This is a genomic window from Flavobacterium sp. AJR, assembly GCF_002156885.1.
In the GTDB taxonomy this organism is placed as follows: Bacteria; Bacteroidota; Bacteroidia; order Flavobacteriales; family Flavobacteriaceae; genus Flavobacterium.
In genome coordinates this window covers 1-48,523 of sequence record NZ_NCWQ01000062.1, presented here as the reverse complement: position 1 = coordinate 48,523, position 48,523 = coordinate 1, and the positions used below count along the sequence as shown (strand labels likewise).

The window sequence follows — 48,523 nt, the reverse complement described above, 5'->3', positions numbered from 1 at the left end:
TTCGGGGTGTAGCGTAGCTCGGTTATCGCGCCTGCTTTGGGAGCAGGAGGCCGCAGGTTCGAATCCTGCCACCCCGACAAAAGTCTTTTCATTTATTTGAAAAGACTTTTTTGTTTTACAACAAATCCAATATTAAATCCACTATAACGTCCCGAAGGAAAAGCAGAAACTTGGCAGGTCATATTAGCTCAAATGAAACAAGGGCTCCTCAAAAAAATTTGAAGAACCCTCGTTCAGTTTAAAATCAATTATTTATTCTTTATACTTTGCATCAACATCGGCTGTCAACGTTTTCAGGAAGGCAACCATATCATCGGCTTCTTTATCCGTAATCTCTTTATCCAGTTGCAATTTCCCCATCATTTTTACAGCTTCTTTCAGTGAAGCAACTGAACCATCATGAAAGTAAGGTCCTGTTTTTTCAACGTTTCTCAAACTCGGAACTTTAAACAAGAACTGATCACCTTCTTTTTTAGTTAAATCATAAAGTCCTTTATCCATTTTTTTGCTACGAGTCATTTTAGTGTAATCTCCATAAACTCCGAATTTCTGGAACATCTGTCCACCAAGAGCTACACCACCATGACACGTTATACAACCATTGTCTATAAAAGAATTTAGTCCTTTTTTTTCCTGATCATTTAATGCTGATTCATTTCCGTCTAAATAATCATCAAATTTACTTTTAGGAATCAACTTACGCTCAAAAGCACCTATTGCATTGGCAAGATTATCAAAAGTAATAGGCTCTTTATCATTAGGGAATACTTTCTTAAAAAGAGCTTGATACTCTGGAATCTCTCTTAATTTTTTCTCCAAAAATTCCGCGTTCGGAATTCCGTGTTCAACAGGATTTAACAAAGGTCCTTTGGCTTGCTCTTCTACATCTTTAGCTCGACCATCCCAAAACTGCATAGAATGAAGTGAGGAATAAATTACCGTAGGAGAGTTACGCCCTCCTAATTCCTTCGTATCTCCCACTGAAAGGGATTTATTATCTACACCAAAAGTGGCAAGATTATGACAGGAATTACAACTAATGGTTCCGTTTTTAGACAATGCTTTATCATAGAATAATTTCTTACCCAGATCGATTTTCACTTGTGGAATATCTTCTCCTGTTATTGTTGAAACAGATTTAAAGAAATTAGATGCTTTGGTTAATAATTCAGATTTCTCGACTACTGGAGCTTTTGAGAAATCATGTTCACTCGATTCTTTCTTGCAGGCTACAAAAGCAAGTCCTGCCATAATTAAGACAACTTTTTTCATTTGAGTATTGATTTAGTTTTGCAAAAGTCAATGTAGAACTCAAGGTGAAATAATTACTAATCCTTTTTATGTTTCTCCTCTTAATTAATAAAGTAGTCTTTACTAAATTTTAAATTCTATTTTTATTAAACTGTTGCATTAAATTAATTCTCGAATTTAAAAAAACATTATCGCCATAAAGCTGATTATTATCATAAAGTAGGTTTTATTTTACAATATATACAATTGTAATAAAAATCAAAAGCAGTAATTCATTCAAAAGTGAATAAAGAATCTCTAAACCCAAAAAATGATGAAAGCCATTTATTTTAAAATTAATTCTAGATTTTATATTTATATCACAAAACACTTTATACAGATAAAAACTACCAAAATACTTTAACACTATTAAAATGTTATTATATTTACCGCTTACAATATTTTATTTATTTGTTTATGGAGACATTTCTGTTTTTACTAATATTTGTTTTTCTGATCTATATACTCAACACTCTTAATAAGCGATTTGACCAAATTGAGAATGATATTTCATCTCTTAATAAAAAATTAGATCAGCAAAAAACGATAGAGAAACCAGCAGAAACTATTTCTGTTGCTCCAATTCCTGTTATAAAGAAAGAAGAAATCAATATAACTCCTGAGGAAATAAAACCTCCTACTCTTGAAATAGCCAAGGAAGAAATCATCGAAGAAAAGATTCCAGAAAAAGAGTTGGAAAAAATTGCTCTTTCATACAATTCCGAAAACACACCTAAGCCAGTAGAGCTTAAAGAAGCTCCTAAACCTTATGTTCCGCTTCCGCCAAAGAAATCTTTCTGGGAGAACTTTAAAGAACAAAATCCTGATTTAGAAAAATTCATTGGTGAAAACTTAATCAACAAAATCGGAATTCTGATTCTTGTTTTAGGAATTAGCTATTTTGTAAAATATGCCATTGATAAAGATTGGATAAATGAACCTGCTCGAGTAGGAATTGGAATCCTTGCTGGTGCATTGGTAATGGGAGTTGCTCATAAATTGCGTAAAAACTACGCCGCCTTTAGTTCGGTTATCGTAGCTGGTGCAATTGCAATATTCTATTTTACGATCGGAATCGCTTTTCATAGCTATCATTTATTTAGCCAGAGCGTTGCATTTGGTATAATGGTCGTAATTACAGCTTTTAGTGCACTTATATCCTTATCTTATAATAGGATTGAACTTGCCGTGCTCTCCTTAATAGGTGGATTTGCCGTTCCTTTTATGGTAAGTACTGGCGAAGGAAATTATGTTGTATTATTTACTTATATCATTATCTTGAATATCGGAATTTTAGCTTTGGCTTATCATAAAAAGTGGAATCTGGTTAATATTCTAGCCTATGTATTCACCATTATATTATACGGTGGCTGGTTGGTTAATGACTTAACTAGCGAGAAACCTCATTATCTAGGTGCATTCGCATTTGGGTTTGCTTTCTATTCTATTTTTATTTTAATGAATATCATTAACAACATAAGAACAAAAGGAGAATTCTCTACCCCACAATTAGTCATTTTAGCCAGTAACACTTTCTTATTCTATGCTGCAGGAATGGCAATTCTAACAGATTATCATCCTGAATTAAGAGGATTATTTACAACCATAATTGCATTACTTAATTTAGTTTACGCTTGGTTTTTATACAAAAAATTCGGACTGGATAAAAAAGCTGTTTATTTACTCATCGGCTTAACATTAACCTTTGTTACACTAGCAATCCCAATTCAGTTTAAAGGGAACTACATTACTTTATTCTGGGCTGCCGAGGCAGTTTTATTATTATGGCTTTCGCAAAAATCAAAAATTGTCAGTTATCGATTTGGTTCAGTAATTGTTCATGCCTTAATGATAATAAGTTTGATAATGGATTGGGCTAAGTTCTACGAGTACACAGCCGTTTTAAACATAATTATCAATCCTATATTCATTACAGGATTGGTCGCAATAGCATCATTATTCACTGTTTCTTATCTATTAAAACCTGAAACCAACAATACCGAAATGCTTGGCTTTAGTTTTAATCCAGAAAAATATGGAAAATTCATTTTTGGATTAGGACTTGTCATCAGTTATTTTGTTGGATTACTCGAAGTGATTTATCAATCTAATTATTATTTCGAAAACACATATTCTGCTGCTGCATTTACTGTAGTATATCATTTATTATTCTTTGCAATTGTAGCTGGTTATTTAGCACGAAAGAAAACAGATTCCAGTTATCAAGGTACAACGTTAATTGCGCTTATCAATATTATCTTGTTTACTTTTTGGTTCTCAAATTACGCCTTTGGAGAACACGAAGAAATCATAAGTTCAGGAACTGGAAGTCCTTATGCATTTTACCTGCATTACATTTCTTTATTAATAATTATCTATTTCGGTTATCTATTATATCAAATCAATTCTAAGAAACTTGTTTTCTCAATATTGAGTAATAAAATTTATATCTGGGCAGCTGCATTTATTTTAATCTACATTGCAAGCACTGAGCTAATGCTTCATGGTTTAATATTGATGAATTCTCCAATAACAACAGACCAAATTCAGGCAAGCAACTTGTATGCAACTTACAAAACTGATTTAGGATATATAAGAGAGATGCTGACCGAAGAAGCAATAGATTTGGCCAGAACCAAAATAATCAAAACTGGTTTCCCTATTCTTTGGGGAATTTTAGCTTTTGTTTTCCTTATCATAGGAATAAAAAAACAAACCAAAACCATTCGTATTATTGCTTTAGCATTATTAGGATTAACAATCGTAAAATTATTTTTATACGATATTAGCAACATTTCCGAAACAGGAAAAATTATATCGTTTATACTATTAGGTATCTTAATTTTGATAATCTCTTTTGTCTATCAAAAAATTAAAGTACTAGTAATAGATGAAAACAAACCCAATGAAACTGATGAAACCAAATAAATTTTTATTTCTATTATTCTTAGTAAACTTTTCGTTTGCACAATATAATACTACTGCAAAAATAAAAGCAGTAACATCAACTGGATTAAACAAGATCGTTTTGCCACCAGCAATTCGTTCCGCGTCTAAAGAAGATTTAAGTGATTTCAGGATATTTGATTCAAAAGGAATTGAAGTTCCTTACTTTGTTGTGCGAAATGAAAAAGAGACACTTTCAAATTCTTTTGAAGAATATAGCATTGTGTCCAAAACTGTTGTTCCAAACAAGAGCAGTTCTATTATTATTGCCAATCCATCAACGCAAAGTATCAATCAAATTTCGCTTTTTATTGCCAACTCCGATGTAGTAAAAACATATAATATTTCAGGAAGTAACGACCAAAAAGAATGGTTTGGTTTATCTAATGCACAAAAACTATACGACCTAAATAGCACTGATAAAACAAATGTTATCAAGACTATATCATTCCCTCTATCTTCTTATCAATTTTTGAAAATAGATTTTGATGATAAAAAAACATTGCCAATAAATATACTAAAGGCAGGAAATTACAACCATCAGGTAAAAACCAATTCGCTACAAGAAATAGTTCCAAAGAGTAGTTCGGTAACTCAACTTACATCTGAGAAGAAAACAAAAATTCATATAGTTTTTGATGCACCACAGATTATAGATCAAATTGCATTCGATATTTCGAAACCAGCATTCTACAAACGAGATGCAACTATTTATAAAAATGCTACTCGAAAAGTAAAACGTAAAATAGAAACGTATGAAGAAAATATTACCTATTTCGAATTAAATTCGGATACAAAAAACACGTTCAATGTTCCACAAATATTCGAGAAAGAAATTTATATCGCTATCGACAATCAGGATAATCCTGCATTAAATATTGCTGAAATAAAATTTTACCAAATCCCCGTTTCAATAGTTGCCAGTTTAAATGCAAATGAAAACTATACTATCAAAACAGGAAACAATAATTTGAACGAACCTCAATATGACCTTTCCAATTTCAAGAATAGCATTTCGGCTAATTTACCCGAGGCTTCTATTTCCGAAATAAAACAAATTGCTTCTACAGATACTACAATTCAAAACAAATCTTTTTGGCAACAATCATGGTTTATGTGGATGTGTATAATAATTGGCGGAATTGCAATTTTATATTTTACTGCGAGTTTAGTAAAAGACATGAAAAAAGAATAATTAATTAATCCGAATCTTTATTTTAAACAACATTATTTAGTTTGTACCCGAAATACTAATTTTCAGACTATTAGCCAACAATCAGTTGATATTCAATAGTCTCTAAGAAAGTTATTATTTTAAATCACACATAAATAGAAAAAGCTAAGCCTGATACAAACAAATTGAAATCGTCTTTAGAAATAATACCTATTTTAAAAACAGTAGGCTGTCAAACGACGATTAATCAAGGTTTAACAAATGTTAACAAAATAGATTTTCAAAAACCATAAATAATCGTATTTTTACGGTTCAAAATTCAGAAAATAAATGGGCAAAATCATTGCGATTGCTAATCAAAAAGGAGGCGTTGGAAAGACTACAACATCTGTAAATCTTGCGGCCTCATTAGGTGTTTTAGAAAAAAAAGTATTACTAATAGATGCTGACCCTCAAGCAAATGCTACTTCAGGACTTGGTATTGATGTAGAAGTTGTTGAAATTGGTACCTATCAAATACTAGAACACAGTCATACGCCAAAAGAAGCTATTATTCAATGTACAGCTCCAAACGTAGATGTGATTCCGGCTCACATTGACCTTGTTGCTATCGAAATCGAATTGGTCGATAAAGAAAACAGAGAATACATGCTAAAAAAAGCATTAGAAAGTGTTAAAGATGAGTACGATTATATCATTATCGATTGTGCACCTTCATTAGGACTTTTAACTTTGAATGCTTTAACAGCGGCCGACTCTGTAGTTATCCCTATTCAATGCGAATATTTTGCACTTGAAGGTTTAGGAAAATTACTAAACACGATTAAAAGCATCCAAAAAATTCATAACCCAGACTTGGATATTGAAGGATTGTTACTAACCATGTACGATTCTAGATTACGTTTATCAAATCAAGTTGTTGAAGAAGTTCAAAAACACTTTAATGATATGGTTTTTGATACCGTTATCCAACGAAATGTAAAATTAAGTGAAGCTCCTAGTTTTGGCGAAAGCATTATAAACTATGACGCTACAAGTAAAGGAGCTGTTAATTACATAAACTTGGCTCAAGAAATTATAAAGAAAAACAGTAAATAGTTTTTATGACAAAAGCGATTAAAAAACAAGCCTTAGGAAGAGGATTATCTGCATTATTAAAAGATCCGGAAAATGATATAAAATCCGTTGACGATAAAAATGCTGATAAGGTTGTAGGAAGTATTATAGAGCTTGAAATTAGTGCTATCGAAATAAATCCGTTTCAACCCCGAAGCAATTTTAACGAAGAATCATTACGTGAACTAGCCACTTCTATCAAGGAGCTTGGTGTGATTCAACCTATAACTGTTCGAAAATTAGACTTCAATAAATACCAATTAATTTCTGGAGAGCGTCGTTTACGTGCTTCAACATTAATCGGCTTAACACATGTTCCTGCATACATACGAATTGCAAATGACAACGAATCATTGGTTATGGCATTGGTTGAAAATATTCAACGTCATGATTTAGATCCGATAGAGATTGCACTTTCTTACCAACGTTTGATTGATGAAATCCAGTTAACTCAAGAACAAATGAGTGACCGTGTTGGTAAAAAACGTTCTACAATTGCAAACTACTTACGTCTTTTAAAACTAGATCCAATTATCCAAACTGGTATCCGTGATGGTTTTATAAGTATGGGTCATGGTCGTGCAATTATAAACGTTGACGATTTAGATGTTCAAACCGATATTTACCAAAAAATTGTTAGCCGTAATTTATCTGTACGTGAAACAGAAGCTTTGGTAAAAAACTACCACGAAAGTTTAAAACCTAAACCTGCTGGAAAACCAAAAGCCTCTTCATTTGACATCGAAGAAGATCAAAAAAGCACATTTACAAATTATTTTGGCGCAAAAGTTGACATAAAAGTAGCTGGAAACGGAAAAGGAAAAATTACAATTCCGTTCCATTCTGAAGAAGACTTTGCCAGAATTATCAAATTAATAAACGGGTAGTGAATAAAATAGTTCCCATAGGTCTATTCTTTTTTCTATTAGGAAGTACTGCTGTTTTTGCTCAGTCAAAAAAAGGAGATGCTGCCTTGGTAGCAAAAGACACCCTAAAATCGACTGAGATAGACCCACTTACTCCTGCAAAAGCAGCTTTTTACTCTGCTATTTTACCAGGATTAGGACAGGCATACAATAAAAAATATTGGAAAATACCTCTAGTTTACGGAGCCATAGGTACAAGTTTGTATTTCTATATTGATAATAATAAAAAATACCATCAATATAGAGATGCATACAAACGTAGACTTGAAGGCTACAACAATGACGAACTTCAATATCTGGACGATAGCAGACTTATTGCAGGTCAAAAATTTTATCAACGTAATCGAGATTTATCTGCCCTAGTAACCTTGGGCTTTTATGTTTTAAATATAATAGATGCAAATGTTGATGCTGCATTGATTCAGTTTAACGTAAATGAAAGATTATCTTTACGTCCAGAAATATACCCCGACGATGTAACATTAAGACCCAACGTTGGACTAACATTTAATTACCACTTTTAAATTGCAGTGATAAACTGCAATTTTTGAATTTAAAATAAACATACAAATGAAAATTGCGCTTTTAGGATACGGAAAAATGGGGCAAGTAATCGAAAGAATTGCTTTAGAAAGAGGTCATGAAATTGTCTTAAAAAAAGACGAATTCAATACTTATGAAGGACTTGAGACTGCTAATGTAGCCATCGATTTTAGCGTTCCATCTGCTGCAGTTGCAAACATTTCTAATGCTTTTAACGCTAATGTCCCTGTAGTTTCCGGAACAACAGGCTGGTTAGAGCATTATGACGAAATGGTTGCTCTTTGCAATGAAAAAAAGGGAGGATTTATCTCTAGCTCAAATTTTAGTTTGGGTGTAAATATCTTCTTTGAGCTTAACGAACACTTAGCTAAAATAATGGCTAAATTCGATAACTACAAAGTTGATATGGAAGAGATTCACCATACTCAAAAACTAGATGCTCCAAGCGGTACAGCTATTTCATTGGCCAAAGGCGTAATCGAAAACAGCGCTTACAAAAACTGGACTCTTGACGAAGCCAAACCTACAGAAATTCATATCGAAGCCAAAAGAATTGGCGATGTTCCAGGTACACATACTGTAACGTACAATTCTGGAATTGATAGTATCGAAATAAAACATACAGCACATAATCGTGAAGGTTTTGCTCTTGGAGCTGTAATAGCTGCTGAGTGGCTTGCAGGAAAGCAAGGTATCTTTACAATGAAAGATGTTCTGGAATTTTAAATAAAAAACAATTTAAAAATATAATAATTCGTTTATCGAAAGACTATATTTTAAACTTTAAAACAAATTAGTATGACACTATATTTATGGTTTGTATTCTTTTTAGCAGTGCAAGTTATTCACTTTATAGGAACTTGGAAATTATATGAAGCTGCAGGAAGAAAAAGTTGGGAAGCAGCAATTCCTGTATATAATGCTATTGTACTAATGAAAATTATTGGTCGACCAACTTGGTGGACAATATTGCTTTTTATTCCAATCATTAACTTGATTATGTTTCCAGTAATCTGGATTGAAACCTTAAGAACTTTCGGGAAAAAATCTACATTAGATACTATTCTTGGTCTTGTAACTTTAGGTTTTTACATCTATTACGTTAATTACACTCAAAAATTAGTTTACAATGCTAATAGAAGTCTAACTCCAGAAAGCAAAACTGCCGATACTGTTAGCTCCCTTCTTTTTGCTATAATTGTAGCTACTTTGGTTCATACTTACATCGTTCAGCCATACACAATTCCTACTTCATCATTAGAAAAATCATTACTTATTGGTGACTTTTTATTTGTAAGTAAAGTTAACTATGGCCCTAGAGTTCCTATGACAACTATTGCCTTGCCAATGGTACACGACTCTATCCCGATGACTAAACAAAAATCATATCTAAAATGGCCTCAATTGCCTTATTTTAGACTTCCTGCTTATGAACAAATAAAACGAACAGATATTGTCGTTTTTAACTGGCCAATGGATACCGTATATAAGTTTTTTGACACTTCTAAAAGAAGAGCCGACAAGCCAATTGATAAAAAATCAAATTACGTAAAAAGATGTGTTGGTGTTCCAGGTGATAGTTTAGCGATAAAAGACGGAATCGTTTACATTAACAACAAAGTTTTAGTTTTACCAGAAAGAGCTAAACCTCAATACTCTTATGCAGTAGCTTTAGACGGGAAAACTCCTATTGATTTTGAAGTATTACTAAGAGAATTAGATATTACTGACGGTGCCGGATTTAAAGATGATGTAAAAAAAGACACTTTATATTTTAGAGCTCTAACAGAAGCTAGTGCTGCAAGATTAAGAAATATTCCTGGAATAACTAATGTAAGAAGAGAAATTGCAAAAGGATCAGATCCAGGTATTTTTCCACAGTTAGACAAATGGAATGCCGATAATTTTGGTCCAATTTATATTCCTCAAAAAGGAAAAACAGTTGCATTAACAACCGAATCTTTACCATTTTACAAAGCAATTATAAAAGAATACGAAGGGAATGATTTACAAGTAAATGGTTCAGAAATTCGTATTAACGGTAAAGTCGCTACAACATATACTTTCAAGCAAGATTATTATTGGATGATGGGAGACAACCGTCACAACTCCGAAGATAGTCGTTATTGGGGATACGTTCCAGAAAATCATATTGTTGGAAAACCAGTATTCATCTGGATGAGCTGGGACACAAATGGTAAAGGAATGAGCAAAGTTCGTTGGGACAGAGTTTTCACTACTGTAAATGGTGAAGGTCAACCACAATCGTACTTTAAATATTTCTTATTTGCTCTTGCAGCATTTTTTATCGGTGAATATTTCTGGAAAAAAAGAAAAGAGAAAAAGAATATCTAATCACAAATTCTTAGTTTAATAATCTTAACTTAAAAAAACTGATATGTCATTTTATTCATGGTTTGTATTCTTCTTAGTAATTCAAGTAGTTCATTTTATAGGAACATGGAAATTATATGAGGCAGCTGGAAGAAAAAAATGGGAAGCTGCAATCCCTATTTACAATGCCATTGTATTAATGAAAATTATCAGTCGACCAACTTGGTGGACATTATTACTTTTTATTCCGATTATCAACTTGATTATGTTTCCAATAGTTTGGGTTGAAACCCTACGAACTTTTGGAAAAAAATCTACATTAGATACCGTTCTCGGACTTGTTACTTTCGGTTTTTACATCTATTATGTAAACTATACTCAAAAATTAGAGTACAATGCAAACAGAAGTTTAAGACCCGAAAACAAAACCGCAGATACACTTAGCTCGCTTCTTTTTGCAATAATTGTTGCAACTATAGTTCATACCTATTTTATCCAGCCATTTACAATACCAAGTTCATCACTAGAAAAAACATTACTAGTTGGTGATTTTCTATTTGTAAGCAAGGTAAATTATGGCGCAAGAATACCAATGACTACAGTAGCCTTGCCTATGGTGCATGACACTATTCCTGGGCTAAAAAAGAAATCGTACTTATTTAATGATGATGTAAATCAAAAAAAGACTTCACTTTTAAACAAGCTACAATTACCTTATTTAAGATTACCTGGTTTTGAAGAAATAAAACGCAATGACATTGTTGTATTTAATCAGCCTGCTGATACTCTTTTGGACATGAATAATTTTTCGCCAGATAGAAATTATTACAAACCAATAGATAAAAAAACTAACCTAGTTAAAAGATGTGTTGGTGTTCCTGGAGATTCCCTAGAGATAAGAAACGGACTTGTCTTTATTAACGGAAAAGAAATGAAACAAACTGAAAGAGTAAGACTTCAGTTTTCTTATAACATTAAATTTAAGGTCAAGTTCTCTTCTTATGAAGAAATTTCAAATCTTTTAAGACAATATGACATTACCGATGATCTAGGTTACGATCCTAAAACTGAAACTTATTATGTACAAGCTACTCCAGATGCAGCTAATAAGGCTAAAAGTAATCCTTATGTAGAGAGTCTTGAGCTAAGGAAAGCAAACAAAGGAGACAGAGACCCTAAAATATTCCCTCATAACAAAGATTACAACTGGAACAATGATTTTTTTGGTCCAATTTATATTCCTCAAAAAGGAAAAACAATCAACATTAACCTAAAAGTTCTTCCTATTTACAAACGTCTAATATCAGAATACGAACGTAATGATTTAGAAATAAAAGGAAATCAAATTTTTATTAACGGTAAAGTTGCTACAACTTACACATTTAAACAAGATTACTACTGGATGATGGGTGATAATAGAGACAACTCTATCGATGCCAGATATTGGGGATTTGTACCTTTTGATCACGTTATCGGGAAACCCGTATTTATATGGATGAGCTGGGATACTCATGGCAAAGGACTAAATAAAGTTCGCTGGGACAGAGTTTTCTCAACTGTAGATGGAGAAGGGCAACCACAATCATACTTTAAACATTTCTTATTTCTATTGGCAGCCTACTTTATTGGCGACTATTTCTGGAGAAAAAGAAAAGAGAAAAAAGCATAACACGTTTATTCGTTGAACTGTTTAATCGTTTACTTGTGCTTTCAACAAGTAAACGATTAAACAATCAAACAAAAATAGCACATGAATTCATTATTACTTCCAACCTACTTTCCTTCAATTAGTCATTGTGCTGTAATGGCGCAATCTGAAAGTATTACGTTTGAGATAGAAGATAATTTCCAAAAACAAACCAACAGGAACCGTACGTATATTTATAGCCCAAATGGACTACAATTATTAAACATCCCTGTTAAGCACTCTAAAAATGCACATCAGAAAACCAAAGAGATTCAAGTAGAAAATGAATTTGATTGGCAAAAACAACATTTTAAATCGCTGGAAGCTGCGTATAGAAGTTCTCCTTTTTTCGAGTTTTTTGAAGATGATATACGTCCATTTTTCGATAAGAAACATCAATTCTTAATGGATTTGAATTTTGAAGCTTTAGATATCGTTTCTAAATGCCTACGAATGAAATTAGAGTACACTAAGACCTCAGAATACTTTCATGAGGTTGATGCTAGTATTTCGGATTTTAGAGTCTTAGCTAACGGGAAAAAAGATACTAATGCATTCGAAACCTACACGCAAGTCTTTGATGACAAACATGGTTTTATAAATAACCTAAGTGTATTGGATTTGCTTTTTAATGAAGGTAAATATGCTATGGACTATTTAAAGAATCAAAAGCTGCTATAATTCATTTCTTATTCCATTGAAAGAGTAGCCAAAATAGGAAAATGGTCAGAGTTTTCAAAATCTGAGAAGCTTTCAAATTTCTTTACTTTCATCTTACTATCAGCAAAAATATAATCGATTCTTGCAGGATAGTAGCGGAACTTATAAGTAGCTCCAAATCCTACTCCAGCTTCTTCAAAACTATCTTTTAGTTTTCCTTTTATATTGCGATATACGTATGAAAAAGGGCTATTATTCATATCTCCACAGATTATAAGTGGATATGTGCATTCTTTTTTATTTTCTCTAAATATCTCAGCTTGTTCTTGCTGCTGCTTAAATGCTTTACTAATTCTGGAAAGAATAAGTTGTGACTTTTCCTGATTCATCACATCGATATTATCAGAAATCTCATTTACATCGGGCGAAATCTTAATTGACTGCAAGTGCATATTATAAACTCTAATAATGTCTTTACCACGCTTTATATCAGCATAAATTACATTATTATTAGAATTAGGAAAAACAATATTACCTTGATATAATATAGGAAACTTAGAAAAAATTGCCTGACCTGTTTTAATCTTATTTCCTTCCATAAATATATACCGATGCGGATAAACCTTTAAATCGATATTAGCAGAATTTGAGAACTCCTGAATACATAAAATATCTGGATTTTTTTCATTTATAAACGTTTCTATATCAAGCGGAACATCTTCCCTGTCTATCCATTTAAATACATTAAACAAACGTACGTTATAACTCATTACTGTAAAATCCTTACTACTCTCAACATATTCTTTAGTCGAAAATTTATAGAATTTATTTATAAAAGTAATCCCCATCAAGAGCACTAATCCTGACAAAATCATTCGTTTTTTAAACTGAATTGCCCAATAGAAAAAGAACAATCCATTGAACACAAAAAACAATGGCATAAACAAAGTAAATACCGATAAAAGAGGGAAAATTTTGGGTGCTAAAAATGGCAAAACATAAGCGCTAAATGTCAATACAGTGAGTACTATATTCAGAAAGAACATTATCTTATTAAACCATGAAAGGTTTTTCATTTTCTTTTAATTAATGATTTTACTTTCCCGCTTTAAACAAAAATTCTTTTTCTTCTTTTGTCAAACAATCGTAACCCGACTGACTAATTTTATCTAAGATTTCATCAATTTGTTGTTGCGTCTTGTCTTTGGTAACAATTTTAGAAGTTGTAGTTCTTTGCGTTGGTTTATTGTTATAATTTTTATGCACTTTCTTAAAAGGCGTAGATGGTGATTTCTTAAATAAATTAGTAAAGAAATCCAAAACACGAGTAACAATCTTACTCAAATCTACTCCACTTTGCAATAGTTTTATAAACACAAATCCGAAAACAGCACCTGCAAGATGAGAAATATGCCCTCCCATATTACCAGATTTAAACTGCATAAGATCCAAAACCAAAATAACAAGTGTAATATGCCATAACTTAACACTACCAATAAGTAACAAACGAACAGGCATTAATGGCTGATATGTAGTCGTAGCAACCAAAATAGCCATAATTGCAGCCGAAGCACCAACTACTGAAGCACTAAGATTTAAAAAATAAAAGCTAAGCGCAAATGCTACTCCAGCAAAGATTGCACTTAAAATATACAAACCTAAATACTGCTTTTCGGTAAAAAAAGTCAAGAACAAAGAACTTGCAAAATTTAAAACCAACATATTAAATAACAAATGCAGAAATCCATCATGAAAAAAAGCATAGGTTAAAAATGTCCATGGTTTAAACAAGAAATCAGATGGTTCTGATGATAATGCTAACCAACTTGGTAAAGCAAATTGTCCTGTTGAAAATTGATAAAAAAACACCAATGAAATTAAAAAACAAGCAATATTCCAATAGATTACTCGCTGAGCAATACCTCCCATTTTATATTGCAACTTTAAATCGTCTAATATATTCATATGTGTTTTTTGTGTTTAAAATTTAGATAATAAAGCTAAAAAATTAATTCCAACGATTATTATTAAACTGCGTCTTTTTCCAATACCACATCATTAAATATCCTACGAGTGCTCCACCAACGTGAGCAAAATGAGCAATTCCTGTACCACCACCACCAAACAATGAATTTCCTTGGAAACCTAAAAACAAATCGACAGCAATAATTCCTGGTACAAAATACTTCGCTTTTATAGGCACTGGAATAAACATAAGAGCCAACTCAGCATTAGGAAACATAAAAGCAAAAGCTACCAAAAGTCCATAAATTGCTCCCGAGGCACCTACCATTGGAGTCTGATTAATTATAGATGCATCAAATAAACTTTTAAAATTAACCTCATTTAATAGATTAATTTTTCCAGCTTCAGCTAAAATTGGTTTAATACCATCCATAAACAAATCTCCTCGGTAACTTGTTCCATCAGTAAAATTAACATTCATTATATGATGTAATGAATTATCTGACAAACCTAAACTAGACGCTCCTTCTAAAGCACTCTGTATTTCATAATAATTAAAACCTAATTGTAGTAAAGCAGCACCTAATCCGCATGAAATATAAAAGAATATAAACTTTTTACCTCCCCAAAAATGTTCTAATGCCGAACCAAAAGAAACTAATGCAAACATATTAAATGCAATATGCATAAATCCTCCATGCATAAACATATGCGTGATAGGCTGCCAAAGTTTAAAATGGTAGTTCTCTGGAAAGTATAATGAAAAGTATTCATAAGAAACCGGCACTAATTGTGAGCCAAGGAAAAAGATAATATTAATTATCAATAATTGTTTTACAACAGGAGTCATGTTCATCATAATGCAAATTTTTTATCTATATCTTCCACACGCATGGTGATGAAAGTTGGTTTTTGAAATGGAGAAATATTTGGATCTTTACAAGCAAAGAGTCCATTTACCAAATTATCTTGTTCTTTTTCTGTCAAGTATGTTCCTGTTTTTACAGCCATACTTTTTGCCATCGATTTGGCAATGGTATCATTTTGCGAAAAGCTACTTTCTGGAATTCCATCCTGCAAATCACTTAATAATTGTTCTATAACCAGCGAAACTTCACTTTCGGTACTGTTTATAGGTATTCCCGAAATAACAATATGTTCTTCGGTTGTAGATTCAAAAACGAAACCAGTATTTACAAGCGATAATTGCAATTCTCTTATAATTTCCATATCCGTAGAGGAATAAAACAAATTAAGAGGGAACAATAATTGCTGGCTTGAAGCCTGATTAACCGTCATATTATGTAAAAATTGCTCATATAAAATACGTTGGTGTGCTCGTTGCTGATCAACAATCACCATTCCGGATTTTATAGGCGAAACAATGTATTTTTTATGTATTTGATATGTTTTATGAACAGTTTGCTCAACCTCATCATCATTAAATAAAGACGAAGTTACTTCTTCATTCTCAAAAGACATCATCCCTACTTCTTCCGTATCCTGCTTTAAACCTACATACAAACTTTCCCAACTAGCTGTTGGCTCAGGTTTTTTATAACTAGAATAAGAGCCAGAACCTGATGAACTGGCACCAGAACTATAACTAGATCCTGAACTATAACTAGATCCCGAATTTGTATTTGCATAATGTTTATTTGGTGTATCATCTGCAAATGGGTTAAAGTTACTATTAACCTGAATCGTTGGAGTTTCTCCTTCTAAATCTTTATAATGATAAGGCGTATCAAGATTAGCATCACGATCAAAATCTAAAACAGGCGCCACATTAAACTGTCCTAAACTATGCTTTATAGACGCTCTTAAAATAGCGTATAAAGCCTGTTCATCATCAAACTTAATTTCTGTTTTTGTCGGATGAATATTGATATCGATTGTGTTTGGCGGCACAGATAAATACAAGAAATAACTTGGTTGCGCACCATCTTTTAAAATTCCATCATAAGCAGCCATAACTGCATGATGCAAATAGCTACTTTTAATAAAACGATCATTAACAAAGAAAAACTGTTCTCCCCTGCTCTTTTTAGCAAACTCAGGTTTACTAACAAATCCTTTTATTGCAACTATTTCTGTTTCTTCATTTACCGGAACCAACTTTTCATTGGTTTTACCAGCAAAGATTCCAACGATACGTTGTCTAAAACTAGAAGGAGGTAAATTATACATCTCACTTCCGTTATGATAAAAAGTAAAATGAATATTGGCATGCGCCAAAGCTACACGCTGAAACTCATCCATAACATGGCGAAATTCAACTATATCCGACTTTAAAAAGTTTCTACGGGCAGGAATATTAAAAAATAAGTTTTTAACCGCAAATGAAGTCCCTTTAGGTAAAACAGCTACTTCTTGCGAAACAAATTTACTTCCTTCAATAATAATATGTGTTCCTAACTCTTCCTGATCCTGTTTGGTCTTCATTTCCATATGGGCAATCGCAGCGATAGAAGCTAGTGCTTCTCCACGAAATCCTTTAGTATGCAATGAAAACAAATCTTCGGCTTGGCGAATTTTAGAAGTCGCATGACGCTCAAAACACAAACGCGAATCGGTAACACTCATTCCAGAACCATTATCGATTACTTGTACCAATGACTTTCCTGCATCTTTGATGATTAATTTAATATCCGTTGCTTTAGCATCAACTGCGTTTTCTAAAAGCTCTTTCACCACCGAAGCAGGTCTTTGAACGACTTCTCCAGCAGCAATTTGATTGGCAACGTGATCAGGAAGTAATTGTATAATACTCGACATTAAGAAAAAATAGATTAAAGGTTAAGGTTTAAAGTTTCAAAACCAAGAAGCACAAATTTAATGAATTTTAGCTGGTTTTTTTGACTTGAGGACTCATAAAAAAAACAAAAAACCTATACTATTTTTACACAGTATAGGTTTAAGTATTCTTACAAATGTGTTTTTATTTTTCTAGTTCCAATGGTTTGTCTTCTATTTGAAGCGCACCAGCTGATAACAACTGTTGGTTTTGAAACTGATTTAAAGAAGCTTGCTGACGGATGTATGCCATTTTTATTGCAGCAATAGCAGCCTCGGTACCTTTGTTACCATGAATACCACCACTTCTGTCAATAGATTGTTGCATATTATTATCTGTTAACACACAGAAAATAACTGGAATATCAGTTTGAACATTCAAATCTTTAATTCCTTGAGTTACACCTTCGCATACAAAATCAAAATGCTTTGTTTGTCCCTGGATTACACATCCAATTACAATTACAGCATCAACATTTTGAGTTTGTAACATTTTTTTTGCTCCATATATCAACTCAAAACTCCCAGGAACATTCCATCGGATAATTTGTTGTGCAGGAACTTGATTTTCAATAAGTGTTTCAAAAGCGCCATTATAAAGCCCTTCTGTTATAGTGTCATTCCACTCAGAAACAACAATCCCAAATCGAAAATCTTTCGCATTTGGGACTGTGTTTTTATCGTAATCGGATAAATTTTTATTTTCGGTAGCCATCTTTATATTTAAGATTTTAAAATTTGAGATTGTAAGTTACGAATCTAAAATTAAAAAAATGAAATCTAACTATTAATTATTGTGCTAAACCAATCAAAACATCAACAGAAGCTGCTTCTGGAGTTGCCTCGAAGTTCTCTTTAACATTTGTAAAATACTTAAGAGCATCTGCTTTTTGACCTAAAGCCAAAGCAGTTTTACCAGCTTTTAGTAAGAAACGTGGTGTAGTAAAATCATTTTTATTTAATTCAGCAGCTTTTATATAATAGTCTAAAGCTTCTTTTTGTTGATTTTTTTGAGAATAAGCATCACCAATTGCTCCTTTAGCTAAAGCTCCTAAAATTAAATCTTTAGAGCTAAATTTACCTAAGTAAGAAATTGCCTCATCATATTTACCAATGTTTAAGTATGCAACACCAGCATAATAGTTTGCTAAATTTCCAGCATCAGTTCCTGAATACTCATCAGCGATTTTTACAAATCCAAATTTACCTTCAGAACCATTTAATGATAATTTATACAAAGAATCACTAGCTACACCATTAGTTGCTTTTTCAAAGTTTTGTTGAGCAACAAACATTTCATTAGCAGCTTCATCTTGTTTAGGAGCAGTAATAAATTTTTGGTAAGCCAAATAACCTACAGTTCCTAGAGCAATTGCAGCAACTAATCCAATAATGATCTTCTGGTTTCTAGCAACCCAATCCTCTGTCTTAGAAGCAGTTTCATCTAATTTAGAAAAAACTCCAGCAGTAGTACTGTTTTTTCCATCAAGAATTACTTGTTGTTCTTCATTGACAACTTCATCTTTAACTTCCTTTTCTTTAGGTGCTTTATATCCTCTTTTATTGTAAGTAGCCATTTAAAATTAATTTAGTGAACGGCAAAAATAAAATTTTTATTGAAACTTACATGAAAAAAATCAATTTTATATTTATTTTTAAAAAAAATCCTTCAAAAATGGACTTTTATACGCCGTAAAATCAAAAAAAATCACACTCAACGTCCCAAAAAACGGTTTATATCGATATTTTTCAATAATTTGCACACGCTTAAAAATTGTCATCTAAAAACAATAAAAAGCTTTATTTCAGCAACTTACAAATGTATCTAAAAAAGATTTCTTTATTCAACTATAAAAACTTTTCCGAAGCCAATTTCGAATTTGACAAAAAAATAAATTGTTTTGTTGGAAAAAACGGTATTGGAAAAACCAATGTACTCGATGCTATTTATCATTTAGCCTACGGAAAAAGCTATTTTAATCCTTTGGCAGTGCAAAACATCAAGCACGGAGAAGAGTTTTTTGTAATAGATGCCGAGATAGAAAAAAATGAACGAAACGAACAAATAGTTTGTAGTTTAAAAAAAGGACAGAAAAAAATCCTAAAAAGAAACGGCAAAGCCTACGATAAATTCTCAGACCATATTGGTTTTATTCCTTTAGTAATAATTTCTCCTGCCGACAGGGACTTAATTGTAGAAGGAAGTGAAACTCGTCGTAAATTTATGGACACCGTGATTTCGCAACTAGACTCCCATTATCTGCAACAACTTATTCAATACCAAAAAGTAATTAGCCAGCGTAACGCGCTACTTAAATATTTTGCTTTGAATCATGTTTTCGACAACGACACCTTATCTATATATAATGAACAATTGGATAGCTACGGAAAAACCATTTTCGATAAAAGAAAACAATTCATCGAAGCTTTTATTCCAATTTTCAATACACATCATCAGGCGATAACTGGCTCCGAAGAAACTGTTCAGTTAGTCTACGAAAGTCATTTGTTCGAAAAAGACCTATTAACTCTTTTACGAGAAAACATTAATAAAGACCGCGCCTTGCATTATACAAGCGTCGGAATACATAAGGATGATTTGTCTTTTGAAATCGACCATCATCCTATTAAAAAATTCGGATCACAAGGACAGCAAAAATCTTTCTTGATCGCACTAAAACTGGCTCAATTTGAATTCTTAAAAAAACAAAGCGGTGTAAAACCCCTGCTCCTTTTTGATGATATCTTTGATAAATTAGACGAAAGTCGGGTTGCCAAAATTATCGAAATGGTAAATAAAGATACTTTCGGGCAACTTTTTATTTCAGACACGCATCCTGAACGAACTGAAACTATCGTAAAATCGACACATCAGACTTATAAAATATTTAATTTATGATTTTGTGCTGTTTCCAAAATTAAAAAAACCCTTAAATTAGCCTACACATTTAAATTCAAGATTATGAAATTCCCACAAACATTCCTTATTATAATTACATTCGTACTAGCATCTTGCAACGGACAATCTAGCAAAAATGTATCAGTTATTGAGCCAGCAGCTTTCGCAGAAAAAATAAAAGCTACTGAAAACCCACAGATTTTAGACGTAAGAACTCCAGATGAATTTGCATCTGAACATATTGACAATGCTGTAAACGTAAACTGGAACGGCGATGATTTTGCTACAAAAGCAGTAACTTACGATAAATCTAAACCTGTTTTTGTTTATTGTTTAAGCGGTGGAAGAAGCAAAAAAGCATCTCAAAAATTACAAGAATTAGGTTTTACAACTATATATGAGCTTGATGGCGGAATCATGAAATGGAACGCCGAAGGACATTCTAAACCAAGTACCAAAGCTACAGGAATGACAAGCGACGAATATGCTGCTTTATTAAATACTGATAAAAAAGTCCTGATTGATTTTTATGCTGAATGGTGTGGTCCTTGCAAACAAATGACTCCGTACCTTACGAAGATGCAAAAAGAATTAGCCGATAAAGTGGTTATTATTCGTATCGACGTTGACCAGAATAAAACCTTGGTAAAAGACATGAAAATCGACCAACTTCCTACTCTATTATTATATGAGAACAAAGAAGTAAAATGGAAAAATACAGGATTTATCAGTGAAGCCGATTTAAAAAAACAACTATAATAAAACTAAAAATATGCTTACCAAAGAAAGTTTACAATTTTTAGATGATTTAAAAACCAACAATAATAGAGATTGGTTTTTGGAAAATAAAAAACGTTATGAAATCTTCAAAAAAGATTATCACCAACTAGTTGCCGATTTCCTGGATGCCATGAAACCTATGGATCCATCATTAGAGTTATTGGAAGTTAAGAATTGTACATTCCGAATTAATCGTGATATCCGTTTCTCTAAAGACAAATCTCCTTATAAAGCGCATCTTGGCGTTTGGCTTTCTACCGGTGTAAAAGGACAAAACCGTGCTGGATATTATCTACACATCGAGAAAGGCGCTAGTTTTATAGCTGGAGGTTTTTATTCGCCAGAAGCCGAAGATTTAAAAAAGGTACGTAAAGAAATTGCATTCTTCCATGATGATTTAGAAGCTATCATTGCCGATAAAAATTTCAAGAAAGAATTCGGAAGTCTTGACGTAACCGAAACTAATTCGCTTAAAAACCCACCACGCGGATACGAGAAAGACCATCCTGCAATTGAGTTTTTAAAATTAAAAAGTTTTACTGCTACGCAAAAATACGATATCAAAGAAGTTACTCAGAAAGATTTTGTTGCTAAAATGAGTCAGAAACTTATTACGTTAAAACCATTAAATGAATTCATTAATCGTGCTTTAACGACTGACGAATTTTAAAAAATCAGATATTTTTTGCCACAGATTAAAAGCCTCCCTTTTCTGTGGCAAAAAAAACAAAAGACAAATCACTGAATGAAAAAAAGAAAAATACTTTTTCTTGGCGAATCCTACCGAGCCGATGCTATTACATGGATTAAAGGCTTGAAAGAATTTGGTGATTTTGACATTTGTACTTGGGAACTCAAAACTCCAAACAATACTAAACTTAATCGTTTCAAGCGAATAACCGAATATCTCTTTGCTCCTTTCACGATAAAAAAAATCATTCGATTAGAAAAACCAGATATGGTTATTGCCGAAAGAACGACCAGTTATGGTTTTCTTGCTGCAATATCGGACGCAAAAACAATTGCAATTGCGCAACAAGGCCGAACCGATTTATGGCCTGAAGGTTCTCTATTATTACCCCTTAAAAAAATCATCCAGAAACACGCATTCAAAAAAGCACATTTAATACATGCTTGGGGACCTGTTATGACAATCTCTATGAAAGCTATAGGCGTAGATATGAATAAGGTTTTGGTCATGCCAAAAGGAATAGATTTATCTCTTTTTGAAGCATCCGAAAACAAATCAAATAGAATTGATGCAATCGTAACACGCTCCTTGCAACCCGAATACAGACACGATTGTATCCTGAAAGCTTTTGCAATTTTAGACAAACAAAACATTGACTTCTGTTTAACAATTGTTGGCAACGGAACCAGATTAGAATATCTTAAAAACCTAGCTATAGAATTAGGCATTCAAAACAAAGTAATCTTTACTGGAAGAATCCCAAATACCGAACTTCCTAAACTATTACAACAAGCTATTTTTTATATTAGTATGCCAAGTACCGAAGGGGTTTCTGCCTCATTATTTGAAGCTATGGCGTGTAATTGTTACCCTGTTGTATCTGATATCCCTGGAAATCAAAGCTGGATAAATCATCGTGAAAACGGACAATTAATCCCGATTGATGATTATACAAATCTTGCCGAAGAACTTATCTGGGCATATAAAAATACTGATTCACGAAATAAAGCGATTATACAAAACAGGAAGTTTATAGAGGAAAATGCAAACTATAAAATCAACATGAAAGTTATTGCCGATAAATATCATGAGTTATTAGATTCTCGAAAGTAATTAATTAGAAAGACTATTTCAAAACAAAAAAATAACCGCAGAGAACGCAATGTTTTACGCAAAGTTCGCAAAGCTGGATCAACACCTAGCTTTGCGAACTTTGTGTTTTCTATACATAGTGAGATAATAATCTTTGCGCACTTTGCGGTAAAAAATCTTATTTTATTCAACGCGTAACATTTCTTCAATCCTAACGTCATACTCTTTTACGGAATAGTTTAATTTAATTCTTAAATAAATATGAATAACAGAAGAAACTGGCTGAAACAAATAGGATTAGGCACAATAGGATTAGGCTTTTGCCAATTTGATGGATTTGCAAATACTCCATCAGATTATATCTTACCCAATTTAGATAACTCTCCTATACTATTAAGATCAAATGAAAATCCTTACGGCCCGTCTCCGCTTGCTCGTGCAGCAATGGCAAAAAGTGTAAACAGCAGTAATAGATATAACTGGAAGCTTTGGTCAGAATTAATTTCTCTTATCGCAAAAAAGAATAACGTTTCAGATAACAATATTTTATTAGGTGCAGGTTCGACCGAAATTTTAGATTTAGTCCTTCAATACGCAGCTTTAAACAAAGGTAATTTTATAATTGCTGGAACTACATTCGATTACTGGATAGCTCCTTCTGATAAATTAGGCTTAAAAAAAATCACCATTCCATTAACTGATGACAAAAAACATGATTTAACAGCGATGTTAAAAGCTATTGATTCAGACACAAAAATGGTCTACATCTGCAATCCCAACAATCCGACGGGGACAATTTGTGACAGAGAAAAACTGGTATCCTTTATCTACGAAGCAACCAAAAAAACAATGGTTTTTGTAGACGAGGCTTATATCAATTTTACTACAGAACAATCATTAAGCAACCTTGTTACTGAAAACAAAAACCTGATAATAACCAAGACTTTTTCAAAACTTTACGGATTAGCTGGTGCACGTATCGGCTATGCAATTGCACATTCTGCCATTATTGAGCAATTAGGCAATTTAAAATCATCAACAAATATGTCAGTTAGCGTTATCTCAGCTTCTGCTGCCATAGCATCTCTAAATGATGAGAATTTTACTAAACAAGTATATTCCTCAAACGAAGAAGCAAAAAAATATACTATTGATCAGCTTACTCAATTAAACATAACTTGTATTCCGTCCTATTCAAATTTTATTTATTTCTCTTTAGCCAATTATAAAAAAGATTATTTCAAGCAATTAGAAGATCATAATATATTAGGAACGAAAATTTATGAAGAAAATGGAAAATGGACGAGAATCACGATAGGCACCATGAAAGAGATGCAACAATTTATTGAAGCTTTAAAATAAATCTTTATCAAAAAAAGCTATCTAAAGCTTTTGCAAGATATTATAACATCAATTTATTTTTTAACGAATTTAATCGTCTGTTATTTTATAGAAACTCAACTCAAAATAGATTAAAATCCTTACTTTTGAGCTCTCGATTAATTCTACAAAAAAGTTTCGCATTTATGGAAATTCTATCTCAATTTTCTTTAAAAAATCATAATACTTTTGGCATTGAAGCCAAAGCAAAACAATTTATTGCCGTACATTCAATTGATGAATTGAGAAAGGTTTTAGAAGAAAATAAAAACCAAGCAAAATTTATTTTAGGTGGCGGAAGTAATATGCTTTTAACTAAAGATATTGATGCCTTGGTAATTCATATTGATTTAAAAGGAAAAAAGATAGTTGACGAAAATAATGATTTTGTTTGGGTTGAAAGTCAAGCTGGAGAAACATGGCATGATTTTGTGCTCTGGACAATCGAGCAAGATTTTGGCGGATTAGAAAACATGTCGCTTATTCCTGGTAATGTAGGAACTACTCCTGTACAAAACATTGGCGCTTATGGAACTGAAATAAAAGATACGTTTGTTTCTTGCCAGGCAATGAATATAGAAAATCAGGAAATAAAAACTTTTACTCATGCGGAATGTAATTTCGGATATCGCGAAAGCATTTTTAAACACGAAGTAAAAGACCAATATATTATTACCTCTGTAACTTACAAACTAACGAAGCGCAATCATAAAATCAACACTTCGTACGGAGATATTACTGCCGAACTAGCCAAAAACAACATTACAAACCCTAACTTAAAAGACGTTAGTAATGCTGTAATTGCGATTAGACAAAGTAAATTACCAGACCCAAAAGAACTAGGAAATAGCGGAAGCTTCTTTAAAAATCCTATTCTATTAAAATCAGACTTCGAAAAGATACATCAGAAATTCCCAGAAATGAAATATTATGATGTTTCCGAAACTGAAGTTAAAGTTCCTGCTGGCTGGCTTATAGAGCAAGCTGGTTTTAAAGGAAAACGTTTTGGCGATGCCGGAATTCACAAAAATCAAGCTTTGGTTTTGGTTAATTACGGAAATGCTACTGGACAAGAAATTCTGGCAATCTCTAAAGACATCCAAAAAACAGTTTTCGAAAAATTCGGAATACATATAGAAGCCGAAGTAAATGTAATCTAAATCTAAAAATATGAGTATAACTCTATCTATCAAAACAATAAACCCTGATAACAAAAATGTAGCTCCTATTATTAATGAGTTATGCATGAACCTTCAGGAACGTTTTGGCAGCGACGGGAAAAACTCATTTACAGATTGGAACAATAACAACCCCAAATATTTATTTATTGCCGCCGAACTCGATAACGAAATCGTAGGTTGTGGCGCAATAAGACCTATTACAGAAACTACAGGCGAAGTAAAACGGATGTATGCTAAATATCCGCGAAAGAGAATCGGTCAATCTATTTTATCCTACTTAGAAACGAAAGCTAAAGAGATTGGTTACGATGAATTAATCCTGGAAACTCGGGTTAAAAATCTGGAAGCAACACAATTCTATCAAAAATCAGGTTATAAAATCATTCCAAACTACGGCAAATATGTAAATAACTCCGAAGCAATTTGTTTTGGAAAAAACTTAATATAATATGCACACACCAAGTATATTCAAAAATGAAGATCCTGAAGCAATTAGAGCTTTTCTTAAAGAAAACAGCTTCGGTATATTAATCAATCAGACGAATGGAAAATTGTGGGCAACACATATTCCACTAGAAATAGAAACCAATGCCGATGGCAAAGAAATATTGTGCGGTCACATCTCTAAACTAAATCCGCAAGGAGAAGGCTTTACACAGAATGATCAGATTCTAGCTGTTTTTTCTGGTCCGCATAGTTATATTTCGTCTTCATGGTATGATCATGAAAATGTACCTACCTGGAACTATATTGCAGTACATATTTATGGTAGAATAAAAATTGTAGATCACGAAGCTGCAGTAGAATCGCTAAAAAAATTAGTAGACAAATATGAAGCCAGTTCAGAAAAACCTGTTCGAGTAGAAGACTTATCTGCAAAAACAATGCGACAAGCACACGGAATAATCGCTTTCGAGATTGAAATAGATGAAATTCAGGCTACTAAAAAAATGTCTCAAAACAGAGACGATATTAATTACAAAAACATAATCACAGCCTTAGAAAAAACAGAAAACCCTCAGTCTATTGCGGTTGCAAAAGAAATGGAAAAATGCAGAAAGTAATTACAAATTAAGGGTTGAAAATCGGGAATTCATAATTACATTTGCACTCGCAAGATTTAAAATTAAAAGACATTAAAATCAGATGCTTACAATTATTTTATACTTTTTTATTGCTATCGTTGTTGTACAACTTTCTTACTATCTGGGTATATTTAGTAAATTTTCTTTTGCTAAAACACAGAATATCACTCCAAAAAGAATTCCAATTTCAGTTATTGTCTGTGCAAAAAACGAAGCCGAAAATGCAGTTAAGTATATTCCGCTTTTAATAGAGCAAGATTATCCTGATTTTGAAATTGTTTTAATAGACGATGCTTCAAGTGATGAAACTTTAGAAATTTTTGAACTTTTCGAAAGCCAATACCCAAATTTAGTACGTTTAGTTAAAGTAAAAAATAACGAAGCCTTTTGGGGAAATAAAAAGTATGCTCTAACTTTAGGGATTAAAGCAGCCAAAAAAGAGTACTTATTATTTACTGATGCTGATTGTTATCCTACTTCTAAAAATTGGATTACTGCAATGAGTTCGCAGTTTACAATGAACAAAACAATCGTTTTAGGATATGGCGCTTACGAAAGAATAGAAAAATCATTCCTAAATAAAATCATTCGTTACGAAACCTTACTTACTGCCCTACAATATTTTTCTTGGGCAAAAGCAGGTCATCCATATATGGGAGTTGGTCGTAATCTAGCCTACAAAAAAGAAGAGTTTTTTAATGTAAACGGATTCATCGGACATATTCAGGTTCGTTCTGGCGATGATGATTTATTCATAAATGAAGCTGCAAATAGCAACAACACAACTCTATCATACTCTCCTGAGAGTTTTACTTATTCTAAACCTAAGGAAACTTATAGAGACTGGTTTATTCAAAAAAGAAGACATATAGCTACAGCTAATTATTATAAGTTTTTTGATAAAATTCAATTGGGTGTTTTTTATAGCTCACAATTATTATTCTTTATACTTGCCATTATTTTGCTTGCATTTCAATTTCAATGGATAATTGTATTAAGCTTATTCTTGGTACGTTATATTGCTGCGTGGCTTGTTGTAGGTTTCTCAGCAGGAAAATTAAAAGAAAATGATTTAAAATTTTGGTTTCCTATCGTAGAAATTGTGCTTATATTCACTCAAATTAATATCTTTATAACTAATATCTTTTCAAAACCAGTACATTGGAAATAAATTCTAAAATAGAGAAAGCAAAAAATGGAGATCAAATTGCCTTCACTTTTTTGTTGGACCATTATTGGAACGAAGTTTATGGCTTCATGCTTAAACGCACCGAAAACGAAACCATTGCCGAAGATATTACCATCGAAACTTTCTCTAAAGCTTTTGATAAAATAAAAACGTACAATTCCGAATTTCAATTCAACACATGGCTTATTGCTATTGCAAAGAATGTACATATAGATTTATTACGTAAAAAGAGAACTAATCTTTTTATAGAAATCACCGATCAGGAAAACCAACAAGCTTATAATATTGCCGACACTACTCCGTCGGTAGAGGATGAATTAATCACTGAACAAAATTTATCCCGATTATTACATTGCATTAAAGAATTAAAACCACATTATCAGGAAGTAATTCAGCTACGCTATTTTCAGGAAATGAGTTACCAAGAAATTGCACTCAAAATAAACGAGCCTTTAAGCAATGTGAAAATAAAATTACTTCGCGCTAAAAAATTATTAGCAGAAGTGATCAAAAACAAAAGATAATTTATTATCTTTAAGCAAAGGATAAAACATCTACATCTTTATTCTTAAATAAATAAAAATCCCGCATACCAAGTTCTTATTATTAACGTTATTAGGTAAAACAATTTTTGCTTATGATTTAACCACTACTTAACCTTAAAAAACCGTGAATTATGTCAACATCAAGCATCTACGAAAACAAATGGATTGACCTTGTATTCGAAAACAGAAACAAAGAGTATGGCGCGTACCAGTTACGCCAAGAAAGTTCAAAAAACTCAATTAAGGCACTTTTCATGGGATTGTTTTTTACCACAACCATTGTGTGCGCTTCAATGTTTATTACTAAACTGAGCAAAGTCGATGTAATAACCACTATCCCCGATAGTTTACCGACAATTGTACAAGTGAGTGAAGTTCACATTAATGAGAAATCGGCAGAAATGCCTGCTGTAAAATCTCAGCCTGTTGAAACTGCTATTGAAAAAAGCCAACTTGTAAACCCTACAATTGTAGAAGCAAGCCAAGTTACACAAGAAGTAGCAAAGGCTACCGAGAATGTTGTGGCGGTAAAAGCAACAAGTGGCGAAAGTAACGGAATACTAACAAATGCCATACAAAGTGGAGGTGGCGGACCAGAAGTTGTAACAGCACCAATTATTAATGATCCTATGCCTACTGGTTCTCTAGACAAATTACCAGAATTTCCTGGAGGGATGAATAAGTTTTATACTTATGTAGGTAACAATTTTAATCGTCCGGAATTAGATAGCGAAAGAACGATTCGTATTTATGTATCATTTGTAATTGAGAGAGACGGAAGTATGACCGATATCCTTGTAAGAAATGATCCAGGATACGGCTTAGGCAAAGAAGCTATTAGAGTTTTAAAATCTTTAAGAACTAAATGGAGTCCAGGAATGGTTGATTCTAAACCAGTTCGTACTGCATACAACCTACCTATTACAATAAAAACTGAATAAATATAAAATTAAAAAGCAGAATTTAGGTTCTGCTTTTTTTATGCCCTTTTATTTTAAAAAAGGAATTCTTATCTAATTATCTAAAGTAAGTTTTTTATAAAAAAATGTATCTTTACTGATGAAAATTACTTTTTTAAAATCATCAAAACAAACAATAAATTATGGGAATATTTTCGGCAATACTTGGTAATGCAGGCACAGTAAGTCAAGACGAATTAATTAAAAAATACGGTTTACTTTTAACCGATAATGAAGAAATAGAATTAGGCTTTAAACTTATTCGCGATACTTTTATTTTTACTACAAAACGATTAATTCTGGTTGACAAACAAGGATTAACTGGTAGCAAAACCGAATACAAATCGATTTCATACAAGAGCATCACAAGATTTAGTGTTGAAACTGCAGGAACTTTTGACCTTGACGCTGAATTAAAAATTTGGGTTTCGAGCGAATTGCATCCGAGTATTATAAAACAATTTAATAAATCGGTAAATGTATACGAAGTTCAAAAAGTATTAGCACACCACGTATTAAAATAAAAAAAAGCAGAACCTAGGTTCTGCTTTTTTTATCTTCAATTCTAAAAATAGACTTAATTATTTTTTAGTCGTTTTTTTAACTGTTTTTTTAGTTGTCGTTTTCTTTGCAGCTACTGGCACAGTGTTAACAATTTTTTGCTGAACATATGGTTTGTATACTCCGTCTTTTTCAGCTCTTTTTTTAGCATTATCTGCTCTTTCCTTAGAATCAGGATGTGAACTCATCATTTTATCCAAGAAAGATCCTTCGGCACCTTCGCTCATTTTAGCAAGGATTCTAAAAGCAGATTCTTCGGCATTTACATTATAGCCATTCTTTTTCATGAAGTTATAAGAAAACAAATCAGCCTCAGATTCCTGAGTTCTGCTGTGTTTACTATCTATCATTGCATTTCCAATTTTTACCAATTGCGTATCTGTAAGAGCAGAAATTTTTGCTGATTGTGAAGCCGCAGCATCAATTAAAGCTTCTTTTTTGTAAGCTGCTTTCATCGCATCTCTTGAATCGTGATTGGCAACGTGACCAATTTCATGCCCAATAACCGCAAGTAATTCGTTATCATCCATAATATCCATTAAACCAGAATATACACGAACGCTACCATCTGCAGTTGCAAAAGCATTTACTTCTTTTAGCATATACACTTTGTAGTTTAATGTATATCCATCTCCAGCAGTATGTTTTCCAAACAATCTGTTTAGTCTAATCGCATAACCATCTGTAGCTGGTGCAATTTGATTTTTAGCATCCATTTCTGCAACTGCTTCTTTTGATAAAGCTGCTGCATCGGCATCGCTAAACGTAAATCCTGCAACTCCTTTTTGAACAGCTCCTAAAGCTTTTTCTCCCAAATTTATTTGTGCATTGGCTTGTGTAAAACCAAAAGTTGCAAGCAAAACAACTAACGCTATCGATTTTCTTTTCATCTTTTTAATTATTAAATTAACTGTAGCAAATATACTACATCTTTAAAATACACGTATCTTGGAAACCAAATAATTTTAGAAGAAAAAAATATCTTATAATTTCAGAAATCCCGACCATTTATTGCGGTTTTAATCAAAAAACCTTTCTTTCATCTTAATTTATTAATAATCCGCAAAAAAGAATTTAACAGTCATTTTGTTATCGTTTTATAAATTAAAGCATAAACAAATCTACAAATAAACAACAATGCTTATCTTTGTACTTTGAATAATGAATATGGAAAGCGTTATAGATAATAATTTACCAATTGGGAAACCAAAATGGTTGAAGGTAAAACTACCAATCGGACAAAAATATACTGAACTACGTGGTTTAGTAGATAAATATAGTTTAAATACAATTTGTACTTCTGGAAGCTGCCCAAATATGGGTGAATGCTGGGGAGAAGGAACAGCTACTTTTATGATCTTAGGTAACGTTTGTACACGTTCTTGTGGTTTTTGTGGTGTAAAAACCGGGAGACCTGAGACTGTAGATTGGGACGAACCAGAAAAAGTAGCACGTTCTATTAAAATCATGAATATCAAACATGCTGTTATAACAAGTGTAGATAGAGATGATTTAAAAGATGGTGGTTCGATTATTTGGAATGAAACCGTGAAAGCAATTCGACGTATGAATCCAAATACGACTTTAGAGACATTAATTCCTGATTTTCAAGGAATCGAAAGAAACATTGACAGAATTGTAGAAGCTAATCCCGAGGTTGTTTCTCATAACGTAGAAACTGTTCGTCGATTAACTCGTGAAGTACGTATACAAGCCAAATACGATCGTAGCTTAGAAGTTTTACGCTACCTAAAAGAAAAAGGAATCAACAGAACCAAGTCTGGAATCATGCTTGGACTAGGAGAAACCGAAGAGGAAGTTTTTCAAACTATGACCGATTTGCGCAATGCAAATGTAGATGTAGTAACAATTGGTCAATATTTACAACCAAGTAAAAAACATTTACCTGTAAAAGAATTTATCACTCCAGATCAATTTGCCAGATATGAAAAATTCGGACTAGAACTAGGTTTTCGCCACGTCGAAAGCGGTCCGTTAGTGCGTTCTTCCTACAAAGCGCAAAAACATATCCTTTAGTTTTAAATGTTGAATATTTTATCTTAAATGAATAAAAAAATACGAATTGCTATTAATGGTTTCGGAAGAATTGGTCGAAACTTGTTTCGATTACTTTTAAATCATCCCGAAATTGAAGTTGTTGCCATAAATGATATTGCCGACACTAAAACTATGGCTCACCTTATTAAATACGACAGTATTCATGGTGTGTTACCGTTTGTGGTAAGCAGTGACGAAAGTGGAATAATCGTTGATGGAAAACATTATTTATTTTTCCATGAGAAAAACATTTCAAACTTAAATTGGAAAGACTATGACATAGATTATGTTATAGAATCTACCGGTAAATATAAAACGCACGAAGAAATAAATGCACATATTATTGCCGGAGCAAAAAAAGTCATTCTATCCGCACCTTCTGAAGTTGACACTATCAAAACTGTAGTTTTGGGTGTAAATGAAGGAATATTGGACGGAACTGAAACAATAATTTCTAATGCGAGTTGCACTACAAACAATGCAGCTCCTATGATTAAAATAATCGATGATCTTTGTGGTATTGAGCAAGCCTACATTACTACAATACATTCATTCACAACAGATCAAAGTCTGCACGATCAACCCCATAAAGATTTGCGCAGAGCCAGAGGTGCGAGCCAATCTATTGTTCCTACAACAACGGGCGCAGCAAAGGCATTAACTAAAATTTTCCCCAAATTACAAAACAAAATTGGTGGTTGCGGTATACGCGTTCCTGTTCCTGATGGATCATTAACAGACATTACATTTAATGTAAAACGTGCCGTTACTATTGAAGAGATTAATGAAGCATTTCAAAATGCAGCAAAAACTAGTTTAAAAGGAATTTTAGATTATACCGAAGACCCTATTGTATCTGTTGATATTATTGGAAATCCGAATTCGTGTTTATTTGATGCACAACTTACATCTGTAATCGATAAAATGGTAAAAGTTGTAGGTTGGTACGATAATGAAGTTGGGTATTCATCAAGATTAATTGATTTGATATTGCTAACGAAGGAAGTATAAACTACTAATAAAAAGTATTACAATACATGAAATATCTTTTTATCCTAATCAGTTTTTTCAGTTCATTTTTGTATTCCCAATTCAATCGGAATACAGATAGTGTTGTCTATTATGACCAACAGGCAAACTCTAGTCTTAAAGAAAACAAATACAGCCAGGCGCAGCTTTTTACAGAGAAATCAATTCTATTTTGTCAAACAAACCACAAAATAGAAAACCAGGCCGACCAAACTTTTAAGCTTGGTAAAATTTACTACAATCAAAAAAAATATGATGAGGCTTTAATCAACTTCAACAAAAGTGTTGATTTATTAAAAGATAAACCTTTATCTATTACCAAAGCGCTTGCTCTTCATTATATTGGTATAACTAATACCGAAAGAGGAAAGCATAATCTTGCTCAAACGTATTTTGACAAGTCAAAATCTGTCTTCAAACAGTTAAATATCGTTGACTCAAGCCAAGCATTAACACTTCAAAAAGGGATAGCTTTGAAGACTAATCATGAATATGATTTAGCAATCTCTACATTCAAAAAAATAACCGAATTACCAGATAGTAAAAATACTTTAAAAACAAAAACTGATGCTTACTATCAACTCGGACTTATCGAGAGTCATTTAAAAAGAAATGATTCTGCTATACATTATCTGGAAAAAGCATTAGCCTTAACCACAAAAAGCAATGACCTTAACCAGAAGGCAACTATTTTATTAGCCATAAGCAAATATTATAAAAACCATCAGGATTATGACAGAGCTTACACTTATCTAGATGAACATTATCAATTAAAAAACTATATTTATAAATTAAAAAACTCAAAATCAGATTTTGATGATTTTAAAAAATTTAAGACTAAAGAGGTAATAAACTCAGCTATCCAGAAAGAGAAGAAAGACCTTGAAGATAAAAAAACATACAAGTATTCTAAATTAATAAGTATTCTTGCTATTGCTTTAATCTCTATTTTATCTCTTTTGAGTTTATCCCTTTACAAAAACAACATTATTCGAAATCAGAATAATATGCTTTTGAGAGAAAAAAATAATGAGTTGATTATTGCAAAGAATAAGGCCGAAAAAGCATCTAAAGCCAGATCTGAGTTTTTATCGACGGTAAGTCATGAATTACGAACTCCTCTTAATGCAATTAACGGAATTACACATTTATTAATAGAAGATAATCCTAAAAAATCACAGAAAAAATACTTAGAATCATTAAAGTTTTCGGGGAATTATTTGACTACATTTATTAATGAAATCCTAGAAATCAATAAAATAGATTCTAATAAGCTTGAAACCGAAAATATAAGTTTTAATCTAAAAGAATTATTAATAAACATACAAAGCTCTTTGAAGGAATTGGCTACTGCCAATAAAAATTATTTTAATCTAGACATCGATAAAAGTATTCCTGACAATTTAATTGGTGACCCAACAAAATTGTCTCAGATTATAATGAACCTGATTAATAATGCCTTAAAGTTTACAGCAAACGGACGTGTTAATGTGATTGTAAAATTACATTCATTAGAAGACGAAGCAGCAACTGTTTATTTTGAAATAGTTGATACTGGAATAGGAATTCCTGAAGACAAATTACAAACCGTTTTCGAAAGTTTTTCGCAAGGCTCTATAGAAGTTAACCGAAAATATGGAGGAACGGGTTTGGGACTCACGATTGTAAAAAAATTAACCGAAATGCTAGGTGGGGAAATCAATCTTAAAAGTGAAGTTGGTAAAGGTTCTACCTTTACTTTTAAACTAAAATTCCAAATAGATAGTGAACCATTAGCTATTAAAGAAGAAACCAAATTGTACAACGACTACGAATTAAAAGACAAAAATATTCTGTTGATAGAAGACAACAGGATTAATCAAATGATTACTCGTAAAATGCTCGAGAATAAAGGCATAACCTGCGAGGTAATCGACAATGGAGAGGATGCGATTGAGTTATTAAAAATCAAACGATTTGATATGATTTTAATGGATGTGCATTTACCTGGAATAAATGGTACTACTGCCACTAAATATATTAGAGAATTTGATAAAATAACACCAATTATAGCTTTAACGGCTATTTCTCTAGATGAGAACAGGGAAATGTTATTATCATTCGGGATGAACGACGTAATAACAAAACCCTTTGTTCCTGATGAATTTTACAGCATTATCGCTAAATGTTTTAACGTAAGCGCTTAATACTCTAAAATCAAGTTTTTTATTAAAGCTCTTACTTTAGGCTCGGCCATTTTTGCCGCCTCAAGAACTTCATCATGCGAGATTGTATCTATACTTTCTTCGTTACCCATATCGGTAATTACAGAGATTCCAAAAGTTTCTACATCCATATGACGCGCAACGATAACTTCTGGCACAGTTGACATTCCTACACAATCTGCTCCAAGAATTTTAACCATTTTATATTCAGCCAAAGTTTCAAAAGTTGGTCCTTGTAAACCAAAATAAATACCATCGTGAATTTCAATATTCAATCTTGATGCAATTTCTTTGGTCTTAACAATCATTTTTCTAGAATAAGGCTCGCTCATATTTACAAATCGAGGTCCAAAACGGTCATCATTTTTACCACGCAAAGGATGCTCTGGTGCAAAATTAATATGATCTTTAATAATTACGATTGACCCCACTTTGTAAGCAGCATTTACTCCTCCTGAAGCATTAGAAACCATTAACTTGGTAACTCCCAAAAACTTCATTACTCGAACCGGAAAAGTAACTTCTTCCATAGTATATCCCTCATAAAAGTGAAAACGACCTTGCATCGCAACCACTTTTTTATCTCCAATAGTTCCAAAAACCAGAGCTCCTTTATGACCTTGAACTGTAGATACCGGAAAATTAGGGATTTCATTATAAGGTAATGTAAATTCTATTTCTATATCATTTGTAAAACCTCCTAAACCTGAACCTAAAATCACTCCATATTCTGGCGTGAACTGTGTTTTTGATTTTATATAACTAACTGTTTCCTGAACTTTTTCCCACATAATTTAAAATTGTTGTATCAAAATCATTTTGATAATTAATAAAAGTACTTTTTATCGGCAAATAAAATAATTGCGGCGCAATATTAGTGTCTTTTAAGCGAACATAATCCTTTTCGGTTGTAATAATTTTATGTTTTTTTGCTTTATTCGCAATTGTTGTAATATCCGTTTCTGTAAAGTGATGATGATCAGGGAATGTAAGACATTCATCGTCGTTAGATTTTAAAAACTTAAAAAATGGTGCTGGCTTTGCAATTCCTGCCAAAAGTAATTTTGGTTCGTTTTTAATTTCTTCGATTGCTAATTTCCCTGTTTGAGAATAAATGCAATCATCATAATCAATATAAGTAAAGTATAATTCTTGTGATGGTTCTAATTTTAGCTTTCTACGAATATTTTGCTGCTCCGATTCCTGAAGATCAGAAGGACATTTGGTTACAATAACAATATTTGCTCTTTTTGCTCCACTCCTGCTCTCTCGTAAATTTCCAGTTGGCAACATCCAATCATCAGCATATAAATCACCATACGAAGTAAGCAAAATATAAAATCCTGCTTTTACTTTACGGTGTTGGAATGCATCATCAAGCAAAATAACCTGAGGCTTTTTAGGTTGCGAAAGTAATTTCTGGATTCCGTTTGTTCGGTTTGCATCTACTGCAACTTGAATATTTTTGAATTTTTGAAAAAACTGAAAAGGCTCATCTCCTAATATAACAGCATTAGAGGTTTCATCAGCAAGTACAAAACCCTCTGATTGTCGTTTATATCCACGACTAAGCGTAGCAACCTGATATGTATTTGATAATAATCGAATTAAATATTCTATTTGAGGTGTTTTACCTGTTCCTCCAACGCTAAGATTACCAACTGCAATAATCGGAATATCAAATGATGTTGATTTTAAAACTCCTTTATCAAAAAGAAAATTCCGAATACTAGTGATGATTCCATATAAGATGGCAAATGGAAAGAGTAATTTTCGAAGTAAATTCATAATTTATTTATCAGAATAATGTCCCATGGCTGAAACTACATAAACAGTTACAATATCGTCTTCAACCCGATAAACTAATCGATCTTTCTGATTAATGCGTCTAGACCAATATCCTGTATATTCATATTTTAGTTGTTCAGGATTTCCAAAACCCTCGTATGGATTTTCCGTAAGATCGATTAAAATTTTAGCAATGTTTTTAATAGAAGTCTTATTCCCTGATTTTTTATGTTTTTCAATATCTTGATTTGCAACCTTCGTTACTTCAACCCTAAACTTCCCCATATATCATCTGGATTCAGCGTTGTAGTTTCGCCTTTTTTAATATTCTCTTCTGCTTTTTTAACCTTTTCAACAAATTCAGAACTATAAATACTCGGTTCTTCATTAACCTGTCCATAAGTTGGCTCAACAATCTCAATACCTTCAACACCTTTAAAAAAAGCTTCAGACATAGCTAGAAAGGCTTTTCCAGCTTTGGTTCGTTCATCAATTTTTATTGTTATTGTTGTCATGACTATTACTTTTGAATTACAAATATACGAAAATCGTACCATTAGTATCAATAGTTTATACTAATGGTAACAGTTCTGTAACTACTTTATAAGGCAAACATAAATTTCCCGAAGTACATTTTTATTTTAAAATTGATTTGTTTATTCGTTAATTTGCTTAATTAAAATTTTACTGTCTTTGTTTGTCATTTAAGGTTCTGCTTGACAAACTTTAAACATCAAACTTTAAACTCTAAGCTCAAACTAAAGAAAATGAAAATACAAGAAATACTTTCTGTTCTCGAAGAGATGGCTCCTTTGGCTTACGCCGAAGATTTTGACAATGTCGGGCTTTTAGTTGGTGATTCATCTACAGAAGCTACAGGAGTTTTGGTTTGTCACGATGCGCTTGAAAATGTAATTGATGAAGCAATTGTCAAAAATTGTAACCTGGTTGTTTGTTTTCATCCAATTCTATTTTCTGGGATAAAAAAGATAACGGGGAAGAATTATGTAGAACGTGCTATCCTTAAAGCCATAAAAAATGATATTGCTATTTATGCCGTTCATACTGCATTAGACAATCACTCACAAGGTGTAAACAAAATATTCTGTGATGCCTTAGGTTTGATAAATACCTCGGTTTTGATTCCGAAACAAAATTACATTCAGAAATTAGTAACTTATACTGTTCCTGATAATTCCGAGAAAGTCCGTAATGCTTTGTTTGAAGCTGGAGCAGGAAAAATTGGCAATTATGACAATTGCAGTTTTAACACCGAAGGTTTTTTTACTTTTAAAGGAAATGAGAATAGTAATCCTGTTATTGGAGATAAAGAGAAATTACATACTGGGAATGAAATAAAGATCGAAGTTGTTTTTGAAAAACACTTGCAATCAAAAATCCTGAAAGCCTTGTTTGCCAATCATATTTATGAGGAGGTTGCTTATGAGATTTATGATTTACAAAATGCACATCAAAACATAGGTTTAGGCATGATTGGAGAATTTGAAACTCCGATGAACGAAACAGACTTTTTACCTTTTGTAAAAGAAAAAATGTTAGCAGACGGTATTAGACATTCTGCCTATACAGGCAAAAAAATTCATAAAGTTGCTGTACTTGGCGGATCTGGAAGTTTTGCCATAAAAAATGCAATTCAGGCTGGAGCCGATGCTTTTTTGACAGCCGATTTAAAATACCATCAGTTTTACGAAGCCGAAAATCGATTACTATTAGCCGATATTGGACATTTTGAAAGCGAACGCTATACAAAAAATTATATTGTTGATTATCTTCGGAAAAAAATCCTTAATTTTGCAATCATTTTATCAGAAGAAAATACAAATCCAGTTAAGTACTTATAGAATATGGCGAATACGAAAGAATTAAGTGTTGAGGACAAGTTAAGAGCAATTTACGATTTACAGCTAATTGACTCTAGAATTGACGAAATCAGAAACGTAAGAGGAGAACTTCCATTAGAAGTGGAAGATTTAGAAGATGAAGTTGCAGGTTTAGGCACACGTTCAGAAAAATTGAAAAGCGAACTAGAAATAGTTGAAGAGCAAATCAAGACTAGAAAAAATGCTATTGATGATCACAAAGAAGCCATCAAAAAGTACACAAAACAACAAGAATCAGTTCGTAACAATAGAGAATTTAACTCTTTGACTAAAGAAGTTGAATTTCAAGAATTAGAAATTCAATTAGCTGAAAAGCAAATCAAAGAAATGAAAGTTTCTATTGAGCATAAAAAAGAAGTAATCTCTGGTTTAAAAGAAAGACTAGAGTCTAAATCTTCTCATCTAAAACACAAAAAATCTGAATTGGATGCGATTATGGCAGAAACTCAAAAAGAAGAAATCTTCTTATCTGAGAAATCAGCTGAGTACGAAGTTTTAATCGAAGACCGTTTATTAGCGGCTTACAAAAGAATCAGAACTAGTGTTCGTAATGGTTTGGCTGTAGTATCTATTGAAAGAGGTGCATCTGCAGGTTCTTTCTTTACTATTCCACCACAAACACAAGTAGAGATTGCCTCTAGAAAAAAAATCATCACTGATGAGCATTCTGGAAGAATCCTAGTTGATAGTGCATTAGCAGAAGAAGAAAAAGAGAAAATGGATTTATTATTTTCTAAATTCTAAAGAATATAAAGCCTCGAAGTTCGGGGCTTTTTTTATATTAAAAATTACAATTTTGGGACTTAAAGAAGGTATTCGTTTCATAACATTAAAATCCGTTGGGCAATATATTAACTTTTTAAGTTATGTACGTCCAGAAAAAGCTGCGCAGATTTCATACGCCCTTTTTAGCCAACCAAGAGAAGGAAGATTAAGCAAAGAAAACTTACCAGAAATATTACAAGATACCAAAACTGAAACATTTCATCATAACGAGCACCATTTTCAGACTTATACTTGGGAAGGAAATGACACCAAAATATTACTCGTTCACGGATGGGAAAGTAACGCTTCACGCTGGCAAAAAACACTCCCACACTTACAGCAATCAGGAAGTACTATTATTGCCATAGATGCGCCTGCTCACGGACAAAGTAGCGGTAAAGAATTCAACGTACCTCTTTATGCAGAGTTCATTAACAAAGCTGTACAAAAATACCAGCCTACAATTATAATTGGTCATTCTATAGGCGGAGCCGCTTGTGTATATCACCAGCATTTATATCCAGAAACCAGTATTCAAAAAATGGTTATTCTAGGTGCTCCATCAGATTTACAAACTCTTATCAATAATTATATTTCCATGTTAAGCCTAAACGAAAAAATGGTTCCGCTTTTAGAGAATCGTTTTGTAAATCGTTTCAACTTAAAACTGGAAGACTTCTCTGGAAAAAAATTCGCTTCAAATTTCACTGTCAAAGGATTAATTGCACACGATGTCGAAGATAACGTAGTCGCTTTTGAAGAAGGGGAAAAAATAGCCAGCACTTGGAAAAACAGCCAATTTATCGCTACAAATGGTTTAGGCCACGGCATGCATGATGATGAGCTGTACCAAAAAGTAGTTGCTTTTTTGTTTCCTTAAAAGAGGTTTTCTTAGGTTCTAAGGTTCTAAAAGGTCTAACAATCTAAGAAGTCTAAACAACTATTTTAAATTGTTTATATAATTCTTTTTCTCCTTTTCCTGTAATAATTATTGCTCTTGAATTTTCAGTTTTTCGCAACCAATCATTGGCTATCATTTTATTCAATAGTGACGTAGCTAGAGATCCTGCCATATGATTTTTTCTTTCGCTCCAATCAAGACATGGCTTCAAGAATAATCGCCTTTGTTTCCTAACCTCATCGACATTTATACCAAAATCCGAAAACCATTTTATCCCTTCGGAACTAATTTCAAAATCATTATTAGTATCAATAATTATATTTTGCTCTAATAAACTATTCGTTAAAGCCACACCTATTTTCCCTGCTAAATGATCATAACATGTTCTGCAATGTTTTATTGGCGGAAGTTTTTCTGTATTCTTTTTTCTCGAAACTTCTTGTGGAGGAATAAGGCTTGCCATTCCTTCGATAGCATAAGCAATTTCTTTACTTGAAAATCGATAATATTTATGACGTCCTTGTTTTTCGACACAAAGCAAATCGGCGTCTAATAACTTTCCTAAATGCATGCTTATATTTTGCGGCGATGTATCGGCTACAATTGCCAGTTCTGTAGCTGTAAATGCTTTTCCGTCGAGCAACGCCCACATAATTGATGCTCGGGTTGGATCACCGATTAATGTTGCAATTTTTATAAACTGTTCTTCCATTTTATGCAATCATAGTTAATTCTAAACTGAAGTATCTACGTGTAAAGTTAAATAACTTTGTTAAAAATCATAATCTATGTCACCTACTTTATTCTTTCAATCGGATATTAAAGACCCGTATGCAATATATAAAACAATGCTTGATGATCATCCTGTCTTTTGGGATGAGGCAAACCAAATTTGGGCAATTTATTCTCATGAATACTGCACAGAAATTCTAAATAGTCTCAACGTAAATATCCCAACTATTAATCCTAATAACGAACAGAAACTTAATGAATATGCTTTAAAAATCATCAATCATTTATCCCGGTTATCAAACGGAATCCAACATGCTATTGCAAAAGAAACTGCAATGCTTTTATTTGCTAACATGAAATCGATTGACATTAATCAAATCATTGCCGAATTATTAGATAATGATTTAATCGAAAACAAAATAGATTGGGTTGATTCTGTTTGCAAAAAGCTTCCTGTTTTGGTTATTTTAAAAAGCTTTGGCTTTGGGCAAAATGATTGCAAATTCATTTCTGAAAAAATAGAACTTTTTGTAAAAATGATGCTGCCAAATAAATCTGCAGAACAAGTTCAGGCAGTTAATGAAATTTCAGAAAATAGTTATTCAATAGTAAAAAAGCACTTATCAAGTCTTAGTTTCTATAAGCCTTTACTAGACAAAATATCCGAATCGCATACTATTTCTTTCGAGGAAACGATAACAATATCTGTAAGCAATTTAATTGGATTGTTGATTCAAAGTTACGATGCTTGCAGAGGTCTTTTGAGTAACTCTTTATTACAAATTATTAATACTCATAATCTAGTACCCAAAAACAATATTAATAAAACACAGATACAAAAATTAGTTATTGAAACCCTGCGCTTTGATCCACCAATTCATAATACAAGAAGAGTTGCAATTACGGATATTGTATTAGATAAAACTATAATTAAAAAAAATGAAACCCTATTATTGGTTCTTGCAGCTGCAAATCGTGACCCAAAAAAATTCGATAATCCTTTGAGTTTTGATATCGAAAGAATCAATAATAATGAGAATCTTACCTTTGGGATTGGAGGTCATATGTGTCTGGCTAAATACTTTTCGATTCATCTTACAACCGAGACTTTATTATATTTATTTAATAATTATAATACAATTGCAATTCTAGAAAGTAACATCCTGTATGAACCTATGATAAATGCCAGATTACCTAAAAACATCTGGATTTCGATTCAATAATTTAAATTAAACAACATGATAGCAGTAATTTTTGAAGTAATTCCTAACGAAGAAAAAAAACAAGAATATCTTGACATCGCCGCAAGCTTGCGCCCTGAGTTAGATAAAATTTCTGGTTTTATATCTATAGAACGATTTCAGAGTTTTAATGACCCTGGAAAAGTTTTGTCTTTGTCATTTTGGAAAGATGAAGAAAGCATCCAACAATGGAGAAATCTCGAAATGCATCGTAATGCACAGTCTAAAGGGCGACAAGAAATTTTTAAAGATTACCATTTAAGAATTGCCGATGTAAAAAGAGATTACGGAATGTTTGACAGAAAAGAAATGCCGAAGGATAGTCCTTTTTAGGAGGTTCAAAGGGACAAAGTTGCAAAGGAACAAAGGTTCTGATCCCGAGGCTTCGGGACTGAGGTTCTGAGGTTCTGAGGTTCTGAGGTTCTGAGGTTCTGAGGTTCTGAGGTTCTGAGGTTCTGAGGTTCTGAGGTTCTGAGGTTCTGAGGTTCTGAGGTTCTGAGGTTCTGAGGTTAAAAAAAAGCATTTTGCTTTTTTTTTTTAAGATTTCGAAAAATCTAAAATCTAAGAAGTCTAAAAGGTCTAACAATCTAAGATGTCTATTTTTTGACTACTTTTGCACTATGGAAGAAAATCTAAAACGCCTCAACAAATTCATTGGAGAAACTGGATATTGTTCTCGTCGTGAAGCTGATAAACTAATCGAAGAAGGACGTGTAACCATAAACGGAATTGTACCTGAAATGGGAACTAAAGTTTCACCTGATGACGAAGTACGCATAGACGGAAAGTTAATCGTAGAAAAACACGAAAAACCAGTTTATTTAGCTTTTAATAAACCTGCTGGAATTGAATGTACCACTAATCTGGAGGTTCGTAACAATATTGTAGATTACATTAATTATCCTAAACGTATTTTCCCAATTGGGAGATTGGATAAAGCCAGTGAAGGTTTAATATTTATGACCAATGATGGTGATATTGTAAACAAAATTCTGCGTGCAAGAAATAATCACGAAAAGGAATATACTGTAACTGTAAGTAAACCTATAACGGATCGCTTTATTGAGCGAATGGGAAATGGTGTCCCTATTCTTGATACGGTAACCAAAAAATGTAAAGTAGAGCAAATAAGCAAATATATCTTTAAGATTATCCTGACTCAGGGTTTAAACCGTCAGATTCGAAGAATGGCGGAATATTTAGGCTATGAAGTTACTGCCCTAAAGCGTATTCGTATTATTAATATTTCTCTTGATGTTCCCGTAGGCCGCTACCGTGATTTAACGGATGCTGAAATTAAAGAATTGAATGAGCTTATTGAGCCTTCGAGTAAAACTGAGGAAGCAAGTTTACCTAAGATTGAAACTCCAAGAAGAAAAACTGAATTTATAAAAAGAGATGATCCTCGATTTAAGAAAAGAGGAGACTATTAAACTCTTGTACTTACAAATCTATATAACAAAGAAAGCCTGGAACTGAAATTCCAGGCTTTTCTTTTTCTACAATCTTATTTTTTACCAACAAGTAATGTTATTTTATGATAATTGAATATTCAATTCCAATTACCTTAATATACATTTTTAAAAATTATTTATTTACTTTTCAGATTCGCTTCTTTTTAAATAGTTTCAAAATTTCACTTTTCCAAAAAAAATATTAAATCGGTGTTATTCCTGTAAGAACAGGATTTCCAGACAATGGATCATAAATCTCAACGAGAGCTTCATAAGGAAGTCCGGATGAAACAACTGTTGCATTACATTTAAAACGATAATTTGTTCCTGCCACAACCTGCGTCGAAACTGCAGTTGGATTATATTTCACTCCAAGCAAACCATTCATTGCTTTTCTGAATATTTGTAAATCTTCTGGGGTTGGAGTATGATAAAGTGTCCATCCTCCCAGTAGTGTCTCCGTATTATTTATTAGGGCATTATTTGACATAATTTCTATAGTTTAAATTACTTTAATTACTCTTTAGAATCTTCAGAAATCACTTTTTAAAAAATTGATACTGAACTTTTTTTGAGTATTAAATCCTTGTTATTTTCACAACATGCGGGTCACCAACTAGTGGTTTAAAAATCTTCACTATAGCTTCATAAGCAATCTCTGAAGGCGGAATTGACGCAGTACATCTAAAACGATAGTTTATTCCTGCTACCACCTGTGTCGCAACTGCCGTAGGGATATATTTTACTCCAACATAACCTTCTAAGGCTTGTTTAAATAATAATAAATCTGCAGCTGTAGGTTTGCGAAAATCTGTCCATCCACCTAATATAGGCTCATGGTTTTCTAAGACTTGGGTTTGACTTGACATAATGTTATAATTTAATTGTTCTTGGTCCTACTCATAAGGCTTTTCGGAAACGCCACGTTTCTAAATAGAGCACGAAAACTCTATTTAATGAATTACTTGCCTGATAAATTATCAAGCAAATAAGAAGTCATGGAGAATTAAATTATGCTAGCTTTAATCAATTCCCTATAGTAAAACTATAGCACAATTAAATCTGTAAATAAGAAAATGTCATGAGAACGGAAATCATTGTCATGAAAAGTAAAAAAAGTAGTATGGGATTTTTCCCTAAAGTAAATAAGCAAAAAAACCTCCTTCATATAATATGAATGAGGTTTTAGTTGTAGAGAATTATATAAAGTAAGATTATCTCAATACGCGAAACTTTTTAACGAAATCTCTGTATTTCTCGCTTAGGACAACTTTGTGGTTTCCTTTTAAAACAACGAGATTATCATTGACAATTATCTCTTCTATCTTGCTTAAATTTACAATATAGTTACGGTGTGTTTGACTAAATTTAGCCGGGTCCAAAAACTGAATGATTTTGGTAAGAGATATTAAGATTACAAATTTTTCGACGTCTGTTATTATATTGCAATATCTGTCTTCAACTTCTATATAGACTATATCCTCAATTCTAACTTTTTTTAAAGCTTTATTTTTTTTGATAAAAAGATAGTCGTCACTTATAACGGTATCTTGTTCTTCGCCAACAAAAACATTGGTCTGACCATAAAACTTCTCGACTGCCATTTCTAAGGCATACAAGATTTCTAGTTCGTTAAATGGTTTTAATAAAAAACTAAATGGTTTGGTAAGTTTAGCTCTTTCAAAAATCTGACGATCTTTGGAACTTGTCAGGAAAACAAAAGGTTTTAAGCCATTAGGAACAATATTAATTGTTTCTGCAAAAGTAACTCCGTCTGGTTTTCCGTCTAAAAAAACATCTATAACTACAACATCTATCGCATTGTTATAAAACAACGCTAATGCTTCGTTATAAGTAGGCGCAATGCCTACAATATTATAATTATTAGCGGTAAGCACTTTTACAAGCGCATCGCTTTCTGCTGGAGTATCTTCGATAATAAGCACATTTATATTATCCATGATTTTTAAACTTTTGTAATACTATAATTATTTTTGTTCCAACATTTTCTTCACTCTCAATTTCTAATCTACCGCCATTTTTATAGATCATACTTTTGCATAATTGCATTCCTAATCCAGTTCCTATTGTATCATCATTTTTCTTTTTAGAAAGTAATGCTGTTTTTTTCAATAGTTCTTCTTGCGTAGAAGCGCTCATCCCTAATCCGGTATCTTCGACAACTAAGTAACAAAAATCATCATCTGAATCTCGTGTATAAATCGAAATCTTGCCATTATCATTGGTAAACTTAATCGCATTATCTAATATATTACGGATAATTATTTTAAGCGAATCCATATCGGCAAATACATAATCGGTAGTAGAAACTCTATTTTCAAAACTGATGTTTCTATTTATCATTAATGGCTTATAATTATATTCTACATGTTTTACAATTGTCGCCAAATGCAGCGATTCCTGAAAAAAATAGGTTTGTTTCGTTTGTAACAAAGCCCAATTGAGTAAATTGTCTAGCAAATTATAAGCTCCGTTAGCAATTGCACTATTATTATGTAGTTGTACATCTAACTCTGTGTAATTCTTGGTTTCTAAACTCTCAATTAACTTGCTATTACTTGTTTTTAAAGCATTAACCGAAGATCGTAAATCATGACTTACTATAGAGAATAACTTATCTTTTGTAGCATTTAATTTGTCTAACTCTTCTTTTTGAGCCAGGATAATTTTATTATTTTTTATTTTTTGCCTGTAAAAATATACCCCTGTTCCAAACAAGATTAACAATAGGACAGAAGAAAACAATAAACTATTTCTCTCTGCTATTTTTATCTTATTCTCCGCTTCAAGTATATTTACTTCTTTTTGCTTTTGCTTTACTGCAAATTTCTTTTCCAGATCGGCAAGTGCCCAAACTTTATTCTGATCGTTTAAAGAGTCTTTCCACTTTTCGTATTCTTTACGATAGGCCAAGGCCAAAGGAAAATTTTTCCTATTTTCTTCTACCACTGCCATATTCATTGCAGCAGTTTTTTTTATTCCAAATGATTTTACTTTTTTAGAAAGGTGATATGCTTTTTCAAAATAAGGAATTGCCTGATTGTCTTTATATTGTTCATAATACAAAGTAGCAATATCCATATAGAATCCAGTTAGTATTAAATCATCTTTTTTAGTCTCTTGTAATTTGGCACTTTTGAACAAATATTCTTCCGCCCTATCAAACTTTTTAAGATGTAAGTAACACAGTCCAATATTATGTAAAACAGTACTCTTTTCAAAATCATAAGCATCCTCAGAAAGCTTTTCAATGAAATCAAAATGTGACAACGCAAGTTCAAATTCATTCTGTTGCAAAGCAATTTCTCCTAAAAAAAAATTCACATTATGATAAAAGACAAATTTTTTTGAAATAAGATTTAATTCATTTTTAGCCTCTTTAAAAATTTTTTTCCTTATAAAACTAACAGCTCTAAAATAATGACAATAATCTTTTAATTCTACGACATTAATCTTGATAAGTTGCTTCATAGAATAAACTAAAGTCGAGTCCCAATTATTCTCTAAAAAGAATTTTTGAGCTTTATCAAAATTAACTTCCCCCTTATACTTTATTACATTTTTTTTAATTTCTATTCTCAATAGATCATCTTTAAAATTAACCTGAGAAAAAAGAATAAGAGGAAAGCAAATTAAAAAAATAACAAAAAAAATTAGTATTGTTTTTTTTTCTTTTAACATTCTATAACCAACTATATTGATTGAACTGTCGTTTCTGTTCCTCTAGATGCTATTGGATCTATATCCCAAAGAAAGGTCTGGACTGTTTTTAAATTTGAAAATTCACCGATAAACCCATATGGATTGGCATTAAATTTAAGTTCATGAACAGAGAATGTACACGCATCCTGTTCAGGCATATTGTAAGCTATAAAAAACTGCAATTGGGGTTGTCCCTCAACATCGATATAGCAATTTTGAAAAATATCATATTGAAAAACCTCATTTCTTTTATCCAAATCAACATAAGCAACAATATTTATGGAGAGCGTATCACTCTCTGCATTATAATATGCTTCTACAAATGGAGACAAAAGTCCTTTAGATTTTCTTTCAGGAAAAGTTACTTTTCCTATCTCAGGATTATTATTTTCAGAAAAAATTTTGGTTCCTGGAGGCATGGTAATTACTTCATTACCTTCAACGTTTAAATTTGTTGTACTCATAATTTTTAAAGTTAGTTAGTTTATAGGTTTGGAACCTATCAATGGTTAATAAATAAGTTCACAGAAATAAGATATTCGCCTAAAAATGCGGGATGGACAACACTTTATTTCTATTTCAAATATAACAAACATTTTCTTAATAACTTTTAATCATTAACAAATAACACGTTAAAAACCTGTAGTTTATCTTATTTATTTGCTTTTAATCGCATAAAAACAATATAAGGCGGTTAATTCTTACAAATATCATCCGTAATATGTTATAAAAAAAGTCCATAATATAAATTACAGACTTCGATTTTTATTCAACTTTGATAAATATAATTTTCATTATAAAACTATCCTCCTGATTGCACTGTAGTTACCGTACCTCTAGAAGCAACTGGTCCACCAACAACATATTCTAATTGTTGCTCATTGAGTGATTTAAAAACTTTAGAAGGTTTTACTTCACTTTTAACCTT

At 32.3% G+C, this 48,523-nt stretch carries 48 protein-coding genes and 1 tRNA gene; 31 read left to right on the top strand and 18 right to left on the bottom strand.

The window, feature by feature from the left end:
- The first annotated feature begins 2 nt into the window (after window positions 1–2).
- A tRNA-Pro gene (locus tag B8T70_RS16135) sits at window positions 3–77 on the top strand.
- 175 nt (window positions 78–252) lie between these two features.
- Here B8T70_RS16135 and B8T70_RS16130 read toward each other — a convergent pair.
- Window positions 253–1,272, bottom strand: coding sequence for a cytochrome-c peroxidase (locus B8T70_RS16130; protein ID WP_086895488.1), 1,020 nt, complete (start codon window positions 1,270–1,272; stop codon window positions 253–255).
- 435 nt (window positions 1,273–1,707) lie between these two features.
- Here B8T70_RS16130 and B8T70_RS16125 point away from each other — a divergent pair, with 435 nt between their 5' ends.
- The 9 genes from B8T70_RS16125 (at window position 1,708) to B8T70_RS16085 (ending at window position 12,697) form a co-directional block, all read left to right on the top strand.
- Window positions 1,708–4,218 carry a DUF2339 domain-containing protein gene (locus B8T70_RS16125; protein WP_086895487.1) on the top strand — a complete coding sequence of 837 codons (2,511 nt, stop codon included), beginning with the start codon at window positions 1,708–1,710 and terminating at the stop codon, window positions 4,216–4,218.
- Window positions 4,181–5,431 (top strand): hypothetical protein, encoded by a 1,251-nt coding sequence (locus B8T70_RS16120; protein WP_165763226.1) that lies wholly within the window; start codon window positions 4,181–4,183, stop codon window positions 5,429–5,431. The genes B8T70_RS16125 and B8T70_RS16120 overlap by 38 nt, the downstream gene beginning before the upstream one ends.
- A 309-nt stretch (window positions 5,432–5,740) precedes the next feature.
- The gene (locus B8T70_RS16115) at window positions 5,741–6,508 is read left to right on the top strand and encodes a ParA family protein (protein ID WP_035627818.1); all 768 of its coding nucleotides are present in this window, start codon (window positions 5,741–5,743) and stop codon (window positions 6,506–6,508) included.
- Window positions 6,509–6,513: 5 nt separating this feature from the next.
- Window positions 6,514–7,413 carry a ParB/RepB/Spo0J family partition protein gene (locus tag B8T70_RS16110; protein WP_039112350.1) on the top strand — a complete coding sequence of 300 codons (900 nt, stop codon included), beginning with the start codon at window positions 6,514–6,516 and terminating at the stop codon, window positions 7,411–7,413.
- Window positions 7,413–7,976: a DUF5683 domain-containing protein gene (locus tag B8T70_RS16105; RefSeq protein WP_039112351.1), complete on the top strand. Its 564-nt coding sequence runs from the start codon at window positions 7,413–7,415 to the stop codon at window positions 7,974–7,976. The genes B8T70_RS16110 and B8T70_RS16105 overlap by 1 nt, the downstream gene beginning before the upstream one ends.
- A gap of 46 nt (window positions 7,977–8,022) precedes the next feature.
- Complete coding sequence (gene dapB, locus B8T70_RS16100) at window positions 8,023–8,721, top strand: 4-hydroxy-tetrahydrodipicolinate reductase (RefSeq protein WP_086895486.1); 699 nt, start codon at window positions 8,023–8,025, stop codon at window positions 8,719–8,721.
- Window positions 8,722–8,793: 72 nt separating this feature from the next.
- Entirely contained in the window at window positions 8,794–10,350 is a 1,557-nt protein-coding gene (gene lepB, locus B8T70_RS16095; RefSeq protein ID WP_086895485.1) for a signal peptidase I, read from the top strand.
- A gap of 43 nt (window positions 10,351–10,393) precedes the next feature.
- On the top strand, window positions 10,394–11,998 hold the full coding sequence (gene lepB / locus B8T70_RS16090; protein WP_086895484.1) for a signal peptidase I: 1,605 nt from the start codon (window positions 10,394–10,396) through the stop codon (window positions 11,996–11,998).
- Window positions 11,999–12,079: 81 nt separating this feature from the next.
- Window positions 12,080–12,697, top strand: coding sequence for a WbqC family protein (locus tag B8T70_RS16085; protein WP_039118088.1), 618 nt, complete (start codon window positions 12,080–12,082; stop codon window positions 12,695–12,697).
- Between the two features lie 8 nt (window positions 12,698–12,705).
- Here B8T70_RS16085 and B8T70_RS16080 read toward each other — a convergent pair whose 3' ends face one another.
- The 6 genes from B8T70_RS16080 to B8T70_RS16055 form a co-directional block, all read right to left on the bottom strand.
- Complete coding sequence (locus tag B8T70_RS16080) at window positions 12,706–13,752, bottom strand: endonuclease/exonuclease/phosphatase family protein (protein WP_039112356.1); 1,047 nt, start codon at window positions 13,750–13,752, stop codon at window positions 12,706–12,708.
- Window positions 13,753–13,771: 19 nt separating this feature from the next.
- On the bottom strand, window positions 13,772–14,641 hold the full coding sequence (locus B8T70_RS16075; RefSeq protein WP_086895483.1) for a rhomboid family intramembrane serine protease: 870 nt from the start codon (window positions 14,639–14,641) through the stop codon (window positions 13,772–13,774).
- A gap of 43 nt (window positions 14,642–14,684) precedes the next feature.
- A complete protein-coding gene (locus B8T70_RS16070; RefSeq protein ID WP_086895482.1) occupies window positions 14,685–15,500 on the bottom strand; it encodes a rhomboid family intramembrane serine protease in 816 nt (271 codons plus the stop codon).
- Entirely contained in the window at window positions 15,497–17,419 is a 1,923-nt protein-coding gene (mutL, locus tag B8T70_RS16065; protein ID WP_086895481.1) for a DNA mismatch repair endonuclease MutL, read from the bottom strand. The genes B8T70_RS16070 and mutL overlap by 4 nt, the downstream gene beginning before the upstream one ends.
- A gap of 163 nt (window positions 17,420–17,582) precedes the next feature.
- Window positions 17,583–18,152: a 6,7-dimethyl-8-ribityllumazine synthase gene (gene ribH, locus B8T70_RS16060; protein WP_039112359.1), complete on the bottom strand. Its 570-nt coding sequence runs from the start codon at window positions 18,150–18,152 to the stop codon at window positions 17,583–17,585.
- A gap of 76 nt (window positions 18,153–18,228) precedes the next feature.
- Entirely contained in the window at window positions 18,229–19,014 is a 786-nt protein-coding gene (locus tag B8T70_RS16055; RefSeq protein ID WP_086895480.1) for a tol-pal system YbgF family protein, read from the bottom strand.
- A gap of 242 nt (window positions 19,015–19,256) precedes the next feature.
- Here B8T70_RS16055 and B8T70_RS16050 point away from each other — a divergent pair, with 242 nt between their 5' ends.
- The 12 genes from B8T70_RS16050 (at window position 19,257) to B8T70_RS15995 (ending at window position 29,762) form a co-directional block, all read left to right on the top strand.
- The gene (locus B8T70_RS16050) at window positions 19,257–20,336 is read left to right on the top strand and encodes a DNA replication/repair protein RecF (protein WP_035627786.1); all 1,080 of its coding nucleotides are present in this window, start codon (window positions 19,257–19,259) and stop codon (window positions 20,334–20,336) included.
- Window positions 20,337–20,399: 63 nt separating this feature from the next.
- Window positions 20,400–21,095, top strand: a complete 696-nt coding sequence (locus B8T70_RS16045; RefSeq protein WP_086895479.1) for a thioredoxin domain-containing protein — start codon at window positions 20,400–20,402, stop codon at window positions 21,093–21,095.
- A 13-nt stretch (window positions 21,096–21,108) separates the two neighbouring features.
- Window positions 21,109–21,786 carry a DUF2461 domain-containing protein gene (locus B8T70_RS16040; protein ID WP_086895478.1) on the top strand — a complete coding sequence of 226 codons (678 nt, stop codon included), beginning with the start codon at window positions 21,109–21,111 and terminating at the stop codon, window positions 21,784–21,786.
- A 75-nt stretch (window positions 21,787–21,861) separates the two neighbouring features.
- Complete coding sequence (locus B8T70_RS16035) at window positions 21,862–22,920, top strand: glycosyltransferase (protein WP_086895477.1); 1,059 nt, start codon at window positions 21,862–21,864, stop codon at window positions 22,918–22,920.
- A gap of 240 nt (window positions 22,921–23,160) precedes the next feature.
- Window positions 23,161–24,261 carry a histidinol-phosphate transaminase gene (gene hisC / locus B8T70_RS16030; protein ID WP_086895476.1) on the top strand — a complete coding sequence of 367 codons (1,101 nt, stop codon included), beginning with the start codon at window positions 23,161–23,163 and terminating at the stop codon, window positions 24,259–24,261.
- Between the two features lie 164 nt (window positions 24,262–24,425).
- Entirely contained in the window at window positions 24,426–25,439 is a 1,014-nt protein-coding gene (gene murB, locus B8T70_RS16025; protein ID WP_086895475.1) for a UDP-N-acetylmuramate dehydrogenase, read from the top strand.
- A gap of 10 nt (window positions 25,440–25,449) precedes the next feature.
- On the top strand, window positions 25,450–25,908 hold the full coding sequence (locus B8T70_RS16020) for a GNAT family N-acetyltransferase (RefSeq protein ID WP_086895474.1): 459 nt from the start codon (window positions 25,450–25,452) through the stop codon (window positions 25,906–25,908).
- A gap of 1 nt (window position 25,909) precedes the next feature.
- A complete protein-coding gene (locus tag B8T70_RS16015) occupies window positions 25,910–26,524 on the top strand; it encodes an FMN-binding negative transcriptional regulator (RefSeq protein WP_086895473.1) in 615 nt (204 codons plus the stop codon).
- 82 nt (window positions 26,525–26,606) lie between these two features.
- Window positions 26,607–27,716, top strand: a complete 1,110-nt coding sequence (locus B8T70_RS16010) for a glycosyltransferase (RefSeq protein ID WP_039112367.1) — start codon at window positions 26,607–26,609, stop codon at window positions 27,714–27,716.
- The gene (locus tag B8T70_RS16005) at window positions 27,707–28,258 is read left to right on the top strand and encodes an RNA polymerase sigma factor (RefSeq protein ID WP_039112368.1); all 552 of its coding nucleotides are present in this window, start codon (window positions 27,707–27,709) and stop codon (window positions 28,256–28,258) included. Before B8T70_RS16010 ends, B8T70_RS16005 begins: the two co-directional genes overlap by 10 nt.
- Window positions 28,259–28,410: 152 nt before the next feature.
- Window positions 28,411–29,220, top strand: a complete 810-nt coding sequence (locus tag B8T70_RS16000) for an energy transducer TonB (protein ID WP_086895472.1) — start codon at window positions 28,411–28,413, stop codon at window positions 29,218–29,220.
- A 161-nt stretch (window positions 29,221–29,381) separates the two neighbouring features.
- Entirely contained in the window at window positions 29,382–29,762 is a 381-nt protein-coding gene (locus B8T70_RS15995) for a PH domain-containing protein (protein WP_039112370.1), read from the top strand.
- Window positions 29,763–29,819: 57 nt separating this feature from the next.
- On the opposite strand, the gene B8T70_RS15990 is transcribed toward B8T70_RS15995, so the two are convergent.
- Window positions 29,820–30,689: a M48 family metalloprotease gene (locus tag B8T70_RS15990; RefSeq protein ID WP_039112371.1), complete on the bottom strand. Its 870-nt coding sequence runs from the start codon at window positions 30,687–30,689 to the stop codon at window positions 29,820–29,822.
- Window positions 30,690–30,966: 277 nt separating this feature from the next.
- On the opposite strand from B8T70_RS15990, the gene lipA reads away from it, so the two are divergent.
- From lipA to B8T70_RS15975, 3 genes are read left to right on the top strand one after another with little or no spacing between them, the layout of a single operon-like run.
- A complete protein-coding gene (gene lipA, locus B8T70_RS15985; RefSeq protein ID WP_039112372.1) occupies window positions 30,967–31,836 on the top strand; it encodes a lipoyl synthase in 870 nt (289 codons plus the stop codon).
- Window positions 31,837–31,863: 27 nt separating this feature from the next.
- Window positions 31,864–32,868 carry a type I glyceraldehyde-3-phosphate dehydrogenase gene (gene gap / locus B8T70_RS15980; protein WP_086895471.1) on the top strand — a complete coding sequence of 335 codons (1,005 nt, stop codon included), beginning with the start codon at window positions 31,864–31,866 and terminating at the stop codon, window positions 32,866–32,868.
- A 26-nt stretch (window positions 32,869–32,894) separates the two neighbouring features.
- Window positions 32,895–35,072 (top strand): ATP-binding protein, encoded by a 2,178-nt coding sequence (locus tag B8T70_RS15975; RefSeq protein WP_086895470.1) that lies wholly within the window; start codon window positions 32,895–32,897, stop codon window positions 35,070–35,072.
- Here B8T70_RS15975 and B8T70_RS15970 read toward each other — a convergent pair.
- Genes B8T70_RS15970 through B8T70_RS15955 form a run of 4 tightly spaced genes read right to left on the bottom strand, consistent with a single transcriptional unit; the run spans window position 35,069 to window position 37,393 of the window.
- Window positions 35,069–35,881, bottom strand: a complete 813-nt coding sequence (locus tag B8T70_RS15970) for a purine-nucleoside phosphorylase (protein ID WP_086895469.1) — start codon at window positions 35,879–35,881, stop codon at window positions 35,069–35,071. The two genes, B8T70_RS15975 and B8T70_RS15970, sit on opposite strands and share 4 nt — an antisense overlap.
- Window positions 35,853–36,878, bottom strand: coding sequence for a tetraacyldisaccharide 4'-kinase (lpxK, locus tag B8T70_RS15965; protein ID WP_086895468.1), 1,026 nt, complete (start codon window positions 36,876–36,878; stop codon window positions 35,853–35,855). The genes B8T70_RS15970 and lpxK overlap by 29 nt, the downstream gene beginning before the upstream one ends.
- A gap of 3 nt (window positions 36,879–36,881) precedes the next feature.
- Complete coding sequence (locus B8T70_RS15960) at window positions 36,882–37,163, bottom strand: Txe/YoeB family addiction module toxin (RefSeq protein WP_039112377.1); 282 nt, start codon at window positions 37,161–37,163, stop codon at window positions 36,882–36,884.
- Window positions 37,139–37,393 (bottom strand): DUF2683 family protein, encoded by a 255-nt coding sequence (locus B8T70_RS15955; RefSeq protein ID WP_086895467.1) that lies wholly within the window; start codon window positions 37,391–37,393, stop codon window positions 37,139–37,141. The genes B8T70_RS15960 and B8T70_RS15955 overlap by 25 nt, the downstream gene beginning before the upstream one ends.
- Before the next feature lie 252 nt (window positions 37,394–37,645).
- Here B8T70_RS15955 and B8T70_RS15950 point away from each other — a divergent pair, with 252 nt between their 5' ends.
- From B8T70_RS15950 to B8T70_RS15940, 3 genes are read left to right on the top strand one after another with little or no spacing between them, the layout of a single operon-like run.
- Window positions 37,646–38,740 carry a Nif3-like dinuclear metal center hexameric protein gene (locus tag B8T70_RS15950; protein ID WP_086895466.1) on the top strand — a complete coding sequence of 365 codons (1,095 nt, stop codon included), beginning with the start codon at window positions 37,646–37,648 and terminating at the stop codon, window positions 38,738–38,740.
- A gap of 3 nt (window positions 38,741–38,743) precedes the next feature.
- Window positions 38,744–39,523, top strand: coding sequence for a zinc ribbon domain-containing protein (locus B8T70_RS15945; protein WP_039112380.1), 780 nt, complete (start codon window positions 38,744–38,746; stop codon window positions 39,521–39,523).
- A 52-nt stretch (window positions 39,524–39,575) separates the two neighbouring features.
- The gene (locus tag B8T70_RS15940) at window positions 39,576–40,424 is read left to right on the top strand and encodes an alpha/beta fold hydrolase (protein WP_086895465.1); all 849 of its coding nucleotides are present in this window, start codon (window positions 39,576–39,578) and stop codon (window positions 40,422–40,424) included.
- 52 nt (window positions 40,425–40,476) lie between these two features.
- Here the strand turns inward: B8T70_RS15940 and B8T70_RS15935 are convergent, their stop codons facing one another.
- Window positions 40,477–41,157, bottom strand: a complete 681-nt coding sequence (locus B8T70_RS15935) for a helix-turn-helix transcriptional regulator (protein WP_086895464.1) — start codon at window positions 41,155–41,157, stop codon at window positions 40,477–40,479.
- Between the two features lie 76 nt (window positions 41,158–41,233).
- Between B8T70_RS15935 and B8T70_RS15930 the strand changes: the two genes are divergently transcribed.
- From B8T70_RS15930 to rluF, 3 genes are all read left to right on the top strand, one after another.
- On the top strand, window positions 41,234–42,400 hold the full coding sequence (locus tag B8T70_RS15930) for a cytochrome P450 (protein WP_086895463.1): 1,167 nt from the start codon (window positions 41,234–41,236) through the stop codon (window positions 42,398–42,400).
- 15 nt (window positions 42,401–42,415) lie between these two features.
- A complete protein-coding gene (locus B8T70_RS15925; RefSeq protein WP_086895462.1) occupies window positions 42,416–42,751 on the top strand; it encodes an antibiotic biosynthesis monooxygenase in 336 nt (111 codons plus the stop codon).
- 287 nt (window positions 42,752–43,038) lie between these two features.
- On the top strand, window positions 43,039–43,851 hold the full coding sequence (gene rluF / locus B8T70_RS15920) for a 23S rRNA pseudouridine(2604) synthase RluF (protein ID WP_039119850.1): 813 nt from the start codon (window positions 43,039–43,041) through the stop codon (window positions 43,849–43,851).
- Window positions 43,852–44,074: 223 nt separating this feature from the next.
- On the opposite strand, the gene B8T70_RS15915 is transcribed toward rluF, so the two are convergent.
- From B8T70_RS15915 to B8T70_RS15895, 5 genes are all read right to left on the bottom strand, one after another.
- On the bottom strand, window positions 44,075–44,362 hold the full coding sequence (locus B8T70_RS15915) for a hypothetical protein (protein ID WP_052250155.1): 288 nt from the start codon (window positions 44,360–44,362) through the stop codon (window positions 44,075–44,077).
- An 88-nt stretch (window positions 44,363–44,450) separates the two neighbouring features.
- Window positions 44,451–44,741: a hypothetical protein gene (locus B8T70_RS15910; protein WP_052250156.1), complete on the bottom strand. Its 291-nt coding sequence runs from the start codon at window positions 44,739–44,741 to the stop codon at window positions 44,451–44,453.
- Window positions 44,742–45,086: 345 nt separating this feature from the next.
- Window positions 45,087–45,833, bottom strand: coding sequence for a LytTR family DNA-binding domain-containing protein (locus B8T70_RS15905; protein ID WP_039119852.1), 747 nt, complete (start codon window positions 45,831–45,833; stop codon window positions 45,087–45,089).
- A complete protein-coding gene (locus B8T70_RS15900) occupies window positions 45,826–47,475 on the bottom strand; it encodes an ATP-binding protein (protein ID WP_242667499.1) in 1,650 nt (549 codons plus the stop codon). Before B8T70_RS15900 ends, B8T70_RS15905 begins: the two co-directional genes overlap by 8 nt.
- A gap of 110 nt (window positions 47,476–47,585) precedes the next feature.
- Window positions 47,586–48,059, bottom strand: coding sequence for a hypothetical protein (locus B8T70_RS15895; RefSeq protein ID WP_086895460.1), 474 nt, complete (start codon window positions 48,057–48,059; stop codon window positions 47,586–47,588).
- Window positions 48,060–48,523: the final 464 nt, after the last annotated feature.

Coding starts and splice junctions, on each gene's coding strand:
- B8T70_RS16130 (WP_086895488.1), bottom strand. CDS start 1,272: ATGAAAAAAGTTGTCTTAATTATGGCAGGACTTGCTTTTGTAGCCTGC.
- B8T70_RS16125 (WP_086895487.1), top strand. CDS start 1,708: ATGGAGACATTTCTGTTTTTACTAATATTTGTTTTTCTGATCTATATA.
- B8T70_RS16120 (WP_165763226.1), top strand. CDS start 4,181: ATGAAAACAAACCCAATGAAACTGATGAAACCAAATAAATTTTTATTT.
- B8T70_RS16115 (WP_035627818.1), top strand. CDS start 5,741: ATGGGCAAAATCATTGCGATTGCTAATCAAAAAGGAGGCGTTGGAAAG.
- B8T70_RS16110 (WP_039112350.1), top strand. CDS start 6,514: ATGACAAAAGCGATTAAAAAACAAGCCTTAGGAAGAGGATTATCTGCA.
- dapB (WP_086895486.1), top strand. CDS start 8,023: ATGAAAATTGCGCTTTTAGGATACGGAAAAATGGGGCAAGTAATCGAA.
- lepB (WP_086895485.1), top strand. CDS start 8,794: ATGACACTATATTTATGGTTTGTATTCTTTTTAGCAGTGCAAGTTATT.
- lepB (WP_086895484.1), top strand. CDS start 10,394: ATGTCATTTTATTCATGGTTTGTATTCTTCTTAGTAATTCAAGTAGTT.
- B8T70_RS16085 (WP_039118088.1), top strand. CDS start 12,080: ATGAATTCATTATTACTTCCAACCTACTTTCCTTCAATTAGTCATTGT.
- B8T70_RS16080 (WP_039112356.1), bottom strand. CDS start 13,752: ATGAAAAACCTTTCATGGTTTAATAAGATAATGTTCTTTCTGAATATA.
- B8T70_RS16075 (WP_086895483.1), bottom strand. CDS start 14,641: ATGAATATATTAGACGATTTAAAGTTGCAATATAAAATGGGAGGTATT.
- B8T70_RS16070 (WP_086895482.1), bottom strand. CDS start 15,500: ATGATGAACATGACTCCTGTTGTAAAACAATTATTGATAATTAATATT.
- mutL (WP_086895481.1), bottom strand. CDS start 17,419: ATGTCGAGTATTATACAATTACTTCCTGATCACGTTGCCAATCAAATT.
- ribH (WP_039112359.1), bottom strand. CDS start 18,152: ATGGCTACCGAAAATAAAAATTTATCCGATTACGATAAAAACACAGTC.
- B8T70_RS16055 (WP_086895480.1), bottom strand. CDS start 19,014: ATGGCTACTTACAATAAAAGAGGATATAAAGCACCTAAAGAAAAGGAA.
- B8T70_RS16050 (WP_035627786.1), top strand. CDS start 19,257: ATGTATCTAAAAAAGATTTCTTTATTCAACTATAAAAACTTTTCCGAA.
- B8T70_RS16045 (WP_086895479.1), top strand. CDS start 20,400: ATGAAATTCCCACAAACATTCCTTATTATAATTACATTCGTACTAGCA.
- B8T70_RS16040 (WP_086895478.1), top strand. CDS start 21,109: ATGCTTACCAAAGAAAGTTTACAATTTTTAGATGATTTAAAAACCAAC.
- B8T70_RS16035 (WP_086895477.1), top strand. CDS start 21,862: ATGAAAAAAAGAAAAATACTTTTTCTTGGCGAATCCTACCGAGCCGAT.
- hisC (WP_086895476.1), top strand. CDS start 23,161: ATGAATAACAGAAGAAACTGGCTGAAACAAATAGGATTAGGCACAATA.
- murB (WP_086895475.1), top strand. CDS start 24,426: ATGGAAATTCTATCTCAATTTTCTTTAAAAAATCATAATACTTTTGGC.
- B8T70_RS16020 (WP_086895474.1), top strand. CDS start 25,450: ATGAGTATAACTCTATCTATCAAAACAATAAACCCTGATAACAAAAAT.
- B8T70_RS16015 (WP_086895473.1), top strand. CDS start 25,910: ATGCACACACCAAGTATATTCAAAAATGAAGATCCTGAAGCAATTAGA.
- B8T70_RS16010 (WP_039112367.1), top strand. CDS start 26,607: ATGCTTACAATTATTTTATACTTTTTTATTGCTATCGTTGTTGTACAA.
- B8T70_RS16000 (WP_086895472.1), top strand. CDS start 28,411: ATGTCAACATCAAGCATCTACGAAAACAAATGGATTGACCTTGTATTC.
- B8T70_RS15995 (WP_039112370.1), top strand. CDS start 29,382: ATGGGAATATTTTCGGCAATACTTGGTAATGCAGGCACAGTAAGTCAA.
- B8T70_RS15990 (WP_039112371.1), bottom strand. CDS start 30,689: ATGAAAAGAAAATCGATAGCGTTAGTTGTTTTGCTTGCAACTTTTGGT.
- lipA (WP_039112372.1), top strand. CDS start 30,967: ATGGAAAGCGTTATAGATAATAATTTACCAATTGGGAAACCAAAATGG.
- gap (WP_086895471.1), top strand. CDS start 31,864: ATGAATAAAAAAATACGAATTGCTATTAATGGTTTCGGAAGAATTGGT.
- B8T70_RS15975 (WP_086895470.1), top strand. CDS start 32,895: ATGAAATATCTTTTTATCCTAATCAGTTTTTTCAGTTCATTTTTGTAT.
- B8T70_RS15970 (WP_086895469.1), bottom strand. CDS start 35,881: ATGTGGGAAAAAGTTCAGGAAACAGTTAGTTATATAAAATCAAAAACA.
- lpxK (WP_086895468.1), bottom strand. CDS start 36,878: ATGAATTTACTTCGAAAATTACTCTTTCCATTTGCCATCTTATATGGA.
- B8T70_RS15960 (WP_039112377.1), bottom strand. CDS start 37,163: ATGGGGAAGTTTAGGGTTGAAGTAACGAAGGTTGCAAATCAAGATATT.
- B8T70_RS15955 (WP_086895467.1), bottom strand. CDS start 37,393: ATGACAACAATAACAATAAAAATTGATGAACGAACCAAAGCTGGAAAA.
- B8T70_RS15950 (WP_086895466.1), top strand. CDS start 37,646: ATGAAAATACAAGAAATACTTTCTGTTCTCGAAGAGATGGCTCCTTTG.
- B8T70_RS15945 (WP_039112380.1), top strand. CDS start 38,744: ATGGCGAATACGAAAGAATTAAGTGTTGAGGACAAGTTAAGAGCAATT.
- B8T70_RS15935 (WP_086895464.1), bottom strand. CDS start 41,157: ATGGAAGAACAGTTTATAAAAATTGCAACATTAATCGGTGATCCAACC.
- B8T70_RS15930 (WP_086895463.1), top strand. CDS start 41,234: ATGTCACCTACTTTATTCTTTCAATCGGATATTAAAGACCCGTATGCA.
- B8T70_RS15925 (WP_086895462.1), top strand. CDS start 42,416: ATGATAGCAGTAATTTTTGAAGTAATTCCTAACGAAGAAAAAAAACAA.
- rluF (WP_039119850.1), top strand. CDS start 43,039: ATGGAAGAAAATCTAAAACGCCTCAACAAATTCATTGGAGAAACTGGA.
- B8T70_RS15915 (WP_052250155.1), bottom strand. CDS start 44,362: ATGTCAAATAATGCCCTAATAAATAATACGGAGACACTACTGGGAGGA.
- B8T70_RS15910 (WP_052250156.1), bottom strand. CDS start 44,741: ATGTCAAGTCAAACCCAAGTCTTAGAAAACCATGAGCCTATATTAGGT.
- B8T70_RS15905 (WP_039119852.1), bottom strand. CDS start 45,833: ATGGATAATATAAATGTGCTTATTATCGAAGATACTCCAGCAGAAAGC.
- B8T70_RS15895 (WP_086895460.1), bottom strand. CDS start 48,059: ATGAGTACAACAAATTTAAACGTTGAAGGTAATGAAGTAATTACCATG.